Consider the following 57509-nt stretch of genomic DNA (forward strand, 5'->3'; position numbering starts at 1 on the left):
TGGTCGATTTGCTGTCCTACCTGGAGCCTCGCCCTCATCGATCACCGACCCCTGGCGACCCGGGCTGACCTGCAAGATCAGGATGGAAAAGGCTCTATGCAACGCCGTAGCTCTCGCTCTATTGGTATTTGAGCCCGACGGCTTTAGTGCGCGTTGATAGAGCTTGGCGCACCTAAATCATCGTTCGGGTTGTACTTACCCGGCAGATCCAGGCGTCGATCTGAGTAACGGTGGAGTGTCACGCCTCGCTGCTGGCGTCAAGCCTATGGCCGCTGATGGCCGCAGTCGAGTTCGTTGTCGGCAAGGTCGGTGATCCATCCGCGGGTACCGTTGAAGTGCACGCGGATGAGGCTGGGATGGTAATCGACCTCGAAGGGATCGTTACCCATGGCCGTGCCTGGCCAGATTGCTCCGGATTCATCAGACGGAGCGGTGTGAACCAGCAACGACTCGCCGGGCTGGAGCCAGTAGTCCCGGCCGTAGGGCTCCAGCACCACTTCGAGTAACTCTTCACTGTCGTTGTGAACAGGCATTCGAATCGCGACCTTATCCATAGTCGCGATTCTCGCAGCGGTCGGGTTCGCCGCCGACGGCACCCTCTCGTCGGCACGAGCGGACACCAGCCGGCGCCCAGCGGCCGTGATGCGCGATGCCGAGCAGATCGCGGCAGAACAGTATGTTGCCGGAGATGGCTGCGAGCTGAAGCGTATTCGTCAGGGAAAGACCTGCCGGATCCCCGGGCGGTCGAACGTTGTAGCCATATCCCGGGGAGACCTGGCGGTATTGTTTTGGCTGTCCGGGTCCGGGCCAGCCTCCAATAACAGCCGAATCAATTCCGGCTCGCCGCCCTGGAACTCAAAGACGGCCCTCCACAGCGGGGTGTTCCCGTACGAGTCCCGCGCATCTACTGGCGCTCCAGCAGCCAACAGGCGCCGGGCGGCTTCAAGTTGTCCAGGCAGACACGCCATGTGAAGCGGCGTCAGAAGATCCCGGTCGACTGCTGCGACTTCCGCTCCTTCGCCGATCAGCCGTGACAGCTTCTCAAGATCGCCTTCCGCTGCGGCGTGGTGCAGTTCGACTCGTCCATCCCTGTCACGTGTCGGCATGGCAGCGGCTCGCATCTCGTACTCGGGTGACACCTGCTCCGCCCGATAGTGCACTAATCCCCCGCCGAGCACGACGGAACGGCCGCAACGGCTCCAACCCTCGGCGGGGCGCGGACTCTGGTGCCAGATGAGGACGCCAGCGCAGCATCGTGGATCATCAGAGAATGGGCATTCAGGTCGAGCTGCGTGTGGCCGGCGAGCAGATACAACGGCTACCGGATCCGGCTGGCGGGTTCTTCGATGCCGCTGGCGACTTCGATCGGCTGGTTTTCCACGAGAGTTCGACACTTGGGCTGTTGGGTCGGCTCGATCTCCATGGCGAGACCCGTTTCGGCGCGAGCCAGATGCAGAAGCTCATCGCCGACGTCGAGCTGCTGCTCACTCTGGCGAAGGTAGGCGTTGAGTATCGTGGGCTGATGCGGCTTCGATCGATGGCGGAGCACTGCGCGGAGCAACACGGCGAACTGGTGTTCATTGGCGATTAACCGAGCTGAACGCGCGACTCGCGGCTAGAAGCGGATGCCTGGGGCACCGTGCCCGGGGCAGGCAAGCAGGATCGGACCGGAGTGACTAGGGTGTGCTCGTTCTGGCGAAGTGAACCCGCGCAAGCCAAGATTTGAACGTGACCGTGCGCGAATCGGATCTGCTGGCCTTGTTGCGCGAGCTCGATGATCCCGAATGGCTGGAATGGCCCAGAGGCTACGACCCTGGCCAGACCGGCGCACGGTTCGACCGCCTGGCGGCACAGCTCGAGGAGGACTTCGGCGCACCCTGTGTCGCTGAGCGAGATACCCAGGACTCCAGCGAGTACGGGCGCGTAACCGTGCCGGCCGGAGCAACCGTGTGCGGCACCCGGATCGTTGTCTGCATAAGCAAGTTCGGCTCGCTGGCCCTGGTCTGCGCCGACAACCCCGGAGCTTTCCTCGGCACCGAAGACGCACAAGCCGAGGGCGAATTGGACACGGCAGATCTTGGCAAGGTCAATCAGGCGTTGGCGGGCCTCGGATATGCCATCGTGCCCGAGGAACTGATAGAGCGCGACTACGACGGGCCAAGCCGGCTACCCTCGCACGTCCAGCGACCAAGCTGGTGGCATCGCTTCTTCGGCACCTTCTGAGATTGCTCAGCAAGGGGCGGACCGGCCCTGCACCCAGGGCGCGGCAAATCCGGACGTCTGCGGAGATCCCTTCACAGACGCTCTCACTATCCGCAGGCAAAATGAATTGATCTTGATCGAAAGGTGCCCTTGGGGCACCATGATCGAATGCGCGACACGCCACCTACGCAGCCGTTGTTCGTCACGCCGACCGGAGCAGAGGTTGTCGGGTTCCAGGCTGGAGGCGACGAGGCTCTGCGGTGGTGGCAACAGCTGCGGCTGGCCCATCCGGAGAGTGGGCTTTGGCCCCTGCTGATGGATGCCGACACCCCTGAGCAACTGACCGAGTCGTACTCCTCTAACGGGCAGGTCTGGTTGGCAGCCGACGCGCAGGCGATGAACGGCGCCGCGCTTCTGGCCGAACGCGGCGAGCGGTACCTGAGCACCAGTTCCCCGAGCTACGCCGCAGAGCTGCGCGCCGAACTAGCCGGTGAAGGAGTATGGCCTGAGAAGCCAGAACGACCCGGATTCGGGCTTCCCTACGGCTGGGACGGGCAGCCGGCCGAAGTCACCGTTGCGCTGGTGCCCGCCACCGCACCGTGGCTGGTGCCGGTGACCCTGCAGCACAGTGTTTTCTGGGACCCGGACCCGGCCGAGCATTCCGCGATCATGCGTTACTGGCATGGCCGGTACGGAGCCGAACCGGTCGTCTGGACTGACACAACCCTCGAATACGCCGTCGCCCGCCCGCCGACTACTCCGCCCCACGCTCTGGCTCTGGCCTGGGAATACCGGCAGTACAACGACGGCGAGTTCGACTACTATCGCGCTGACACTCTCACCGAGCTGGCCGCCGGTCTGATGAACGCTCCGGTCTGGCGCGTGTGGTGGGACTGATCTGAGCGTCCGGGCCATTGTTGTGCGGTCATCTAGGAGACGACTCAGCAGTCTTCCAGCAGTGCCAACACCCGGACGTGGCAGATTCGGATCCCTTGCGGCGATCATCGCAGTTGTCGAGGGATACGAGGATCGCCGCAATGTTCGGGCGCCATTGGATTCGGTGTGGTAATGACCTGAACAAATTTTCCGATACACTCTCATCGGCAGATCCGGATGTTGGGCGCCGATGACAATGCGTCACAGCGGTCCAGTAATGCTGGCTACGTAGGTACGGGTAGAGCAACACCAGCCGTAGCGCCGGCTCCCCCAGGCCCGGGCCAGCCGCCCCCGCCCCGCTGTCGGTCTCGGCCGGCGGTTCCACAGTCATGGAAGTGGAACAGGGGTAGCTGGCCGGGAAGTGCGCTACAGCCCAAGACAGTGCGTCAGATCCGCGGCGAGCCGGGTCATCTCCTCCCCTGCTTCCAAGGTGAATACCGTCCGAGCCGACCAAGCGGTGTCATACCAGTCGGGGCCGGGCGCTCGCAGCGTCACGCCGAGCGACACATAACCGCGACCGTCGTGCCGGGCATCGAAAGCGAGTTCCCGCTCCATCGACTGCCACGTACGGGTGCCATTCCAACCCTGCCAGTCAGCTGCGAGGCTCTCCATGAAGCCAGACAGCGTCGTCGCAAGATTTGCGTACATCCCGTCGACCTTGGCTATCGTTGCCGCCGTCATACCGTCCGCGTGCAGCTCCGTAGCCACCGTGCAGACGTAGCCGTCCCCATACGGATCTTGCGGCGGATGGACGATCCAACGCTCAGAATTGGCGTCGCCCCAGACAAACGGCTCGCTCATGGTGAGGGAGTATGCCCGGCAGCTTGCACTGGTCACTAACTGCGGCCGCCGATGTTCCACTTCCAGGAACAACCTCCGCTCTGATGGCCCGACCGTAGCTTCTACCCCCAGGACCAACGGGAACTGACTGGGCCGCCCGGAGTTTTCGAGGCTTGCCAGATTTACTCGAGATTTTCGACAGATCCAGTTGAGAAGGTGCGTTGCGTGCTTGTACCGGCACGCACAGTGCTTCGATGGGGGAATAATCATGCTCAAACGACGGGTTTCCACCTTGGCAGCGACCGCGGCGACGGCCGTAGTCGGCGCCGGACTGTTCCTCGCTCCGGCCACGCCAGCGGCTGCGGCGGCCATCTCCTGCCGGAGCAGCGGCAACCTCAGGACCATCAACGGCACCGATCCCAACTGGCACTGGCCGCCCTACGGTTCTACATACACGACTGCGAACTGCAACGACATCAACGTCAAGATCACCCGTACGGTCGAAGTGCAGACCTGCTTCGCGCCCTCCAGCGGGGGCTACTACTGCAACGGCTACCGCACGGTCTACGCCAACACGTGGGGGCTGGCTGCCACTGACGTCGCCGACGGCACCCGGTTCTGGCTGCTGTTCAACAGTGAGAACATCCAGGGCGTCGCCGCCTACTGACGTGCACGGCAACGGCGGGTCGGTCGGCCGCCGTCGTGGGTGGCCTACCGCCCCGCCTCGCGCCCGTATGTACCCCCGGTCGACGACCCGCGGCGGGCTCGCCGCGCACCGCGGCGAGCCCCCCGGCCGAGAACGACGACGCCGACGCCGCGCCGAACGCGCGGTCTGCAGGTGGGCCTTGTAATCGCGGACCGCGCCGACCGCCTAAGAGGCGTGAAGACCTCCCCGTTCCACTTCCGCCAGTGTCAGGGTTGAAGGGTCCGGCGGGTTCGCTCGTCCACTTCCTGACTTCGTGGCTGATTCTTTTATGCGGCCTGCCGGACGTGAAGGACCGGCCGGTATGGCTTGAGAGGAGCGTGTCCGCGCTCGACTGGTGGGTGCCTACCGACCGGCCCGAGTCCCCCTCGGCTCGGAAGGTGAGTTCCCCCCGCTTTCACGGAGCGGTGGTTACCTGCTTTCGGTCGGGGCAGGGTGAGGTTATCTGTCTCGGTCTGGGCGTGCCAGACCGCCTCGTATTCATCGGGGCTGAGGTAGCCGAGTTCCTTCTGGATGCGGCGGGTGTTATACCAGCCGTCGATGTAGGCGAAGCCTGGTCCTAGGTGTTTGGCACGGCGTTCGTCGCGGCGCTTTCCGCACTCGCGTGGCTCGCATGGCTGGGCTGGGATAGCGAGCACCAGGCTGATCCGGCCACCGGCGTCGTGACCGGCCCGTACGAGGCATGGCAGGTCGCCGGTTGCGGGATCTCGCTGCTGATCCTGCTGGTCGTCGCTGAGTTGGTCGGCGTGCGAGCGTTGCCAGCGTCGGCGGCTCTGACTCTCGGATTCACCGCAGCATGGACCACTCAAGCGGCATGTTCGGACACAACCGGCCTCTATGCTGTCGGCTCGATGATGCTGCTGGCAGGTCTGGGCACTGCGGCCGCGATGGCTTCCGGAGCCGTGATCGGCATCCGCGACCGGCGCGGGCACACCTCCGGAGAGGTGAAGCTGACGCCTCGAACACCGCGATCGCGCCCGATCAGCGGCAGATCCGGATACTCGATCAGCGTGAGCGCCGGACGCCGGGATGGCCGGATGCGCTGCTCCCCCGCACGGCGGGTCAGGCCCGGATCCACAGGTAGAGAAAGCAACATCGCCTGACGAGAGGAACGGATGGCTTGCCGACAGGGATGATTGGGGTTGTCGAGACTCAAATCATCTGTTGTCGGGAAGCACCCGTTCGGTGAAGAGGATGCGTGGTTTGACAGGCCGGGTGAGGACGCTCAATGAAACATTCGCGTCACTACAACGGTCGGCGCCCCATCCGGCGCTGCAGTTGCAGCCCAACGATACGACCGTCCCGTCGTTGACCTGACCCACCAGCGGGTCAAACGCCGGCCCCACCTCGTAGAGGGGCGACGCCATCGTAGGCACCGGTGACGGTCCTGAGGAGCTCGACATTGCTCGGGTAGGTAGCCGAGAGGAGTTCGCGTACTACGGGTTCACGGTCATAGTCGTCAGCCAGACGTAAGCCGAGGATGACGTTGGCCATCATGCCGGCGGCGAGGGTCCGACTGGCTTGTTCGGGTGTGAGCTGGCCGCGGTTGACGAGCACTCGGTAGACGCGGAGGAAGCCGTCTCTGGCGAGTGGCCCGATCTCCGGATCGGTGCCGGCGGTGAAGGCGTGCGCGAGGCAGAGTTGCAATCCCTGCTCCTTGAACAGTTGAAGGTAGGCGACACCGAGACGCGGTGCGAGGTCGCCAGGTGCGTCGTCGTCGATCGTCTGCTCGAACACCTCGACCACTCTGTCGAGCGCATGCTCGATCGCGGCTCGGATGAGCGCGTCTTTGCTGCCGAACAGGGACACCACGTAGGGCTGACTCACGGCGGCCGCGCGGGCGATGTCTGCCGTGGTGGTTGCGGCGAAGCCCTTGCTGCCGAAGATCCGGATCGCCGCAGCGAGCACGGAAGCGCGTCGCTGGGATGAGGAGGTTCGTTTCTGGCCCATGGTTGACATGTTATCAATCAATCAATAACCTTCGCGATGCGCTGCCGATCGGCCACCTCGGCGGGAGCACCGGTGATCGCGGCGATCGGCTCCGGCCGTGCTTTCTCATGTGCGGTGTCACGTCGCGGATGCTGCGGCACAGCTCGCCGATGGGGCGTGACACTGTGCAGTCCGGCACGATGAGAGGACCGGGTATGGACGTGCTGATGTTCGCCACCGTCGCGGTGCTGGGGTTCACGGCGTGCGCCGAGTTCGGCTCCTATGCTTTTGTGCATCCGGTGGTCAAGCGTCTGGCGCCGCGTGACCACATCCTGGTCGAACAGGGTCTGCTGCGTACCTTCGGGATTGTGATGCCGGTGCTGATGACGGCTTCACTCGTGCTGGCCATCAGCTACGCGGCCCGCCCTGATGGGGCGGGGTTGCCCGAGGTATTGCGTTGGGTAGCGGCCGCGACCTGGGCCACCGGCATCGTCACGACCGTGGTCGTGAACGTGCCGATCAACCTGTCCACACTGCGCTGGGACAAGGATTCCCCTCCGGAGCGCTGGCAAGAGCGCCGTAACCGCTGGGAGTGGTTTCAGGGATACCGTTCGTGGGCCTACCTCGCGGCCTTCCTGCTCGTCGCTCTCTCGGTCGCCACGGTCGGCTGAGAGGGTGTTGGGTTACCCGTTGACCGCGTGAAGTGAGTTGACGGGATCCGTTGTGGAGTAGGGGATTGCAGAAGCGGATACCGGATCAAGTGCGACCGGCTTGCCGACGGTCAGTCGCGGCCAGTGCCGGCCTGGCTTTGGGCGCGGTGCCCGTGGGACGAGGTGGCGTGGGCCTTCGTGGTCGTCGTCTACCTCGTAACCTTCCGTACCAGGACGGCCCGTCATGAGCCGCCTCATGACACTTCAGGTCAGGAGTTCGCGGGCCAGGGCCTCGGTCCACCAGCGCTCGACTTGATCGGGTTGCCAGCCGCGTTCGTCAGTCAGTGTGGTGTAGACGTCGATGTTGCAGATCGCCGCATAGATATCGACGGCCGACCGTATGTCCAGCCCTTGCCGGAGAACGCCGCCCGGCCACGACGAGAACACCTGGATCCTGGTCTCGTCCCCCTGCTGACGGCCGTCGCGGTAGGCGGTCGCCAGCTCGGGCTCGGTGCGGCCCGCCTCACGCACGAGCGCGATGATGTCACCGGCACGCTCGAAGAGTCGCCGGTCGTAGCCGGCCATCGCCGCGAGCTGCCGCACCGGATCGTTCTCGGCCCCTTCCAGTTCGGCGAGCGACTGCGATGGATTCGCGGCGATGTCGGCTGCGTCGACCAGGGCCTGGATCAGTCCGGTCTTGTTCCCGTACACCGCGTAGACGGTCGGCACCGAGACCCCCGCCTCCCGTGCCACGTCACGTACCGTGGTCGCCGCCCAGCCGCGGGAGGAGAACAGTCGACGAGCGGCGCTGGCGATCTCACCCCTGGTCTCTGCCGCTTGCGCCACCCGGCGCAGTGATTCGTACCTGCGCCTGCTTGCTTCGGCGGTCAATGGCTTGCCTCTTTCAGTTTCCGGGTCTTATATTGAATATATGTTGCGTAAACTCGGGGCCGGAAGTACCTGGACGTTCTCGCGGATCGCCGGACTCGCCGGACTCGGCTTCGCCATCCTGATCGCCTCCACCAACGCCTTCCTGGTGCCAGCCGGCCTGCCCCATACCGGCGCTGAGACCAACGACGTTGTCCAGTTTTTCACCACCCAACAGAACACCGTCGGCCTGGCGTCAGCACTCGCACCGATCGCCTGGGTGCTGGCCACCCTGTTCGGCGCCGGCGCGGTCTCCGTGCTGTGGCGTTCCGACCGCGAGCACGGCACAGCCTGGTCCCTGGTCGGATTCGCCGGGGTGATCATGCAGAACATCACCTTCACCGGCGTGATGGCCATCCGGCTCGCGCTCGCGTCAACGACCGCGCAGGACAGCAGCACGATCGCCGGACTCTGGGCACTACACAACGCGCTGTTCATCTTCAACGGCACCTTCCTGGCACTGGCCATGACCGGCCTGTCCATCAGCGGCCGACGCGCCGGCCTGATCCGCCGCTGGCACAGCGGGATCGGTTTGCTTGCCGCCGCACTACAGTTCGGCTCGGCCGTGCTGAGCCCTATGGCCATCGACGACCCCGGTACGGTCGGTCTCCTCGGCCTTGTCGGCTGGCTAATCTGGGTCGTGTGGATCGTCGCCTACGGCATCACCCTGATCCGCCTGACATCCGTTTCCATCCAGGCGATACCGAATAACCGGCGCACCGGTCCCGTTGAGTCATTTCGATCAGACCATCGGCAGGCCGATCTACCCGACGGGCAGCGTCGCCATCCAGCACAGCAGCGCGTCGAACCGCCGGAGAACGCGCAGTCATAGACATCCGCTCGTCGGTAGTTGAGCGCGTCGTAGAAGGGGCGCGTCAGCGACCGATGCCACTCTCGGTTACTCAGAAGTGGCCCCGCCCGTCTCCGTCTCCTCGGGCGGCCAACTGGAGCCGTCCCAGTGGGCCGTTTCAGACCGTCAGGCCCGGACGCAGGGCTGCGAAGTGGGATGTGCGGGTTCGTCCGTGAGGTCGGCCGTCGAGCCGGGCTCCGATGCGGTTGAGGTTGATCGCGGGCGTTTCCACTCGGCCGTGAACTGGTCAGCTCGGGCCAGCTGGAGCGCTTCGTGCTCCTGCCTCGGGCGCAGGGTGAGGTTGCGGGCACTTGACGTGGTGCACTGACTGCGGACCGGGCAGGGCTGACACTGGGTCTTCAGAAACCGGATCCGGCTGACGGGTGTTCCTCGCTGGCTGGTTGCCTCTTGCCAGTTGGTCGTGGTCTGACCGCCGGGACAGGTGGTGGTGCGGGTGTCCCAGTCGATGGTGAAGGCGGACGGGGTGAACCCGCTGTCGGCCCTGCGCACCGTGGATGCTTGCACCGGGCCGATCAGCGTGACGTCGTGGTCACGGCGGGCGGATACCAGGTGCGGCGCGTTGACGTAGCCGGCGTCGGCCAGATGCACCGAGGGCAGCAGGTCGCGCTGGGCGAGGTCGCGGTGGACCTCAGCGATCATGCCGGTTTCCGGGGTCGTAGCGACGATGGTGGCCACGTGGGTGATCAGGTGGACCTCGCCGGGATCACAGGTTTCGGTGAGGTGGACCTTGTAGCCGGACCAGGAGGTGTCCCGCTTGACGGCGTTGCGTGCATCGGTGTCGTAGGGGCTGGCCAGGCGCACCGCACCCGGCGGGCAGTCTTGCGGGTGCCGCCACACGATCCGCTCCTGCCCGTCGTCGGTGGAGGCGATGGCGTACTCCTGGACCCAGGTCTGCCGCAGGACTTCTACGGCCTTCACCTGGCGCTGGTGTGCGGGTGCGTCGCCGGCGAACACGGCCGTCATGAGCTTGAAGCCGTCCGCGCCGATCTGTTCGGCATGCGCGATCCGCTTGCGGGTTCCCGGTGCGGGCAGGCGGTACTGCTCGGGGCGGTCGCTGTAGCGGTCGAACCACTCGGCGTCCGCCAGCGCCGCCACCCAGCTCGGCGCCAGCACCGAGAGTGCGTTCAGCGCGGCGCGCATCGTCTCGATGCAGCGTTCCAGCCGGTTGACCTCGCGTACCGCTGTGATGACGTGGGTGGAGTCGGTGCGCTGCTTCCCTCTGGCCTTCACCAGGCCGGACGCTCTGGCCGCGTCGACGACAGCAGTGAACACGGCCTGCTCCAGGCCGCCGTCGATCAACCGGGAACGGAACTCGGAGAGCACCGAGTAGTCGAAGCCCGGGTCGGTCACCTCCAGGCCGAGGGCGTACTTCCAGTCGATGCGGGCCCGTACGGCGTCCGCGGCCTGCCGGTCCGCCATGCCTTCGGCGAACTGCAACACCGACACCAACGCCAACCGGGCAGGAGACGACGCCGGTTTGCCTCGCGAGGGGAACGCGTCGCGGAACATGTCGTCAGTGAAGATCGGGCCCAGGGCGTCCCGAATCCGCATCGCGGCGGTCCCGGACGGGAACGCGGTCCGGGCAACCCGAGCAGTCAGTTGCGGAACCTCAAGCAGGTCCATCGGACGCAGCGACGCCCCAGCCTCCACGACGAACGCCCCGAACATGATCGGAAGATCATGCCGGGGCGAGCGTCTACTTCAGAATTCGCCAACAGAGTCCCGACCCGGTGCGGGGTTCGCTCATTGCGCGGCGGTCACTTCTTCTTCTTGGTGGCCTTCTTGCCCTTCTTGGACTTGCCGGCGTCCTTTTCGGAAGCCCAATGCGCTTCGGCAACCTCGGGGATCAGTACGGGCGAAAGCAACTTGAGGAAGATCATGGCAAGCGGCGCCAGCCAGGCCCACCACGGCAGCAGTGAGCCCGGCCCGACCAGCATGCCGACCACGTCGTAACTCACCTCGACTGCGGTATCCATCATCTGCCTCCGGGGGGACGAAGCTCCAGCAGGACTCGGCGTCCTCCGGCGCTTTCGATTCGGCCCCCAATATCGGAACCCCACCCCGCGCCATTAGCGTTTCCAGCCACTCGCCCGGGCCCGACCCGCCCTCCACCGTGCTGACCTGCGGTCCGGTCCAAGCTTCGGGTCACCACCCAAGGAGCCGGCGCACCCACCGTGGCGAACCGCGACCTGAATCAGACCGGACATCACCACGCATCCGGGGTCAGCTGTCGAGGAGGCCCAAGCGGTGCGCGACGGCGGCGGCCTCGACCCGGTTGGTCACCTCCAGCTTGGCGATGATCCGGGAGACGTGGACGCTTGCGGTTTTCGGGGAGATGAACAGGCTCTGGGCGATGCGGCTGTTGCTCTGGCCCTCGGCCACCAGCCGCAGTACCTCCCGCTCGCGGGCGGTCAGCAACTCGGCGAGTGCGGCCGGGACCGTGGCGCTCCGGACGCCGAGCCTGCGGGCCAGGACCTCGGCCGCCTCCGCCAGCGGCCGGGCGCCGAGGGCGGCGGCGATCGCGCCCGCCTCGGTGAGCGCAGCGGTCGCGGCCGGGCGGTCAGGGGCAACCGCTTCGGCAAGGCCGAGCAACGCGCACCCCAGGTGATAGGGCTGTCCGTCGGCCCGCCACTGATCGACCGCCGCACGCCAGCGGTCGGCGCCGCCGTCGAGGACGGCGGCCACCTGCGCGGCGTAGGCCCGCTCCGCCGGGTAGCGCTGGGGCAGCCGATTGGCCAGCTCGCGGATCGTCTCCGCCAGACCCCCGCCGACGACCTCCACGGCCCGGTCGGTCTCCTCGCTGCCGGATCCGAAAGGCACCGAACCAGCCCCGGCCGACCCCGACGCACCGACGCCACCGGCACCGGTCGACCGCGGCGCACCGGTACCGGTCGACCGCCACGTGCTGACCCCACCGGGGCCGGTATTCGCGGGCCGAGCCGGATCGGCCGCGTCTGCGGTCCTCCGGAGGGAGGCACCCGACGGATCGACATGGCCGGGATCTTGGTGGCGGAACGACCGGGACGGGCCGGGCAGGGTGAGGGTCCGGGTGGCGGCGGCCAGGACCGCCCAGCCGTAGCGCGGGCGTTCGAGGATGCCGTGGTCCTGGAGGGCGGCCTCGGCGACGGCACGGGCGGCCGGGCCGTCGCCGGTGGTGAAGGCGGCGACGATGCTGAGTTCCCGCAGGCAGAGACGGCTCTCGTGGGTGAGGAACGGCCTGGCCAGGAAGGCGAGTGCTTGTTTGACGAGGGCCGCGGCGCCGTCGTCGTGGCCCCGGGCCAGGCGGATGCGGGCGCGTAGGCAGAGCCAGGGCAGTGCCAGGGTGCCGGGCGGATCCTGGCGGGCGGCTTGGGCCAGGAGCGCGTCGGCCTCGTCCCAGCGGCCGAGGGCGATCAGGGCCTCGGCGTGGTTGGCGAGCAGGTAGACGCCGGTGGTGCGGCTGACGCCGACGCGGTCGGCGTGCGGGACGCCTTCGGCGGCGGCCGCGGCGGAGTCGGCGTAGGCGCCCAGCTCGCACAGGGAGTCGGAGAGGTTGACCAGGGCGGCCGCCAGGTTGGGGATGTCGCCGGAGGCGCGGGCCCGGTCGACGGAGCGGCGCATGGCGGGCACGCTCTCGGCGGCGGGGAGGCGGCCACTGCACACCTTGCCGTAGGTGATCTCGACGGCGACCTGGGCCGCCTCGTCGCCGAGCTCGGCCGCGGCGGCGAGGACCTGCTGGGCGATCCGGTCGGCCTCGTCGGGGTCGGTGGCGGCCAGCACGTAGACCACGTCGGCCACGAGTTTCAGCGACTCGCTGTCGCGGGGGCCGCCGGACAGCAGACGGTACGCCTCGCGGGCCTCGGCGGCGCCGTCGCTCTTGCCGGCGTTGCGCAGCAGTTTGGCGCGGCGGACCAGCAGGCGGCCGGCCCGCAGTGGCTCGGCCTCGAAGTCGAGGTCGGCGAGGGTGGCGCGGGTGAGGGTCATGGCCCGCTGGTGCTCGCCGGAGTCGATGGCGGCGAGCGCCGCCTCCTCCAGCAGGTCGAGGTGGCCGACGCCGAGCAGGGCGGCCGGCTCGGGCACCTGGTCCCACAGCTCGAGCATGCGGTCGAGCAGGCGGGCCCGTTCGGCGAACGCGTAGCGGCGGCCGGCCGCGTCGGCGGCCCGGTGCGCGGCGGCGAGGGCACGGGGGTGGTCGCGGGCGGAGAACCAGTGGTGGGCGATCTCGGCGGGGGCGCGGTCGGCGTCGACCAGCTGCGGTTCGGACTCGATGGCCTGGGCGTAGCGGGCGTGCAGCCGGTATCGCTCGCCGGGCAGCAGGTCGTCGTGGACGGCCTCGCGGACCAGGGCGTGCCGGAACTCGTAGTCGCCGTCGGGGCCGATCATGACGAGCTGGGCGGCGACGGCTGCGCGGAGCCCGGCCTCCAGGGTGGTCTCGTCGACGGCGGCGACCCTGGCCAGCAGCTCGTGGCCGAACCGGATGCCGCCGACGGCGGCCACCCGCAGCACCCGCTGGGCCGCGTCGGGCAACTGGTCGGCGCGGGACAGCAGCAGGTCGCGCAGGGTCTCCGGGATGTCACCGCAGCGCGGGTCGGCGGAGGCGGCGAACTGCTCGATGAAGAACGGGATGCCCTGGGCACGCCGGCTGATCGCGTCGACGGTCGGCGGGTCGGGCTCGGCGCCGAGCAGGTGGCCGAGCAGCTCGGCGGTGGCGTCCCGGTCGAGCCGGTCGAGGTCGTGCCGCTGGACGCCGCGGACCCGCTCCAGCTCGGCCAGGAACGGCCGCAGCGGGTGGCCCCGGTGCAGTTCGTCGGTGCGGTAGGTGGCGATCAGCAGCAGGCCGGGCACCCGCGCGGAGCGGACCAGGAAAGCGATCAGGTCACGGGTGGACCGGTCGGCCCAGTGCAGGTCCTCCACCACGAGGACGACCGGGCGGTCCTCGGCGAGCCGGGCGAACAGCGACCCGACCAGCTCGAACAGGTGGCCCCGGCGGGTCTCGCCGTGGTCGGGCGGGAGGCCCAGCTCGGGCAGGAGCCGGGCGAACTCGGCCTCACGCCCGCCGAAGACGGCCCGGCCCTCGTGCCGGGACAGCTCGCGCAGCGCGGCCGCGAACGGGGCGAACGGCAGGCCTTCCTCACCGAGCTCGAGGCACTGGCCGAGGAGGATGCGGGCGTCGGCGGTGCGGCAGAACTCCTCGACGAGCCGGGTCTTGCCGACCCCGGCCTCACCGCCGACGAGGAGGGCGGCCGGTTCGTCACCGCGGGCCCGTTTGAGCGCGTCGTGCAGCGCGGCCAGGTCGGGCGCACGCCCGACCAGGACCGTGCTGTGCGCGCTCACCGTCATGAGGTCGAGCATGCCACGCGCGTACGACATGATTTCTGGTCTGCTCGTGCGGCTCAGGATGCGAGAGAGCCACGCCGGGTGACCCACCGGATCCGGAAGAACCGGCGGCGGGGTGGCCGTTCGGTCCGCTCGTGGTGGACGGCGCGGTGGCGCTCGGCGTCCTGGAGCATGTCGTCGATCCGGAATCGGGCGAGCTGGAAGTGGGTGCCGGGGTCGCTGAAAGGAATCATGAGGACGACTCTTCGCCCGAAGGCGGGCCGCGGGCATGGGGCGGCAGCCTCATCCGTCGCGGCGCCCCCTCCTTACGCGAGTGGCTGAGGGGCACCGGGACGCCGTAAGGTACCTGAGCCCCACTACACTTCCCGGCATGGCAAAACCCCAGGAGAAGGTGTCGTTCGGCGGGCGCCTGAAGCAGATCGGCCAGGTGTTCGCGTTCACGGCCAAGCAGGACAAGTGGTTCGTGCCGCTGGTCATCGGCGCGATCGCGATCCCGCTCGCGATCACCGTGACGATCGTGCTCCTGACGGGCGCCTGGCCGTGGATCCCGGTCGGCATTCTCTTCACGCTGCTGGCCGTGCTGATCGTGCTGAACCTGCGTTCGAACACGGCCATGATGAACGTGGCGGAGGGCCAGCCCGGCGCCGCCGCCTCGCTGATGGAGAACATGCGCGGCGACTGGCGGGTCCGCCCGGCCGCGAGCTCCACCACGCAGTTCGACATGGTCCACGTGGTGATCGGCAAGCCCGGCGTGATCCTGCTGGGCGAGGGCGACCCGCAGCGGGTGCGGGGCCTGCTCAGCCAGGAGAAGAAGCGCCTGGTCAAGGTGATCGGCAACGCCCCGATCTACGACTACGTGATCGGCACCGAGGAGGGCCAGCTCTCGGTGCGCAAGCTGCGCTCGACGATGCTGCGCCTGCCCAAGAACCTGACCGGCAAGGACGTCAACTCGCTGGACAAGCGGCTCGGCGCGCTGATGTCACGGCCGCAGATGCCGAAGGGCGCGATCCCGAAGAGCATGCGGCCGAGCAAGGGCGCGTTCCGCCAGCAGCGCCCTCGCTGATCAAGACCTTTCCTGGGGTACGGGGTGAGCAGCCCCGGAAATCGATGCCCGTCCCACCCGGGACGGGCATCGGCGTTTGTGGCCGTACCGCCAGAAAAGGGGCCCCCGGAAGGGGGTGACCGGGCCGTATTCATCGACCGGGGTCTCCATGATCGGTCCGGGGCGCTAGCCTCGGGTCTACGCCGCTTTCCGGCGGTCCACGCCGGACAGTGACGCAGACTCGCACCCTGGGCACGAAGGAGTTCCGCTCGTGGTCAGCACCCTGGCGGTTCCCGGCACCTTCCCGACTCTGCGCGACGCCCTCGAGGTGGCGCCCGACGGCGCCGTCGTCACCGTGGCTCCCGGCACCTATCGGGAGCGCATCGATCTGGCCGGCCGCCGCCTGACGCTGCGCGCGTCCGGCGACCCCGGTTCGGCGATCGTGGACGCGTCCGGCCTGGACGGCCCGGCACTGTCGGTGGCCTCCGGTGACGTGGAGGTGGACGGGCTGGCCCTGATCTCCGACGACTATCCGGCGGTGGTGATCGGCGGTGGCCGGGTGCGACTGCGCCGGTGCGAGCTGTCCGCGGGTTACGGCGCCGGCCTGCAGGCCGACGGTGGCGCGATGGTGGATGCCACCGAGGTACGCGTGGTCGCGGGCCAGCACGGTTTCGTCTTCTCCGACGCGGGCGGCACGGTCGACTCGTGCGAGATCCGCGGTGTCTCCGACGACGGGGTGATCGTGCGGCTCGGCGCCGACCCGGTGATCCGCGGCACGAAGGTCAGCGACTGCGGCTATCGCGGCATCTACGTCTACCAGTCGGGCCGTCCGGTGATCGAGCGCTGCGACGTGTCCGGCACCGGTGACGCCGGCATCGTGGTGGCCTACGCGAGCGCGCCGAGGATCGTCGAGACGTGGGTGCACCAGACGTCCGGCCCGGGAATCGTGATCGGTGCCGGCTGCACGGCGGTGGTCGAGCGGTGCCGGGTGGAGGAGACCGCCGATCCACCGGTGCGTGTCGATCCGGGCGCGCGGGCGACGGTGACGCTGAGCGACGGCGGCGGCCTGCCGCGGGCCGGTGTGGTGGCGGCCGGTGCCGCGCAGGACGCGGCCGAGGTCGAGCGACTGCTCACCGAGCTGGATTCGATGATCGGCCTGGACGGGGTGAAGAACGAGGTCCGGGCCCTGATCGACGAGATCCAGGTCAACGAGTGGCGGCGCAGTGCGGGCCTGTCGGTCGGCACGGTGAGCCACCATCTGATCTTCACCGGAGCCCCGGGTACGGGTAAGACGACGGTCGCCCGGATCTACGGTCAGCTGCTGAAGGCGCTCGGTGTGCTGCCGCACGGGCAGTTCCGTGAGGTGTCGCGGCGTGACCTGGTCGGGCAGTACATCGGGCACACCGCGGAGAAGACCACCTCGGTCTTCGAGGAGGCGATGGGCGGAGTGCTGTTCATCGACGAGGCGTACACGCTGGCCCGGGCCGGTGGCGCGGCCGCCGACTTCGGCCAGGAGGCGATCGACACCCTGGTGAAGCTGATGGAGGACCACCGGGACCAGGTCGCGGTGATCGTCGCCGGGTACACCCGGGAGATGCTCGACTTCCTGGACGCCAACTCCGGTCTGGCGTCCCGGTTCGCCAAGACCATGGAGTTCGAGAACTACGGGCCCGACGAGCTGGTGCGGATCGCCGACCGGATCGCCCGGCACGACGACTACATCTTCGCCGAGGGCCTGCCGGAGGCACTGTGGGAGCACTTCGGGCAGCTGGAACGGGACCGCAACTTCGGCAACGCCCGGGAGGCCCGCAAGCTGCTGGAGGGTATGCGCAAGGCACAGTCCGGACGGCTGCGGGCGATGGGGCGCATGCCCAGTCGCGACGACCTGCGGACACTGATGCTCGCCGATCTGCGGGTGGCGATCCGCTGATTCGGCGTCGGCCTGAGGGGGAGGTGACCGGTGCATCGCGGTGAGGGACGTACCTACGGCAACGCCACGGCCGCCGCCGCGCCGCTGCGGCCACCCGGCACACCGGTCCGGGGTGGCCCCGCTCCCCCGCCGCAGCCACCACCACGGGTACCGGCGCAGCGCCCGGCTCCGGCCGCGCAGTTCCGGGCACCCGAGGCGACGGTCCGGGCGGTACCCCGCAAGGGGCACCTCGGCCCGTTCAGCCTGGCCCAGATCCTGGCCGCCGAGGCGGCGCTGTTCGCGCTGGTCGCCGCGGTCACCCGTTCGCCGGTGGCGTTGCTGGCCGCGCTGGCCGGCTCGGCGGTGCTCCTGCTGGTCTTCTTCGCCCGGCGGCAGCACCGCTGGTGGCTGGAGCACCAGCTGGTGGCACGCGATCACCGGCGGCGCCGGGCGGCCCGGGCCGACCCGAGGTCCGGGCCGGTGCTGGCGGCGCTGCGGACGATCGCGCCCGGCCTCACGGTCGAGGACATCGGCGTACCAGACCGGGCCGCACCGGGCATCACCGGGACGGACGGCCCGGCGGTCCCCGAGAAGGCGGTCGGGGTGGCCCGTGACGAGGCCGGCTGGTTCGCCGCCGTCGCGCTCGACCCGGCGGCCGCTCCGCTTCCGCTCGACACGCTGCTCGGCGTCCTCTCCGGCACCGGCCAGCCGGGACTGATGATGGAGCTGGTCACGCACACGGTTCCGGCCCCCAGCCCGGACGTGCCGGCCGCGTCACCGTCCGGGGCCTCCTACCGTCAGCTCGTCGAGACGGTCAGTCCGGTCCCGGTCCCGGCGTACCGGGAATCGACGATCAGCGTGCGCATCGACGCGCAGTCGCTGGCCGAGGCGGTACTCGACCACACCACCGATCCGGACGAGGCGGCGAAGCTCGTCGCCGGGCTGGCCCGGAAGGTGGCGGCCGGCCTGCGCCGCCTCGGCGTCACCGGACGGCCGCTCGACTCCGGGCAGCTGCTCGCGCTGCTCGCCCGCTCGTGCGACGTCGAACCGTGGGCGCTGACCGAGGGGCCCGGGGTGGACGAGGCGTGGACCCACTGGCGGTCGGCGCGGCTGGTCCATCGGACGTACTGGCTGAAGACCTGGCCGGCGGCGGCGACCGAGATCGGGTCGCTGTTCGCCTGGGCGGCGACCGCCCCGGCCGCGCAGACCAGTGTGGCGCTGGTGCTCGACACGGCCGGCGGCGACGAGGTCGCGATGCGGGCGTTCATCAGGCTCGCGACCCGGCCGGACGCCGACCTGCGCGCGCTGGACCGGGTGCTGCAGGAGGGTGTGCGCCGGGTGGGCGGCGAGTTGCAGGCGCTCGACGGGGAGCACGGACCGGCGGCGTACGCGACCGCCCCGACCGGAGGTGGCGCGGGATGAGCCGGCCGTACCCCGACGACGGCGCCTACCAGCAGCAGCCACCGCCCGCCCCGCCGCTCCGTGAGCCGGGGCAGGTGACGTCCGGGCGGGCGTCGGTGCCGGCACCCGCCCCGGCGGACCCGTTCGCGTCGGTGCCGGCGCCCGGACCGGCGGACCCGTTCGCGGAGGGCCGGCGTCAGGCCGTCGCCGAGCCCGTGTCCCGTGGGACGGCCGCCCCCGTGGTCACCTCCGCCCCGCTGGCCCGGCCGGGCACGTTCCCGCCGGATCAGCCGGGCGGTCCGGCCGGATCCGAGGACGACGACCGGCCCCGGGACCGGACCGGGCCGTCCGGGCGGACCAGCCGGCTGCGGATCGGCTGGCACGCCGTCGCGCGGGCCGGGCTGCGCCGGATGACGGCCGGACAGCCGGCTCCGGCGGGGATCCTGATCGGTCGCGACCAGCGACAGACGCCGGTGCCGTTGCCGTTGTTCGCACCCGAGCCGGTACGCGTGACGCTGGTCGGCGGGGTGTGGGCGGCCCAGTTGCTGCTCTTCCGGGCGTTCGCCGCCGGTGTGCGGGTGGTCGTGGTGACGACGGAGCCACCGGCGTGGACCGGCTTCGGCGAGCGGGCCACCGGGCAGCAGCATCGGCTCACCGTGGTCGCGGCGGAGCCGGGCGGACCGTACTCGGGGACTGCCCAGACACCCCTGCTGACCGTTTACGACCTGGGCCTGTCCGGGCCGATGACGAGTCCGCCGCTGGGGCCGTGGCACAGTCAGCTGACCGTTCTGCGGCAGCTGGACCGGGCCGGGGTGCCGGCGTTGCAGGAGGCGTCGCTCGTGGTCCTGCAGCGCCTCGGCGGGGACGAGGCGACCCTGGCCGCGGCGGCGCTGAAACTGCGGCCGCAGAGCGCACAGCTGCTGCAGTCGATGAACGACGACATGATGGCGCTGATCGGCGACGGCGACGACCGCTATCTGTTCCTGAACCAGACCGGTATCGAGCAGCAGTACATCGGCCCGCCCCGCCGCTAGCCCCCCGGCTGGCCAGCTGGTGGGTACCGCATATGCCCGGCGGTCGCGTTGAGACCGGGAGCACCGCGGAACGTCGCGGGGTAGGCACGGGACGCGATCGATGCGGTCGGGCCGGGCGTAGCCCGTACGATATGAGGGGTTATCGGGACGGCGGGGACCAGGCCAGCTGGACCAGACGGGCGCCGTGCCGGCGGGTGATCATCCACGCGCGGCCGGGCGGCAACGGCTGTGGTTTGAGGTTGCCGAAGAGCGGCCCCTCCTCGCGCGGCCCGGACATCATGATCCCCGGCGAGGCGAGTTCCCGGATCCGGCCGATCACCGGGTCGAACAGCGCCCGGCCGGCACCGCCGATCCGTCTGGTGATCACCACGTGCAGGCCGATGTCGCGGGCCTGCGGCAGGAACTCCAGCAGCGGGGTCAGCGGGTTCGGGCTGGCCGACGCGATCAGGTCGAAGTCGTCGACCAGAACGTAGAGTTCCGGGCCCTTCCACCAGCTGCGGTTGGCGAGCATCTCGGGGGTGACGTCCGGGCCGGGCAGGCGTTCCCGCATCGCCACCGCCACCTGGTTGATCAGGTCGGCGGTGACCTGGTGCGAGGTGCCGTACCCGATGGTGTTCGCGGCCGGTACGCACCCGAGCAGGCTGCGCCGCAGATCGACGAGGAGCAGCCGCGCCTGCTCGGGGGTGTGTGACGCCACGATCGAGCGGGCCAGGCTGCGCAGGAACGAGCTCTTGCCGCTCTCCACGTCGCCGAAGAGAAGCGCGTGCGGTTCGGCGTCGAAGTCGAGCGAGACCGGCTGCAGGTCGGTCTCGGCGATGCCGATCGGCACCACGCCGCCGCGAGCCGGTGGCAGCGCCTCGAACGGGATCTCGGCCGGCAGCAGCCGGACCGCGGGTGCCGGGGCCGCCGTCCAGTGCTCGCCCGCGTGCCGGACCAGCTCGGCGACCGCGTCGGCCAGGTCGTCGACGCGCTGCTCACGGTCGATGCGGGGCAGCGCCGCGAGGAAGTGGTGGCCGTCCGGGGTGAGGCCGCGGCCGGGCGCGTCCTCCGGCACGTTCACCGCCTCACGCCGGTTGATCACCGAGTCGCTGGCCTCACCGAGCCGCAGCTCGACGCGGGTGCCGAAGGCGTCGCGGATCTGCGGGCGCACGTCCATCCACCGGTTCGTCGCGGCCAGCACGTGGATGCCGAAACCGAGGCCGCGGTTGGCCAGTTCGTGCACGATCGGTTCGAGGTCCTCGAACTCGGACCGCATCGTCTGCCAGCCGTCCACGATCAGGAAGACGTCACCGAACGCGTCCTCGGCGAACCTGCCCTGTGTCTTGGCCCGCCGGTAGGCCGCCGCGCCCTCCACGTTCTCGGCGGCGAACATCTCCTCCCGGGCCCGCATGAGACCGTGCAGCTCGGCGATGGTGCGGCGGACCTTGTCCACGTCCCGCCGGGTCGCCACCCCGCCGACGTGCGGCAGGTCGGCGAGCGCGCTGAGCGGGCCGCCGCCGAAGTCCAGTCCGTAGAACTGCGCCTCCCGCGGCGTGTGGGTGAGCGCCAGGCTGACGATCAGGGTGCGCAGCAGGTTCGACTTGCCGGACTGGGCCGCCCCGACGATCATCACGTTGCCGGCCGCGCCGGACAGGTCCAGCCACATCGGATCGCGGCGCTGGTCGTACGGCTTGTCGATGAGCCCGCCGAGCGCGTGCAACGAACCGAACCGGTCCTCCGCGTCGACGGTCAGGCCACGCTCCGGCAGCGTGATCGCCGGTGGCAGCATCTGACCGAGCGTGGACGCCTTGTCCAGCGGCGGCAGCCACACCTCGTGGGCCGGCGCGCCCTTGCCCTCCATCTGCCGGACCAGCACCTCGATCAGGGTGTCCCCGGTCGTGGTCTCCTCCTCCGGCTGCTCCTCGGCGTCCGGCAGCTCCTCGCGCAGCGGTGCCACGTAGAAGGTGGAGAAGTCGCGGATCGGGTTGCCGCCGCGTCCGCCGACGCCGGGCAGGTCGCCGTTCTGCCGGACAGCGCCGGAGACGTACGCCGCCTTCAGCCGGATCAGGCCCTCGGTGCCGGTCCGCAGATAGCCGTGGCCGGGCGACCGGGGCAGCTCGTAGGCGTCCGGCACGCCGAGCACGGCCCGCGACTCCATCGACGAGAAGGTGCGCAGCCCGATCCGGTACGACAGGTGCGACTCCAGCCCGCGCAGCCGCCCCTCCTCGAGTTTCTGCGAGGCCAGCAGCAGGTGGATGCCGAGCGACCGGCCGACCCGTCCGATCTGGACGAACATGTCGATGAAGTCGGGCCGGGCGCTGAGCAGCTCGGAGAACTCGTCGACGATGAACAGCAGGCTGGGCAGCGGGGCCAGCGGCACACCCGCCGACCGGGCCCGCTCGTAGTCACGCTGGGACGCGTAGTTGCCGGCCTTGCGCAGCAGCTCCTGACGCCGGGTCAGCTCACCCTGGATGGCACCGAGCATCCGGTCGACCAGCGGCAGCTCGTCCTCCAGGTTGGTGATCATCGCGGCGGTGTGCGGCAGCCGGTCGAGCGACGCGAACGTGGCGCCGCCCTTGAAGTCGACCAGCAGCAGGTTGAGGATCTCCGGGCTGTGCGTCATGGCCAGCGCCAGCACCAGCGTGCGCAGCAGCTCCGACTTGCCGGAACCGGTCGCGCCGACGAGCAGGCCGTGCGGGCCCATGCCGTCCTGCGCCGACTCCTTCAGATCCAGCTCGACAGGGCGCCCGTCGGCGCCCACCCCGATCGGCACCCGCAGGCGGTCCCGGTTCGGCCGGCTGGCCCAGAGATCGTTCAGATCGATGCTGTACGGGTCCGACTGCTCCAGCAGGTCGGCCAGCCCGGTGTCCTGCGAGATGGCCGGCGCGTCCGCCTCGGAGACAGCCGACAGCCGCAGCGGGGCCAGTTCCCGGGCCAGCACCTCGGCCTCGGGCAGGCTCAGCGCGTCGGCCTTGCCCACCTCGGTGGGACCGTCCATCGTGGTGCCGGTGACCGTACCGTCGGCGGCGATCTCCAGCACCACCGAACTGTCGTCGAGCAGCCGCGGCGGTGGCACCGACAGGTCGACGATGGTGACCCCGGCGACGCCGCCCTCGGTCATCAGATGATCGGAACCGGCCGTCGAACCACCGTCGATGATCACCAGGACGTGCGGGCCGCCGCCGGGTGCACCGGCCGGGTCGAAGCGGGGCCGGTTGACCAGCACGTCGTCGAGCATCGCCTCCAGTGCCGGCACACTCGGGGCGACCAGGCGTACCTGCCCGATGGCGTCGGTCTTGCCCGGATGCTGGGTGTGCGGCAGCCATTTGACCCACTCCCAGCGACCGCGCTCGTGGTCCGGCACGCAGATGCCGATCCGCAGGTCGTCGGGGGCGTGGAAGGTGACCATCTGGGCCAGCAGCGCCCGGCTGAAGTCGTGGGCGGCCCGGTCGGCGCCGCGCACGTAGATGTGCGAGAAGTCGCGCAGCGCCACCGACACCGGCAGGTCGGGCACCACCGAATAGGTGTTGAGGAACCGGCGCAGCGCCATCGTGCACAGTGGTTCCAGCTCGTCGACCGGGCGGGTCTGCGGCGGGACGAGCCGGGTGGCGACCTCCTGCGGGCCGACGGCGATGCGGACCACGGTGAAGTCGGCGTCACCGCGCCGCCGCTCCCACAACCGGCCGCTGTCGGTGAACGTCCAGAGGGTCTCCGGGTCGGGGTTGCGGTAGTAGAGCGCCTCGCGCTGCTGCCGGATCGTGTTGCGCACCTGGGCCCGCAACTGGGAGAGGTGCCGCAAATACTGCCGTCGCGCCTCGATCATCTCGCGCTTGCCGGGCCCGGTGGTGTTCGCGGCCATCATGGCCATCATGCCGAGCATCGAGATGCCGTACATCGCACCGGCGACATAGGTGATCGGGCCACCCCGCTGCGCACCCATCATCAGGCCCATCGCCGCCGCGCCCGCACCCATCGGCAGGATCATCAGCATCCGGGTCCAGCCCTTGCCCTGCGGCGGCGGGATCTCCGGCGGCGGGTCGAGCGGAACCTCGCCGGAGGGCATGGCGGGCGCCGGCCGGCGTGGCGGTCGCTTGATGATCGTTACTGTCACTCTGGGCTCCCCGTGGGTGACGTAGCGACAACATCCTATCCGTGATCGGGCAGCGATCCTGCTACGTTGTCCACTGTGAGCGCACCCGCAGCAAGCGGGCCCTCCCTGGCCCGGGTGACCATCGCGGCCCCGACCCGCCGCCTCGATCTCGCCCTGCCCGACAACATGCTCGTCGCCGAGCTGCTGCCGCACCTGCTCCGGCATGCCGAAGGCGCCCTGGGCGAGCCGTCCGAGCGTTACGGCGGATGGGTGCTCCGCCGCGCCACCGGCACCACCCTCGAACCCGGCAAGAACCTTGCCTCCCAGGGCGTACGCGACGGCGAGCTGCTGCACCTCGACCCGGCCCGGGAGGACTGGCCCGAGCTGGCGTACGACGACGTCGTCGAGGTGATCGCCAGCGGCTCCCGGCGGGCCGGCCGCTCGTGGAGCCCGTCCGCCACCCGGCGCACCGGCCTGGCCGTGACCGCCGGTGCCCTGCTCCTCGGCCTGGCCGGGCTCGCCGCCACCGGTCCCGGCTGGGTGACGCCCGGCGTGATCGCGCTGATCGTCTCGCTGGCGTGTGCGGTGCTGGGCATCCTGCTGTCCCGCGCGTTCAGCGACGCGAACGCGGGTGCGGTCGTCGCGGCGAGCGGCCTGCCGTACGCGTTCTTCGGCGGCGCCTGGCTGCTCACCCGGCCGGGCGGCAGCTTCCTCGACGTCGGCGCCGCCGGCCTGGTCCTCGGCTCGTCCGCGCTGCTGGTCGTCAGCGTGCTCTGCCACGCCGGGGTGGCCGGGCTGACCCGGTTCTTCGTGGCCGGCATCGCGGCGGCCCTCACCGGCATGCTCGCCGCCACCCTGTCACTGTCCGGGATGTCGCCGGAAGGCGCCGCCGCGGTCGCGCTGACCGCGGCGATCGGCCTGCTCCCCGCCTATCCGGTGCTGGCCGGCGCGATCGGGCGGCTGCCGTTCCCGGACCTGCCGAACCGGGCCGAGGAGATCCTCAAGGACGTGCAGCTGCCCCGCCGGGCGGACGTGTTCGCGGCCGTCGTCCGCGCGTCCGAGGTGCTCACCGGGTTCATCCTGTCCGCGGCGATCTGCAGCCTCGTGGCGATGACGTGGCTCGCCTTGTCCACGCCGGACACCCCGGCCGTACTCCTGATGCTCGCCGCGATCGCCGCCCTGCTGCTGCGCGCCCGCCTGCTGCCGACCCCGCAGCAGCGGGTGCCGTTGCTGGCCGCCGGCCTGCTCGGGCTGGCCGGGCTGGGCATCGGACCGGTCGTCACCGGCGCCGTCTCCGGGGTGGTGCTGGTCGCCGTCGCGGCGGTGGTGACCGCGGTCGCCCTGCCGACGGCACTGATCTACAGCCGCAAGGCGCCGTCGCCGTACCTGGGACGCGCCGCCGACATCCTCGACATCATCGCGATCATGGCGCTGATCCCGCTGGCCTGCGCGGTGATCGGCGTGTTCGACGACGTACGGGGCCTGTTCGCCTCGATCGGCGGGTGAGCCTCCGGTGATCTCCCGCCGCGACCAGCTGCAGTCGTACCAGTTCATGAACCAGCGGGTGATCTCGGCGTTCGTGATGCGCGAGACCGACCCCGCCCAGTCACCGCTGCGCCGCGGTATCGGTGCCCTCTTCGGCGGACTGATGGTCGCGATCCTGGTGGCCGCCGGATTCGGCATCTACGGCGTCCTCACCCGTACCGGCGCCAACCAGTGGCAGCGGGACGGGTCCGTCGTCGTCGAACGCGAGACCGGCGCCAGCTTCGTCTACCTGCGCGGCCGTCTCAACCCGGCACTCAACTTCGCCTCCGCGAAACTCGCCGCCGGGCGCCCCAACCCGCCCGTCTTCCGGATCGCCGCCAAGTCCCTGGCCGGCACCCCGCGCGGAGTCACCATCGGCATCGCCGGCGCCCCCGCCTCCCTGCCCGAGCCCGCCCGCCAGACCGGCCTGCCCTGGGCGATGTGCGCGATCACCACCGACCGGCCCGCATCGGTCCTGGTCATCGGCGCGTCCGGAGCCACCGGCACGGCACTCGGCAACCGCGGCCTGCTGGTCACCGACAACCCCGGCGCCGAGACCACCCACCTGGTGTGGCAGGGACGCAAGCACCGCATCCCCGAACGCGACACCTCGGTCGCCCTGTTCGGTCCCAACCAGGCACCCACCCGCATCAGCACCGCGTGGCTCAACGCGCTCCCGTCCGGCGCCGACATCGTCCCGTTCGACATCCGCGACCTCGGCGACAACTCAAGCGCCGCCCCCGGCCTCGACATCGGCGACATCGTCTTCACCGAGACCGGCAGCGGACGCCAGTTCAACCTCATCCTCGACGACGGCCGCGCCCCCGTCACGGCACTCCAGCAGGTGGTCCTCAGTGCGGCCGAAGGCTTCGGCGAACCACGCAAGATCGCCGTCGGCGACCTGACCGACATTCCCGAGAGCCGCGCCCTGCCCGCCGGCGACCTTCGCGGCCCCGACCAGGTCCCTCAGCTCGCCACCGTCGCCCGCGACGAATCCGCGTGCGCCGTCACCACCGACGCCGCCAAGCCCCCCGCTGTCTCGGTGGGCGGCCCCGCCGACGCCTTCGACGCCGCCATCCCCACCAGCGGGACCGCCGGCTCCGGCCGCCCTCTCGCCGACCGCATCCAGGTCCCCGGCGGTCGCTTCGCCCTCGTCCGGGTCCCCGGATCCGGCGGCTTCACCCTGGTCACCGACGTCGGCCTGCGCCATCCCGTCCCGAACCTCGACGCACTCGCCGCCCTCGGCTACAACCCGGCCATCGCCGCCGAGATCCCCACCGCCCTGATCAACTCCATCCCGGCGGGTGTCACCCTCGATCCCGCGGCAGCGGGCCAGCCCGCGATCAACACCAACTGATCCGGTACGCCCGGAGCACCCCCGAACACACCGGCACGCCCCGTGCCGCCACCCGCAACGCCCGCCGGCACAGCCCTGCGCCCTCCAGGCGCCACGCCACCCGCGCCCGCGCGGGCACAGCGCCTCCCAAGCCCAGCCAGAAGCCAGCGCTGCATCAGGCGGGCTGTTACAGCGCTGCGCACCAGCCGGACACCTCCAGCCAGAAGCCAGCGCTGCATCAGACGAACTGTTACAGCGCTGCGTGCTGGCCCCATCTCCAGCCAGAAGCCAGCGCTGCATCAGGCGAGCTGTAACAGCGCTGCGTGCTGGCCCCATCTCCAGCCAGAAGCCAGCGCTGTAACAGGCGAGCTGTAACAGCGCTGCGTGCTGGCCCATCTCCAGCCAGAAGCCAGCGCTGTAACAGGCGAGCTGTAACAGCGCTGCGTGCTGGCCGGACACCTCCAGCCAGAAGCCAGCGCTGTAACAGGCGAGCTGTAACAGCGCTGCGTGCTGGCCGGGCCGGGGCTGGCCGGGCCGGGGCTTGGCGGGCCGGGGCTTGGCGGGCCGGGGCTTGGCGGGTTGGGGCTTGGCGGGTTGGGGCTGGCCGGGCCGGGGCTTGGCGGGTTGGCTGTCAGGGGGCTGCGGGCGGGCCGGGCTTCGGGGGCGGGTTGGCGGCCACGGTGTCGAGGAGCATCACCGGCGGACCCGGTTCCAGGGGCTCGGGTGGCGACGGCGGGCGGACGGCCAGACCGGGTCGCCACCGGCGGCGATTCCGGCGGAGCGCCGCCGCGGCCAGCAACAGGCCCAGCACCAGGATCACGGCGACCACGGCGCTGTTGACGGCGATGGCCCGGCGACGTAGTTCGGCGCTGTCGTCGGGCAGCGCGGCGGGTTCGAGGGCGGGAAGCCTGCGGGCGTCGCTGTCGACGACCCGGGCGGTCAGGGCCGCGTAGGGGTTGACCACTCCGGCTCCGAAGGCGGGGCCGGCCGGGGCGGGGCTCGCCGTGGCGATCAGGCGGCGGGCCACCTCGGCGGGCGGCAGCCGGGGGTCGCGGGCTCGGAGCAGTGCGGCGGCTGCGGCGACGAAACCGGCGGCCACGGCGGTGCCGGAGGCCTCGACGGCACCCCGGCCGGTCTGCAGGGCCGGTACGGCGACGCCGGGTGCGACCAGGTCGACGTACTCGCCGAACTGGGAGGCCGGTGCGATCTGGCCGTTCTGGTCGACGGCTCCGACACCGATGACGTTCGGGTAGGAGGCGGGGTACGGGTCGGGGTTGCCGTCGTCCCGTGATCCGAGGTCGCCGACGGCAGCGACGACGACCGTGCCCTGGGCGACGGCGGTGGCCACGGCGGATTCGAGGTCCGGGTCGTTCCGGTAGACGGGGGTGGTCACGACGACGACGTCGGCGTTCTGCTGTACGGCGGTGAGGATGCCGCGGGTCAGGGTGCCGGGACTGGGCTCGGACCCGGCCGGGTCGTCGGGCATGACCCGGATCGGCAGGATCTCCGCGCCCGGGGCGAGGCCGGCCGCGTCACTGTCGCCACCGTTGCGGGAACCGCTGATCACGCCCGCCACCTGGGTGCCGATGCCGGTGCAGTCCTGGTCGGCGGTGCCCGCGTTGTCGGCGGTGTCGTCACCGGCGAGAACCCGGCCGGCGAGTTGCGGCTGTCCACGGTCGACCCCGGTGGACAGCACCGCGACCCGGGCGCCGTCACCGGCCTCGAGTGCGCCGATCGCGTCGGCCTGGAGCATCGCGCGAGCCCACGAGCCGTTGACCCGGTCCTCCCCCGGCTGCGCGCAGTTCTGCCCCGGCACCCCGAGCGCGAAGCCGGAAGCCGCAACGGACGCGAAGCCGGTCGCCGCAACGGACGCGAAGCCGGAAGCCGCAACGGCCCGGGAGGCCGGAACGGACGCGGAGTAGGCCCGCTCTGACGCGAGGCGGTCCGGAACGGACCCGGAGGCGGGTGTGGGGAGGGCGGCGGCCAGGGTCGCGGCCGCGGAGAACGTCACGATGATCGACAGAAGTGGCGCGGGCGGCCCCGTGGTTCCCATGACGCACATCCTCCGCTTCCCGGATGTCCATTGTCTGCCCGGTGAGCGGCCTTTCCCCGCCGATTCTTTGATCAACGGGAGGCGATCGGTGCGGTATTCACCGGCACGCTCGTGCACCTTCTGAAATTCGGCCGGAATCGTCATTTCCGGCTCCGGTGATCGACATTGATCGGCCGCCGGGCGGGTCCGGCGGCCGATCCGTGGCATGTCGTCGATTCGTCACATGTTGGAGGCGATCTGCGCGTCGACCTGCTGCATACGCTCGGCCGAGCTGCCCAGCCGCACGCCGACGCCGGCCAGCGCCTGCTTGATCTCGGTGGCGCCCTGGTTCCACTTCTGCCGGGCGTCGTCGCACGCCGTGCCGGCGGCACCGGTCCAGTCCTGGGCGAAGAGCTGCGTGAACGCCGTGTACAGGTCGTTGAGCTGCTGGTCCATCTGGTTCTGGAAGCTGTTGATGGAGGATGAGACGTCAGCGATCTGGCCGAAGTTGTAGGTGATGTTCATGGTTGTTCTCCCCGATTCCGGATTCAGCCGCGGAGGGCGTTGAGGACGGCGCTGTCGCCACCGGCGGCGGCACCACGGATGGACTGGGCGGCCTCGTCGTCGTTGACGCCGTACGTCTGCGAGGCGGCCGACATCTTGCCGCCGAGCTCGTCCAGCGCCTGCATGATCTTCGTGAGACCGTCGTTGAGCTGCGCCGAGACGTCCTGGAGGGCGTTGTTCGCGGTTCCGGCGAAGGCGCCGCCGCTGAGTCCCTGGATCTGGCCGAGCAGCTGGTTCATGCCACGCGAGATGTTCTGGCCGGTGTCGGAGCACCGGGTCGCCATAGCGGTGAGCTGTTCCTGAGTGGCATGGACCTGACCCATGCCCGGAGTTGTCGCCACGATTTCTCCCCTGCGAATCTCGTGTCCGGCGTACTCGGTTCGGTCCGCCAGTGGGTTATGCCTCTCCGTACGCCGTCCGCCCGTACTCGGTTCGAAGCTTTTTCAAAAGAATCTCGTCGAACCTGATCCGGGCCGCGGGCGTACTCTTCTGCGTCACCCGCTCACCGCGATCGACAATTCTTTGATCAATTGCGGTGGGGTATCACCGACTGCCTGGGGGAGGCGTGATGGCCGCAGACAATCCCTACGCGGAGCAGACCGCGAGGAACACCAACGCGCCGTGGCTGGGCGGGGGCCCGGCCGTGGACGTCGATCTCGACGGCCTCCGCGACTACGCGACCTCCCTGACGAACCAGCAGAGGGACATCGCGTCACGCGCCGAGTACCTTCGGCCGCTCGGTGAGATCCCCGGTCAGGCGTTCACCGGCGAGGTGCTGGGTGAGGCCGACGCGGTGCGCGCCCGGCTGGTGGCGAACGCCGGTGAGCTGACGGTCTATCTGCAGAAGCTGGCCGAGTCGGTGGGCAACATCGGCAGCGCGGCCCGGACGGTCGCCGACAGCTACGGCTCCGGCGACGCGATCTCCGCGGCGTCGCTCAACGACGTTCTCTTCGCGTACGGGGACAAGTCCGTACCGCGTCCGGAAGGTCTTCCCGCGGGTGTGGGCCCGACGTTCTGGGAGCAGCAGTCGGCGTTCAGCACCGCGGTGCCGGCCGCGGACAGCAGCGCCTGGCGGACGACGTCGAACACGCCGATCTCGGCCCATCAGACGCTGGAGACGGCGGCCGGGCCGAACGGGGAGCGCCGTGAGGTGCTGACGTTCACGCCGCCGGGCGGGGCGACGACGGTCACGACGACGGTGTTCGGCAGCAACGGGGAGACGGTCTCGTCGGTGACGACGCGCACGGCGACCCGGTTCGCCGGCGGTACCGAGATCACCGTCCAGGAGACCTACGGCGCGGACGGCAGGCAGACCGCGACGACCGAGACGCGGACCGAGTTCGACGGTGACCGGGTGACCGGCCGCAGCACCGAGGTACGGGACGCGGCCGGCGAGACCGTGCAGCGGACGGTCGAGAACACCGACCCGGCGACCCGGGAGCAGGTTCAGGTGGTCTCGGAACGTGACGAGAAGGGCGACCTCGTGGAGAAGAACCGGATCGTGACGGGTATCGCCACCGGTGGTGGCGTGCCGACGGTGAGCGGCTGATCCGATGGCCGACCACTACGGCGCGAGCGCGAATCCGAACTACGGGTACAGCCCGTACAGCGGGCAGACGCACTACGGCAGCTACCCGCCTTCGACGCTGCCGTACACGGCGCCGCCGGGACCGGGCAACCCGACGACTATCGAGCAGGTCTCCCGGCGGATCGCGAACATGCATCCGGAGGAGATGGCCACCCTGGCCGACCAGTGGCAGAACGCGTGGGCGTTCCTGGCCGACGTACGCGCCTTCCTGATCAAGCAGAGCGACGTGCTGCGTGACGAGGCCTGGCAGTCGCCGGCCGCCCGGGACGCGTTCCTGATGAAGGGTCCGGGCGAGACACTCGCGTATCTGGACGTGTGGATGGACGCGGCCCAGCAGAACGTGACGGCTCTCCGGCATCTGGTCAACGTCTCCAGCGAGGCCCGGTACGCGATGGCGCGGCTGGAGATCGACTACGCGCGGGAGTTGAAGGAGGCGGCGAATCTCGACTTCGGCGAGCACCTGCAGGCGTGGCTGACCGAGGCGCAGGGCTGGGACGCCGCGGCCGAGGAGTACATCTCCGAGCAGCAGACGGAGATCCGGCGGCGGTTCCAGCTGGAGGCGCAGCGGCTGGCCCAGCACTACGGCGACCAGTTCTTCGACTACATCGCCGTGCTGTCCAACGGGGTCGGCCCGCCGGTGCAGCCGCTGAACGCGGTGCTCAACCAGCCGGCCGCGGTTCCGCCGGGTCTGGGCGGGCCGGGCGGGATCGGCGGCCCCGGACAGCTCGCGCCGCCACTGCCGGTGCTGCCGGCCGGTAACCCGCCGCCCGCCGCGGAACTGCCGGGAGCGTTGCCGCCGGGACAGAACCAGCCGCCGGGACTGCTGCCGCCGGGCGTGCAACTTCCCGCCCCGGTGCAGCCGGGTGTCGTACCGCCGGGAGCACTGCCGCCCGGTGTGACGCCTCCCGGGACCCTGCCGCCGGGCGCCGGTCTGCCGCAGCCGGGTGGGGCTCTGCCGCCCGGAACCCTGCCACCCGGAGCCCTGCCGCCCGCGGTGTTCCCGCCCGGAACCCTGCCGCCGGGCGCGCTGCCGGGACAGCCGCTGCCGGTTCCGGGCACCGGTGTCCCGGGGACGGGCGGTCCCGTCGTGATTCCGCCCGGCACCGTGCGCCCGGGCGTCCCGCCGCAGGTCAACCGGCCCGGCGGGCCGGTCGTGGCGGTTCCGCCGAACCTGCCGGGACGGACGATCCGGCGGCCTGCCGGACCGGTCACACCGGTGGTGCCGCCGGGCGGCCGGGAGATCCGGCGCACCGGGCCGGTGGTCGTCCCGCCGCAGACCGGGCGTCCCGGCGAGCGGCAGCGGCCGACCCGCACCACGCCGGGCGTCACGCCGCCGCCGCCGGACGGCCGTCCCGGGCGCGGTACACCGGGCATCTTCGTTCCGCCGCCCGCCGCCGGCCGGCCCGGCGAGCGGCGCGGCACCCGGCCGGGTACGCCGCCCGTACCGCCGCAGACGCAGACCGGCCGTCCCGCCCGTAACGCGTCCGGGGTGACGCCGCCACCGCCGGTGGGGCGATCCGGTGACCGCCGTAGTTCCCGGCCGGGCGGGACGACACCGGTTCCGCAGACGCCGGGACGGTCGGACACGTTCGGCCGGCCGCCGTCGCCGGCTGCTCCGCCCGTACTGAAGAATCCGGTGGAGGATCGCGGAGCCCGGCCCGGAAGCGCCGCCGAGGTCCGGACCCCGCCCGCCGCGCAGCGGCCCGGTGGCACCGCGCCGCCGGTGCTGAACCGGCCCGTCTCGCCCGCCGCTCCCCCGCCCTACCGCCCGCCGCGCCGGCAGCCCGGATCGGCGGCCTGGTCGGACCTGTTCGGTGCGGAGGAGGCTCGCCGTCGTGCCGGGAACGGTGTCATCGACGCGCCGGAGCGGGCCCGCCCGGACGGTGGGCCGTGGGGTCTGCGCAGCCGGGCGGCGACCCGGCCGGACGGCGCCGCGGAGCCGAACAAGCCCGGCACGGTCGCGCCGGAACTGGGAAAACGACGAGGCGGCGGGGAACCGGTCCCGGTTCGCCAGACCGACGACCTCATCACCGACGATCAGGCATTCGGCGTACGGACACCCGGCGGCGGTGTCGTCGCGGGGCGTGGTGACGAGCCGCCGGAACAGGACATCGGCCGCGCGTTACGGGGCAGGTGAGCGGGGCACTCCCACCACGATCGAGCCGGCCAGCCGGTCGTGCAGGCCACGGCCCTCGCTGTTCAGGATGATCGCCGGGACGAACAGCCCGAGCAGCACGGCCCGGAGCAGCCCGCGGCCCAGGCCGATGACGCCACCGTCCGGATAGGAGGCGCAGCGCACCCGGAACAGCCGCATGCCCGGCGTCTGCCCGAACAGCCCGAGGAAGAAGGTGTTGGCGAGGACCAGCACCGCGACCGCCGGCCAGGCCTTCTCGTTCGGGCTGGCGTAGAGACTCGCGATCAGGACACAGAGCACCCAGTCGATGACCAGTGCGCCGAGCCGCGGGCCGAGCCCGGCAGGCTCGTTCAAAGCAACCACGGTCGCCGAGCGTACGCGATATGGTCCGATGGATCGGCTCGCGCTGTCGCCGTGCCTGCTCCCAGCAGTACGTAACACGGCGGAAACAATAGGGATACGCCGGGGCAACTCCGGACCCATAACGTCGCGACCAGCCTTGCCAGGTGGCGGCCTCATGCCGCCCGGTATCGGAAAACTGTGCCAGGAGGACGTGTGTTCGCCAATCCCGAGGAACTCCTGCGATACCTCAAAGACGAGGACGTCAAGTTCGTCGACGTACGTTTCTGTGACCTCCCGGGTGTGATGCAGCACTTCAACATCCCGGTCGAGTCGTTCGACGACAGTGTGGTGACCGACGGCCTCGCCTTCGACGGATCCTCGATCCGCGGGTTCCAGGCCATCCACGAATCCGACATGATGCTGCTCCCGGACGTCGCAACCGCGTTCGTGGACCCGTTCCGCATCCAGAAGACCCTCGCGCTCAACTTCTTCATCCACGACCCGTTCACCCGCGAGGCGTACTCGCGTGACCCGCGGAACGTGGCGAAGAAGGCCGAGGCCTACCTGGCCGCCAGCGGCATCGCCGACACCGCCTACTTCGGTGCCGAGGCCGAGTTCTACATCTTCGACTCGATCCGCCACGAGACCTCCGCGCACCAGTCGTTCTACTACATCGACTCGATCGAGGGCGCCTGGAACTCCGGCCGCGAGGAGGAGGGCGGCAACAAGGGCTTCAAGACCGCCTACAAGGGTGGCTACTTCCCGGTCTCCCCGGTCGACCACTACAGCGACCTGCGTGACGCCATGGTGCGCCGCCTGATCGACACCGGCTTCACCGTCGAGCGCTCGCACCACGAGGTCGGCACCGCCGGCCAGGCCGAGATCAACTACAAGTTCTCGACGCTGCTGCACGCCGGCGACCAGATGCAGCTGTTCAAGTACATCATCAAGAACACCGCCTGGGAGCACCGCAAGACGGCGACGTTCATGCCCAAGCCGCTCTTCGGCGACAACGGCTCCGGCATGCACACCCACCAGAGCCTGTGGCTGAACGGCGAGCCGCTGTTCTACGACGAGACCGGCTACGCCGGCCTGTCCGACATGGCCCGCTGGTACATCGGCGGCCTGCTGCACCACGCGCCGTCGCTGCTCGCGTTCACCAACCCGACCGTCAACTCGTACCGGCGTCTCGTGCCGGGCTACGAGGCCCCGGTCAACCTGGTGTACTCGCAGCGCAACCGCTCGGCCTGCACCCGTATCCCGGTGACCGGCAGCAACCCGAAGGCCAAGCGCATCGAGTTCCGCGTCCCGGACCCGTCGTCGAACCCGTACCTGGCGTTCTCGGCGCAGATGATGGCCGGCCTCGACGGCATCAAGAACAAGATCGAGCCGCCGGCTCCGATCGACAAGGACCTCTACGACCTCCCGCCGGAGGAGTGGGGCGACGTCAAGCAGGTGCCGGGCTCGCTCGACGCCGTGCTCAACTCGCTCGAGGCCGACCACGACTTCCTCACCGCCGGCGGCGTCTTCACCCCCGACCTGATCTCCACCTGGATCGACTACAAGCGAACCAACGAGATCGACCCGGTCCGGCTCCGCCCGACCCCGCACGAGTTCGAGATGTACTACAACGTCTGATCCTGAGCACGACTCGGGCACAGCCTGAGGAACGGCGGTCATGCTCGGCTCCCAGCCGGCATGGCCGCCGTTTCGCGTGCACCGTCGATCAGCCCGCTGGACGGACGCGGCCCACCGGACCGGACTCAGACCGCCCCGGTCTCCTCGAACGTCCACAGCTGTTGCCGGTCACCCTCCTCGGCGACGGCCGACTCCACTGCGCTGCCGTCGGCTGCCGCCTCGATCACCGTGCTCGTTCCCTGGTTGTAGAGATTGAAGGTCGCGAGCGCGCCTTCCTGGCCGACTCGCGAGAGGCCCCACTTCTGGCTCGGGACTCCGGTGTAGGGACGCTGCACGGTGCTCGAGGCGGCAAGGTCGAGAACCAGGCCGCTGTGCCGGGCGACGAGCTTGTACTGCCAGTTCGCCGCGCACACGGCTCGCCACTGCTCGTTCGTGCCGCCGGCGTAGGCCCACTGGATGATCGGGGCGCCGCTCGCCCTGGACTTGCGCGCCACATTGAGCGACTTCCCGGTCCCGACATTCGTGATCTTGTAGTAGACGTTCGGATTCGGTCCCCGCAGGCAGGTCGGCTCATCGCCGGGCGCGGCTGCGGCGGGTGGCGCGAGGACACCGACGGATACGGCGGCGGCCGAAGCGATGCAGAGCAGTCGGGCGCTGGCCCGCAGGGATCGGATCAGGAAGTTCATTCGTTCACCTCGATGGCGTCGCGGACAGGAGCGGTACGCCGGCGGCCTCCGGCAAGCCCAGAGCCTGGAGCCGTGAGCAGGTCCCCATGCCGGGCTGACACAACGGGACACCGCAAGGGTGTCGGAGGTGTCGGCCGCACAAATGTTAGCGCTCACTAGGCGCCCTCGAAAGCGGCCATCGCTTTCCGTAGCAAGAAGTTCACTTTGGGTGCGCTCCCATCGATCAAGCTGGTGAACGCCTTACGACCCATGAGCTGCACCGTAAGCCGCCAATGAACCAGAGTGGGAATGATGAATGTTAACGATAACTATTTCTTCGGCGGATCCGGCGCTGCGCTGGAAAGGTCGACCGCTGTGACAGCATCGGGTCGTGACGGGGAAGCGGGAGGTCCGCGAGCGCGCCGCGTGGATGCGTGGTTATCGGCGTGTGCTCGAGGCTCGCGACCGGCGATGCCCACCGGATCGACTGCGGGAGCTGGCCCGGGACGAGGTCCGGCCGGTACGGCTGTGGGCGGCGCGCAATCCGTCGACGCCGACCGATGCTCTGGATTTTCTGGCTCGCGACGCGGACGACAACGTTCGCTTCAACGTCTTGCTCAACCCGCATACGCCCGACTCGGCACTGCGGTGGCTGGCCGATCAGGAGGACGAGCGGTACGGCTCCCGGCACGCTCCGGACCGGCAGCGCATCCTTCATCATCCGGGCGCCTCGGTGGAACTGCGCGACGAGCTCGTGGCGGCGGGCTTCTGCGATTGCCCCGGCTGGTGCGCCCGGTTCAACCACTCGCACTTCGGTTCGTCGCCCAAGTTGACCTGACGTCCGTGACGTGGGTGCAGCCGCCGTTCGGGCTGGGGTACGACGTGGCGGCGGACGAACGGGCAGACCGTCAACACCTGATTCTGATCAGTGGTATGAGCGTTTGCCGAGCCGCTGGGCGGTTCGCCAGAAGTTCTCGGCCCGGCGGCTGGCTATCGCTATCGACGCTGTCGGATCGGACGGCAGGAAAGCGCTGATCGCCCGGCTCACCGGGCCGGCCAGCGGGTTCTCGCGGGTCGGGCCCCGGGCCGGGACGACCACGCCCAGGTAACCGCGGCGCAGGGTGCGCGGGGCGACGACGGTGAGGATGCGGCTCAGGTGGCCGCGCTGGGCGACGATCGCGACCGGCCGGTCGTCGCCGAAGTGGCCCTCGTGCTCGGCCCGCAGCAGGTTGGTGACGGTGTCGATCGAGCGGCGTTCGACGCGGATGACGGCCGGGTCGGCGCCGGCGGCCAGGAGCCAGTCGCGCATCAGGTCGGCTTCGGGTACGCCCCGGAATGTCTCGCCCGGTGCTTCCGGAGTGGTCCAGACGTCACCCTTGCCGTCGACCGGTGACTTGTAGCCGGCGCAGACGATCAGCCCGCGGCCGAGGTGACGGTGCAGGGTCAGAGCGATCCGGCAGCGGTCCTCGCCGCCGGGGTTGAGGCCCGCGCCGTCGGCGGAGCGGCCGTGCCCGGGCACCAGGACGTGCGCGACCTGGTCCAGGGTCAGGCCGGGCGTCCCCGACAGCACGTGAAGCTCCACAGAGATCATCCTGCCACTCCGGCCACGTGCCGACCCGCGCTCCGAACCGCAGGCGAGCCCAGCCAGGGCCGACGAGTCCAAGAGCCCGGCGGCGGCTGACGGGTCCACAGAGCCCGGCGGAACGCCGACGAGTCCGAGCTGACGAGTCCGCAGAGCCGGGCGGGGCCGACGGGGCGGGTTTGCGGGGGGCGGCAGAATCGACGCGTGGAGATCGGGGTGCTCGGGCCGGTGGAGGTCCGTGACGCGGACGGGACGCTGCTGCCGGTGGCCGGCGCGCGTCTGCGTACCCTCGTGGTCCTTCTCGCCCTGGACGCCGGCCGGGACGTGTCCGCGGACCGGTTGATCGACGGGGTGTGGGGTGACGCGCCGCCGGCCGCCGCGCCGAACGCCCTGCAGGCGCTGGTCTCGCGTCTGCGGCGGGCCGCGCCGGGCCTCGAGGTGATCGCGACCCCGGCCGGATACCGCCTGGTCATCGACCCGGACCGGGTGGACGCGCACCGGTTCTCCCGGCTGGCCGCGGGGGCACCGGCCGAGGCTCTGGCGCTGTGGCGTGGTGACCTGGACTTCCCGGAGCCGGCACGGGCCGAAGCGGTACGCCTGGAGACGCTGCGGCTGGCGGCGTCGCGCGCCCGGCTCGCCGCGGAGCCGGTGACCGTGGACGTGGTTCCGGAGCTGGAGGCGCTGGTGGCCGCGCATCCGCTCGACGAGGCGCTGACCGCGCTGCTGATCCGGGCGCTGTGGCGGGCCGGGAACCGGGCGAGGGCGCTCGAGGTCTTCGACGGCATCCGGCGCCGGCTCGCCGGCCAGCTGGGGGTGGATCCGTCGGCCGAGCTGGCCGGGCTGCATCTGGAGCTGCTGCGTGCCGACGGCTCGGAGAACAATCTGCCGGCCGAGGTGAGCAGTTTCGTCGGCCGGGACGCCGACGTCCGTGCGGTGCGCGCCCTGGTCGGCGCGCATCGGCTGGTCACCCTGACCGGGCCGGGCGGCAGCGGCAAGACGAGGCTGTCGGTCGAGGCCGGCGGTTCGGTTCCGGGTGCGGTGTGGCGGGTGGAGCTGGCTCCGGTACGCGACCCGGCGGAACTGCCGCAGGCGGTGCTGACCGCCTTGCGCGTACGGGATCACGCGCCTCTGGCGCGGCCCGGCGGCCGGGGACCGGCGGCCGGCGCGCAGACCCCGCTCGATCGGCTGCGGGAGGCGGTCGCGAAGCGGGAGATGCTGCTGATCCTGGACAACTGCGAGCACGTCATCGAGGCCGCCGCCGGGCTCGCCGGGGAGCTGCTGCGGGCGGCGCCCGGGTTGCGGTTGCTGGTGACCAGCCGGGAGCCGCTCGGCATCACCGGTGAGCGGCTGTTCCCGGTGGAGCCGCTGGCGCTGCCGCCGGTGGGGGCGGATCCGGGAACGGCCGCCGGTGCCCCGGCGGTGCGGCTGCTGCTGGACCGGGCGTCCGGGCTCACCCTGACCGCGGCGAACGTCATCCCGGTGGTGCGGATCTGCCGTGCCCTGGACGGCATACCGCTGGCGATCGAGCTGGCCGCGGCCCGGCTGCGGACGCTGCCCGCGGCGGTTCTCGCCGACCGGCTGGCCGACCGGTTCCGGCTGCTGACCGGTGGAAGCCGGACGGCACTGCCCCGGCATCGCACGCTGCGGGCGGTGGTCGACTGGAGCTGGGACCTGCTGTCCGAACCGGAGCGACGGGTGTGGCGGCTGCTGGCGACCCTGCCCGGTGGCGCCGATGTGCCCGCGATCGAGCGCATCTGCGGACCGGACCTGGATCCGCCGGCCGCCCTGGTGGACAAGTCGCTGCTGATGCTGGGCCCGGACGGGCGGTACCGGATGCTGGAGACGATCCGGGAGTACGGCCTGGAGCGCCTGGCCGAGGCCGGTGAGACCGACGAGGCGCGCCGGGCGGTCGCCGCGTATCTGCTGGCTGTCGCCCGGGAGGCCGGCCCGCATCTGCGCGCCGCCGATCAGCTGGTGTGGTTGCGGCGGCTGGACGACGAACACGACAACCTGCACTCGTCGGTACGGGCCGCGATCGAGACCGGCGACAAGGGGACGGCGGTGGCGCTCGGTGCCGCCCTCGGCTGGTACTGGTGGTTGCGCGGGCACCGTTTGGAGGGCACCGCCCTGTACCGGCAGATGCTGGCCATGCCGGGTGAGGCGGACCGTTCCGAGACGGCGCTGGCGCAGGCGTACATGGCGCTCAACGGGTTCGAGGGCCTGATGAGCCTGCCGGAGATCCGGGAGTCGCTGCGCCGGGCCGACGAGCTGGCCGATTCCGATCGTGCCGCGCATCCGGTGCTGCGTCTGCTGCCGACCCTGGTGACGCTCTCGTCCGGGGATCGCGGCGCGGACGGTTTCGGCGAGGCCGGCAGTCTGCTCGACGATCCGGACCCGTGGTTGCGTGCCGTGGCGCGGATGTTCATCGAGCAGATCCGGATCAACTTCGGGGAGCAGACCGGTGACGCGGAGGACGGGTTGCTGGTGGCCCTGGACGGGTTCCGGGCGGTGGGCGAGCGCTGGGGCATCGGTATGACGCTCACCGCGCTCGCCGACCTCGCGGCCGCGCGGGGCGACTACGCGGTGGCGATCGGGTGGCAGCGGGAGGCGCTGGCGCTGGCCGAGGAGGTCGGCACCCGGGAGGAGCTGCCGCAGCTGACCGTCAAGCTGGCGCATCAGCTGTGGCTGGCCGGTGAGGCGGAGGACGCCCGCATGCTGCTCACCCAGGCCGAGGGGTACGCCCGCGAGCCCGGCAACACCGAGATGCTGGCCGCCGTCCGGCACGGGCAGGCCACGTTCGCCCTGGCCGACGACCGTCCGGAGGAGGCGCGGCGGCTCGCCTCCGAAACCCTTCGCCTGATCGGCCACGCCACGGTCGCGCCGCAGTTCCGGGCTCTGGCCCACAGCACCGCGGGCCGGGCGGAGGCCGCGACCGGGAATCTGGTGCGGGCCGGCGAGCTGCACGGGGAGGCGGTGCGGATCGCGGCCGGAGCCAAGGATTCGCCGGTGGTCGCCGCAGTGCTTGCCGCGACGGCGGATCTGGCGATCCGGCAGGGCGATCCGGTGCGGGCCGCGTTTCTTCTGGGAGCCGCCGATGCGGTACGCGGCGCGCGAGACCGTTCCGACGTGGACGCGGAGCGGACCGCCCGCGAAGCCCGCGCCGCGCTCGGCGACGCGGGCTTCGACACGGCGTACCGGGAGGGCGGCACGGTGACCACGGCGACGGCGACGGCCGCCGCCGGATGGCGGCCCGGTTCAGACCCGGCGGCGGAAGGCCCGCACCGAGAGCGGGGCGAAGACCACGAGCAGGCCGGCCGCCCAGGCCAGTGACCAGGTGACCGGTCCGGCCACGGGTCCACCGCTGAGCAGGCCACGCACCGCGTCGGCCACCACGGTGGTCGGGTTGACCTCGGCGAACGCCTGGAGCCAGCCGGGCATGGTGGCCGGGTCGACGAAGGCGCCGCTGGCCATGGTGATCGGGAAGAACAACACGAACCCGAAGATCTGCACCTTCTCCGGTGCGCTCGCCAGCATCGCCACCAGCACCGACACCCAGGACAGGGCGACCGCGAAGACGAGCAGCAGGGTGATCGCGGCGAGCGTCGCGAGTGCGCCGGTCTCGATCCGGAAGCCGAGCGCCATGCCGATCACCAGGAGCAGGCCGATCGCCCACGCCTGCTTGATCACGTCGGCCAGGATCCGGCCGGCGAGCGGGGCGGACCGGGCGATCGGCAGCGACCGCAGCCGGTCGAAGACGCCCTTGGTGATGTCGGTGTTGAGGCCGATCCCGGTGTTCATCGTCGCGAAGATCAGGTTCTGGACGATGATGCCGGGCAGGGCGAAGGTCAGGTACTCCGCGGGGCTGTCGGCCAGCGCACCGCCGAAGACGTAGGTGAAGAGCAGCAGGAACATGACCGGCTGGACGCTGAAGTCGATCAGCTCGAACGGGTTGTGCTTGATCTGCACCAGGGTCCGCCAGGCCAGGGTGCCGGTGTTGCGCACGGCCGTCGTGCTCATGAGCGGGCTCCCGTCAGGCTCAGGAAGACCTCGTCGAGGCTGGGGCTGCGCAGGGCCAGTTCGGCCACGGCCAGCCCGTGCTCGTCGAGGTCACGGACGAGTTTCGCGAGCGCGCCCGGATCACTGACCGGCGCCCGGACGACGTCGCCGGACACGTCGACCGGCCCGGCCGCGACCCGGCCCAACGCTTCCCGGATCAGGGCCGTCTCACCGGCGTCGGCCGGGCGTACGGACACGGTCTGGGCGCCGACCCGCGACTTGAGGGCGGCGGGGGTACCAGTAGCGATGACCCGGCCGTGGTCGATCACCACGATGGCGTCGGCCAGCTGGTCGGCCTCGTCGAGGTACTGGGTGGTGAGCAGCACGGTGACGCCGTCGGCGACCAGGCCGCGGACGATGTCCCACACCTCGTTGCGGCTGCGCGGGTCCAGGCCGGTGGTGGGTTCGTCGAGGTAGAGCAGGCGCGGGCGGCCGACCAGGCCGGCGGCCAGGTCGAGGCGGCGGCGCATGCCACCGGAGTACTTCCCGGCAGCCCGGCCGGCTGCCTCGGTCAGCTCGAACCGGTCCAGCAGTTCCGCGGCCCTGGCCCGGGCGGCGCCGCGGGTGAGGCCGAGCAGCCGTCCGATCATGAGCAGGTTCTCGGTGCCGGTCAGGGTCTCGTCGACGGAGGCGTACTGACCGGTGAGCCCGATCAGCCCGCGGACCTCGTGCGGTTGCCCGGCGAGGTCGTGGCCGCCGACGACGGCATGCCCGGCGTCCGGGCGGATCAGGGTGGCGAGGATCCGTACGGCGGTGGTCTTGCCCGCACCGTTCGGGCCGAGGAGTCCGAGCACCGTGCCGGTGGGCACGGTCAGGTCGACGCCGTCCAGGGCGGTGGTGTCGCCGAAGCGTTTGACCAGCCCTTCGGCGACGATCGCGTTCGTGTTGTCCATGCCGGACACGGTGCCCGGAGGTGCTGACACGGCCCTGATACGACGATCGGGGCCGTGTCAGCGTGCGTCAGAGCAGGCGGCCCAGGTCGAGGAGGACCGTCTCACCGGTGCTGTCGTCGAGGCCGTCGTTGTCGGTGACCGCGTAGGTGCGGCCGTTGCCGGCCACCACGAGGCCCTCGACCTTGTCCTGCACCCAGCCGCCGTCCGCCGCGAGCAGCGGCAGCAGGTCCTTGACCAGCTTCTTCGTCACGGTCGGGGTGCCGGTCCAGGTGGCCGGTACGTCGAACGTGTAGATCCGCTTGATCGCCGCGAGGGTGCCGCGCTGGTTGTCGCGCTCGATCACGGCGAACGTGTTCGCGTCGACGGCGACCAGCTCGGACAGTCCCACCCAGCCGGTGGGCGCGATGTCCAGCGGGTAGAGCAGCCACGACCAGGTCTTGCTGACCGTGTCGTAGCGGCCGATCCGGGCGGTGTTCGCCGGGTCGCCCTTGATCGGGCGCTGGACGGCCACCCAGACGCTTCCGCCGGTCTCGGCGATGCCCTCCAGGCCGTTGCTGGTGACCGCGGCTGCCACGTCGGCGGGCAGGGGGATCTCCTCCTGCACGCGGGCGCGCGCGTCGAGGCGTACCAGAGTGTTGGCGCCTTCGACGGCCAGCCAGTAACCGCCTGCCTTGCGCACCACCAGGCCCTCGGCGTCGTAGCCCACCGGAACTCCGTCCTTGGTCACCGTGACCGAGGAGTCGATCACGCCGTCGGTGGTGAGACCGAGGATCCGGGTCGGCGTGTAGACCGCGTCGGTGACGCTCGCCAGCCGGTCGCGACGGCCGGGAACCGCCGACAGTGCGGAGAGCGCGCCCCACGGGATGTCGTTGCGCGAGACGACCTGGTCGTTGCGGGGCGAGCCGAAGCCGTACACCTGGACGGAGCCGCGGATGCCGATCGACGGGTCCTCCTCCTCGGAGGAGACGACGAGCAGGTTCCGGGACGGGACCGCGACGACGCCCTCGGGAGCATTCGTGGTCGGCAGGAGCTGCTGGAAGCGCGGCTTGGCGGGGTTCGTCACGTCGTACACGGCGGTGAAGTTGCCGCGTTCGGAGTTGACGAACACGTAGGGGGTCCGGTTCAGGACCGCGAACGCGACGTTCTCGGCCTCGATGCCCTTGGCGTCGGAGCGCTTGTCGGGGTACTGGCCGTGGGCCGCGGCGATGTGCTCGAGGCTGTTGCCGGCGTCCCAGACGACCTTGCCGGTCCGCTTGCTGAAGACCGACCAGCCGCGGGAGCCGCCCTCGTAGTCGCCCTCGTTGGCGGTGGCGAACAGGTCGTCGGTGATCCAGGCGACGCCGTCGGGCTCCCGTTTGGCGGTGAGCGTGCCGTCGAGCGCGATGGTGTCGTCATCGAGGGTGTCGACGCCGGTGACGGTGACCGTGCCGGCGTCGATGGACCTGATCACACGGCCGGTCCTCAACGACACCACGGCCAGGTGGTTGTTCTCCTGGAGCGAGACGACAGCCTCGTCACGCGAGTTGATGCTGACGTACTCGGGCTCGGGATCGGTGGGAGCCACCTTGCTCAAACCGGACAGGTCGACCCGCGAGACCTTCCAGGTCCGGGTGTCGATCACGGCCAGCCACCCGGCCGGGGCCTGCGGGATCGCGCCGTCGTTGACGTCCTCGTCACGCTCGTTCTCGATGGCGACCGCGATGTAGCGGCCGCTCGGCGCGACGGCGACCGAGTCGGGCTGCCCGCCCAGGTCGATCTCCCGTTTCACCACGCGGGACGACGCGTCGATCACCACGAGCTTGCCGGACGGGTCGGTGAAGCCGGCTCGGGTGTTCACACCGGCGAGCAGCAGCCGGCCCAGGTGCGCCACCGAGGTGGGCTCGCCGCCGACCGCGAGGGTGCCGGCCGGCTTCGGCGCCGCCGGGTTGCTGATGTCCACGAACCCGAGGCGCTTGCCGGGGCTGTCGGTGTAGACGACCGTGCGGCCGTCCTCGGTGACGGTGGAGATCTCGGCCGCCGCGGTGTCGCCGATCGACGAGTTCAGGTAGGCCGGGAACGTGGCGAGCCGGCGGAAATCTTGCGAGCGGCCGTGCGCGGCCGCCGCGGTGGGCACGGCACCCACCGCGGCCACGGCCACGACGGAGACAACCGCCGAGGTGGTACGGCGTAGAGACATGCGCCCTGACTACGCGATGATCTTGTCCTTCTCGTGGACTTCGGACGAACGACGGGTGCCGACGGGTGTCCAGAACAGCAGAGCCAGGCCGAACCAGACATAAAGATTGCCGCCCAGCACGTGCAGCGGCGGCCGGGGCGCCTTCTCCCACAGCCACGTGACGTGCGAGGTCATCAGCACGTACGCGGACGCGCCCAGATAGAACCGCGGCCGGTCGGTGTCGAACATCGACAGGCACCGCACCAGCGCCGGGATGACCCACACCCAGTGGTGGATCCAGGTGACCGGACTGATCAGGCAGCTCAGGATGCCGGTGAGGGCCAGCCCGCCGAGCACGTCGTCCGGTGCCCTGGCCACCCGCCACGCCCAGGCGCCGAGGGTCAGCAGCACACACGCCACCCACACCTTCGACTCGATCGTGTCGATCGGCAGCCGGGCCAGCAGCCCGCGTTCGGACTGGTTGGACAGGTAGTGCAGCAGGCCGACCCGGTTGGTGTCCCAGAGCGCCGACGTCCAGAACTCGCGGGACTCGTCCGGGAAGATCGCGCCGGCCAGCAGGGTGACGCCGGTGGCCGTGCCGATCGCGGTGCCGGCGGCCCGCCAGCGCCGGGTCACCAGCAGGTAGATGATGAAGACGCCCGGCGTCAGCTTGATCGCGGTGGCCAGGCCGATGCCGATACCGGCCCACCGGCGGCCCTTGGCGAGACCCAGCAGCATGTCGCCGGCCACCAGGGTCAGCAGCAGCGTGTTGACCTGACCGAAGCTGATCGTCTCGCGGACCGGCTCGAAGGACAGCGCCAGGCACCAGAAGATCAGGAACGTGAAGGCGACCGGCCAGCCCCGGCTCCGGATCAGCGGCCCGGTCATCCACCAGACCAGGAGTCCCGTGGTGATCACCGTCCCGATCGACGCCAGGATCATCACCATCAGCACGGGCAGGGCCGCCATCGGCGACATCACCAGACCGGCGAAGGGCGGGTAGGTGAAGCCGTACGGCGTACCCGGGCGCAGGAAGTCGTAGACCATGCCGCCGTCCCGGAACCAGTACACGATCGCCCCGTGATAGACCCGGGAGTCGAAGTACGAGTTACGGAACACCGCGAGAACGATCAGGCCCACCGTGATCGACAGCAAGCCGCCGACTATCGCTTTTCGCTTCATACAGCACTTTCCACGCTAGACAACCAACGAGCACGGTCACGACGATCGCGCCCTGCGCCTTCGTCGCCAGAGCCAGGTTGTACCCGTCGGGCAAACAGAGGACTCCGGCGACCGCGCAGGGGGCGGCCAGCCACCGGGTGTCCCGGGGCAGGGTGACCGCCAGGACGGTCAGCGGCCACAGGGCGTACCAGGGATGGAAGACCGGGGCCAGCAGCACGGTCGCGGCCAGGGCGAGGCCGGCGTGCAGCACCGGATCCCGGTCACGGGCGCGCAGCCACAGCGCCACCAGCACCGCCGCCAGGACGACCATCCCGACGATCCGGGCGCCGGTCACCGCACCCGGCACCCCGAACAGTTCCAGCGTCATCCCGACCGCCGTCGGCGGGGCCGTCCACTGCACCGACAGCCCGCTGCCGGACAGGCCCGCCACCCAGCCCAGCCCCAGGCCGGTGCCGGACGAGACGGCGGCGAGCGCGGCCACCGCTCCCCCGGCCAGCACCGCCTTGCGGGCGAGCCCCGGGAACAGCAGCGCCGCGAACGGCAGCACCACCACGGCGGTCGCCTTCACTCCGACGGCCAGGCCCAGCAGTACGCCGGCGAGCAGCGCCCGGATCGGCACCGCCACTCCGCCGGACACCGCCGCTCGGCTGGACACCGCCGCCAGCAGTCCACCGGCCAGCAGCGCGATCATCACGGCCTCGTTGTGTGCGCCCGAGATCAGATGGATCGGCACCAGCGGACAGGCCAGGACCAGCCACACCGCGCGCTCCGGCGGGACACCGGTGTGCCGCGCGAGCCGCACCAGGCACCAGCCGAGCGCCACCACCCCCAGCACGGCGATCCCCCGCAGCAGTGCGAAAGTCCCGGTCAGGGAACCGCCCAGCTTTGCCGCGGCCGCCGCCATCGCCAGGAACACCGGGCCGTAGGGGGCCGGGGAGGAACGCCAGGTCGGCGCCACAGCGTCGGTCCAGGGACAACCCAGAAGACCGACACCACCGGCGTACGGGTCGAGCCCGGCCGCCAGCTGCCAGCCCTGACAGGCGTACGAGTAGACGTCATAACTGCCGAGCGGCAGGAACGGCAGCAGGGGCAGCGCCCACAGCCCGGCCGTCACGAGCGCGTGGCGCAGCGACGGAACCGCCCGCCGCCCCGCCCACCACGCACCGGTCAGCAGCAGCGTGCCGGCCAGCCAGCAGAGCGGCAGCAACACACCGTCACGTCCGGCGAGGATCGTCCGCGGCGTCACCGTCGGTTCCCACGGGCTGCTCGCCCCACCCAGCCACGCCGCCCCGGCCAGCAGCAGACTGCCTGCCAGCCCCGTGCAGCGGACGGCGATCGGACGGGGCATGCCGCAGACCCTACCGTGACAGGCTGCTACCACCGTCGTACCGGTAGGGTCGGCGGGATGTGGGCCCCGCGACGGCTGGAGTGGAGCACCGCGCTTGTCGCGACCGCGCTCGGCGCGGGCTATCTGATGCTCCCGCCGATGGGCTCGGACCTGGCCGCCCAGGTCGCGCGGGCCGGGTTCTTCGCGACACACGGGACGGTCCCGGTCGATCTCCGCTGGTACGCCGGGGTCGAACAGTTCGGCTACAGCCTGGTGTCACCGACGGTGATGGCACTGCTCGGGGTACGGGTCACCGGGGTGCTGACCCTGGTCGCCGGGCCGGTGCTGCTGGCCGTGCTGCTGCGGCGTACCGGGGCCGTCCGGCCGGTGCCCGGCGCACTCCTGGGTGTCGCCGCCTTCGCCGGGAACCTGATCAGCGGGCGCGTGACGTACGGCCTCGGGATCTGTTTCGGACTGGCGGCCCTGATCGCGCTGACTCTGCCGGGACGCCGCGTCCGCGTCACGCTCGCCGTCATTCTCGCGCTGCTCTGCGCCGCGACAAGCCCGGTGGCGGGCCTGTTCCTGGGCCTGGCCGGAGTGGCCCTGGCCCTAACTCCCCCCGCTGCACACCACCGCTGTCTCAGCACCCCCGAAACAACGGCCAGCGCCAGCCACCGAAACCCAGCTCCACACCACCGCTGTCTCAGCGGCGCTGAGACAGCGGTGAGCGCCGGCCGGGGGACCTGGCGCGGTGCGGGTTTGCTGGTGGCGGTGGCGGCTGCGGTGCCGCTGGCGATCACTGCGCTGCTGTTCGGGGACGGCGGGTGGATGAACATCAGCCGCACCGACACCGTGCACGCGGTGGTGACCGGGCTGGTGGTGGCGCTGTTCGTGCCGGTGCCCGCGGTTCGGATCGGGGCGGTGCTGTCGTCAGCCGGGGTGCTGGTCGCCGCGTTGATCCACACGCCGGTGGGCCTCAACGCGACCCGGCTCGCGGTGATGTTCGCGCTGCCGGTGCTGGCCGCTTGCGCGGTGATGCCGGGCCGCGCCCGGACACCCTGGTGGGGCGTGGCCGTGGTGCTGGCCGTGATCGCCTGGTGGCAGCCACCGGTGGTGGTGAACGACGTGCGGGACATCGGCAACCCGTCGGCCGATCCGGCCTACTTCCGCCCGCTGCTGGACCGGCTGGCTGCCGAGACGCTGACCGGGCGGGTGGAGATCCCGCCGACGCGGTCCTACTGGGAGGCCGCCTCGATGGCGGAGGTCCCGCTGGCCCGGGGCTGGCTGCGGCAGGCCGACATACACCGCAACCCGCTGTTCTTCACCACCGTGCCGGGCGCGGCCGGGACCGGGGTAGAACTGACCGCGGACAGCTACCGGGCGTGGCTCGACCAGGAGGCCGTCCAGTTCGTGGCGGTACCCGGCACCGAACTCGCGTGGCCGGGCCGGCAGGAGGCCGCATTGGTGACGGGCGGGTTGCCGTACCTCAGTCTGATCTGGACCGGACCGCACTGGCGCCTCTATGCGGTGGCGTCGCCGCGGCCGATCGTCGCCGCCCCGGCCACGCTGGTCCGGCAGGACGCCGCGTCGCTCGTGCTGGACGCGCCGGCGGCCGGGGAGATCGGCGTGCGGGTACGTCATCATCGCTGGCTGACCGCCTCGGGCGGAGCGACCGTGACCGCCGACGGCGACTGGACCCGGCTCCGGGTGCCCGCCGCCGGCCGGTACACCCTGACCAGCAGCCTGTTCTAGGTGTACCTGGTCCGAGCCTCGGAGCAGAGCGGAGTGGGGCGACGCTCAGCTGTCGCGCGAGCGGCGGGCCTCGCGCTCGGCACGTTTGCGCTCACGCTGCTCCCGGGTGTATCGCCTCCGGTTCTCCAGGTCGCGTTTCCACTGCTCACGGGCGAACTGGTCAGCACCGTGCACGGCGCCCTTGGTCTGCGCCGGACCGATCATGGACCGGAAGAACCAGTCGTCGAAGGTGCGGTGGAACCAGGCCTTGAACCTCGACACGACGCCTCCCGGGTACCGTTGGTGTACCAACCATTTGTACACCAACGATTGGTACGCTGACCACCGATGAGTGATCCGGTCGAAGACCCCCTGGCCCTGGAGCAGCAGGTCTGCTTCGCGTTGTCGGTGGCCGCCCGCGGTGTCGTGGCGATCTACCGGCCCCTGCTCGAGCCGATGGGCCTGACGCATCCGCAATATCTGGTGATGCTCGCCCTCTGGCAGCACGCCCCGCTCTCCGTACGCCGCCTCAGTGAACTGCTGCAGCTCGACCCGGGCACCCTCTCCCCGCTGCTCAAACGCCTCGAGACGATCGGGTACGTCCGCCGCGAACGGGACCCGGCCGACGAACGCAGCCTCGCCCTCACCCTGACCGGGCGCGGCCGGGCCCTCCGCGCCGAAGCCGAGAAGATCCCGCCCGCCGTGGTCGAGCGGCTCGGCATGCCGATCGAGGAGCTCCGCCGGGTGCACGAGGCACTGTCCCGGGTGATCGCCGCCGCCAACGGCTGACACGGGCAGGTGAACCTCCGCGGCATCCATCCGCCGGCTTCGTTGAGCACGGTGGGAGGACGAGTCGGATGTGGATCTGCGTCAACTGCGGTGAACGCAACATCGGAATGCCCGACGACTGTACGGTGTGCGAGCGGCCACGCCGCGCGTCGCGAGCCGCGGAGATCTGGAAACCCGAGCCGGCCGCGCCGCTCTGGATACCGGAGCCGGCCGAGCCGGAACCGCTGTCCCGGAGCCGGGTGCTGCCGGCCCTGCCGATCGTCGTCCTGATCGGCGCGCTGGCCACCGCGGCGGTGATCGGCGGTCCGCGTCTGATGGGCGCCCCGCGGCAACCGGCGGCCCCCGTCACCGCGGACCCGGTGGCGGCACCCTCGGACCCGAGCCGCGCACCGATCCTGGAGGACGCCGCCGTCCGGCTGGTCACCGTGCACCCGGCGGTCGACGACCCGCGCGCCGCCGACGTGGCGGCCATGTTCGACACCTACTTCACCGGCATCAACGAGCGCGACTACCGGGCCGTGGCACGGGTGCTCGACCCGGCCGGGGAGCTCGACCCCGGCGTACCCGGGCAGCTGAAAGCCTTCGCCGAAGGCACGTCGACGAGCCGCGACTCCGACGTCGTGCTGCGCCGCCTGACCTCGGCGGCGTCCGGACGGCTACGGGCCGAGGTCAGCTTCCTCAGCAGGCAGAAGGCCGGGCACGGCCCGCCGGAACGCCCCGGCGAGACCTGCACCCGGTGGGACGTCGTCTACGTGCTCACCGCCGACGGTGGCGCCTACCGCATGCTGCGGGGCGACGGCACGAACCAACCGTGCTGATCAGGCCTCCAGCACCCGCTCCATCGCCGCCCGGGAACGCCGGGTCAGCCGCAGGTAACGGTCCACGAACTCACCCGGGTCGCCGCCGTCCAGCAGGAGCACCACGCCCGCCAGCTCGACCCCGTGCCGGGGCAGCTGGTCGGTCGGGCGGCCGCGAACCAGGGTGAGGGCGTTGCGCACCTGGGCCGCAAGCGTCCAGCCGGCCACCATCTCGGCCGCGTCCGACTCGGTGACCAGCCCCGCCTCGGCAGCCGCGGACAGCGCCTCCAGAGTCCGGGTCCGGCGCAACTCCGGCACCGCGTGCGCGTGCCGCAGCTGGGTGACCTGCACCGCCCATTCGACGTCGGCGAGACCGCCCCGGCCCAGCTTGGTGTGCGTGTTCGGGTCGGCGCCGCGGGGCAGCCGCTCGGTCTCCACGCGGGCCTTGATCCGGCGGATCTCGACCACCTGCTCGCGGGTCAGGCCGCCGGCCGGGTAGCGGACACGGTCGGCCAGAGCCTCGAACCGCTCCCCCAGATCGGTGTCCCCGCCGACGAACCGCGCTCGTAGCAGCGCCTGCGCCTCCCACACCTTCGACCAGCGGTCGTAGTACTGCCGGTACGCCTGCAGGCTGCGCACCAACGGACCCTGCCGGCCCTCCGGCCGCAGGTCGGCGTCCACCCCGAGCGCCGGGTCCGGGGCGGGCGCGTTGAGCAGGCGGCGCATCTCCTCGGCGATCGCGTGCGCGGCCGCACTGGCCTCCCCCTCCGGGCAGCCGGCCGGCGGCTCGTAGACGAACAGCACGTCGGCGTCCGAGGGGTAGCTCATCTCGTAGCTGCCGAGCCGGCCCATGCCGATCACCGCGAACCGCAGACCCTCCGGGGCCGGTTTCGCGCGACGGGCGATCCGCAGCGCCGCGTTCAGGGTGGCGTCGGTGACGTCGGAGAGGGCCACCCCGATCGCCTCCACCGACAGCGGCCGGTCCGGGGCCAGGTCGCCGCCCTGGCTCAGGATGTCCGCACTGGCCAGCCGGAACAGCTCACGGCGGCGCAGCGCCCGGACCGCGGCGATCGCCTTGACCGGGTCGGCGTGCCGTTCCCCGGCCGCCGCGAACCCGTCCAGCAGCGAGTTCCGGGGCCGCGGCTGCAGCTCGGCGTCGTCGGCGAGCAGCCGCAGCGCCTCCGGGTCGCGGGTCAGCAGGTCGGTGGCGTACCGGGACAGGCTCAGCACCCGGGCGAGGCGGCGGGCCACCGGGCCGCCGTCGCGCAGCAGACGCAGATACCACGGGGTGCTGCCCAGCTTGTCCGACACATGGCGGTAGTTGAGCAGGCCACGGTCCGGTTCCGGGGCGTCGGCGAAGTCCTGCAGCAGCATCGGCAGCAACGTCCGCTGGATCGCCGACGTGCGGGTCACACCGCCGGTCAGCGCCTCCAGGTGGCGCAGGGCACCGGCCGGGTCGGCGAACCCGAGGATCTCCAGGCGCTTGCGTGCCGACTCCGTGGTCATCCGCAGCTCCTCGGCCGGCACCCGGGCGACGGCCTCCAGCAGCGGACGGTAGAGCAGCTTCACGTGCAGGCGGCGCACGTTCGCGGCGTGGCCCACCCAGTCCGACCGGAAGGACTCCACGGCGTCGCGACCAGGCTGGGCGGTGTAGCCGAGCGCGGCCGCGAGCCAGCGCAGTCCGCCCGGATCGTCCGGCACGGTGTGCGTACGTTTGAGCTGCTGAAGTTGAAGGCGATGCTCGACGCCGCGCAGGAAACGGTAACCGCGCAGCAGCGTCTCACCGTCGTCGCGGCCGACGTAGCCGCCGGCGACGAGCGCGCGCAGCGCCGGCAGCGTCCCGCCGCCGCGAAGAGTCTCGTCGACCCGGCCGTGCACCAGCTGGAGCAGCTGCACCGCGAACTCGATGTCACGCAGGCCGCCCGGACCGCGTTTGATCTCGCGGTCCAGCTCCTTCTTCGGGATGTTGTCGATGATCCTGCGGCGCATGTCGCGGACGTCGGCGACCGCCTCCGGCCGTTCGGCGGCATGCCACACCAGCGGCGCCAGATCCGCGATCCACTCCTGCGCCAGCGCCAGGTCCCCGGCGGCCGGGCGGGCCTTGAGCAGCGCCTGGAACTCCCATGTGCGGGCCCAGCGCCGGTAGTAGGCCTGGTGGCTGGCCAGTGTGCGGACCAGCGGGCCACGGCTGCCCTCCGGGCGCAGCGCCGCGTCCACCGGCCAGGCCACCTGACCGCAGATCTCGATCAGCCGGGCCGCGACCGTGGTGCCGGCCTGCAGGTCCTCGTCGCCGGCGACCACGAAGATCACGTCGACGTCGGAGACGTAGTTGAGCTCGTAGCCGCCGCACTTGCCCATCGCGACGACCGCGAGCCGGGGCTCCGCGACCGACGGCGGCAGGGCGGCGACGGCGATCGCGTACGCGGCGGCCAGAGTCTCGTCGGCCAGACGGGACAGGGCGGCCATGGTGGGCTCCAGGCCCCGGCCCGCCGTCAGGTCGGCGGCGGCGATGCGCAAGAGCGAGATCCGGTACGCCTTACGCAGTGCCGGAACGGTCAGGTCCTCGAAATCGGCCAGCCCGCCGTCGGCCTCCGGGGGCATGCCGCTGCGGCCGGTCGCCAGCGTGCGCCACTCCTCCGGGTTGGCGACCAGGTTGTCACCGAGCGCCGACGACGCGCCCAGCACCGCGACCAGCCGCCGCCGCAGACCGTGGTCGTCATACAGCTCGCCGAGCAGCTCCTCCGACTTCTTACCGCTGCGCTCCACCGACTCGACCAGCCGGTGCAGCTGGCGCAGTGCCAGATTCGGGTCGGCGGCCTTGGACAGCGTCTCCAGCAGGCCGGCGGCCCGCTCGTCGGCCGGTACCTGCGCCTCGGTGTCCCACAGCCGCAGCCCGCCCGGCCCGGCCAGGTCGGTGGCGCGGGCTCCGTCGTCGGCGAAGCCGTACCGGGCGAGGCGGGTGGGCCGGGTCATCACTGCCCCAGCAGTGGCAGAGTCCGGCCGGTGGTGGTCGGAATGTCGGAGTCCGGCAGGGTGCCCAGCGCGAGCGCGGCGAACCGCATGGCGAACGGCTGCCACACCTCCTCCACGTCGGCGAGCGCACCGGCGGTGGCCAGCACCACCGCCTCCGGGTCGTAACCGAGCTCGGCCAGGGTGGCGCTGTCGCTGCGCGCCCAGTCGGCGATCATCTCGGCGTCACACTCGATGTGGAACTGCAGGCCCCATGCCCGGTCCCCGATCCGGAACGCCTGGTGCGGGAAACGGCTGGAGGCGGCGAGCAGTACGGCGCTCGCCGGCAGCTCGGTGATCTCGTCCCGGTGCCACTGCTGCACGTCCGGCAGCAGCGGAACCCACTTGAACAGCGGGTCGTTGTCAGCCGCGTCCCGTTTGCCGACCAGACCGGGACCGATCTCGGGGCCGGCCGTGCTGCGCTCCACGGTGCCGCCGTGCGCGTGCGCGAGCAACTGGCCGCCGAGGCAGACAGCGAGGGTGGGCACGCGGTACCGGACCGCCTTGCGCAGCAGCCCTTCCAGCTTCGGGAACCAGGGTGCTCCGGGCTCGCCGTCCGGGCCGGGGTAGGCGTTCTGGTCGCCGCCCATCACGATCAGGGCGAGATAGTCGTCAAGCGTCTCCGGCAGCTCGTCGCCGGCGTGCGGCCGGAGGACGGTGAGCTCCAGACCGGCCTCGGTGAGCCAGTCCCCCAGCCGTCGGATGTCGTCACTGGGGTCGTTCTCGATGACTAAAGCGGTGGCCACACGTCGAGGCTAACCGGTGCTGTTTGAATGGGTCATGCTCGCCGCCGTGATCACCGCCTTCGGCGGTCCCGAAGTGTTCGCGCTCGCCGAGATTCCCGAGCCCGGGGGTGAGGTCGTCGACGTGACCCTCGCCGGGGTCAACTACGCCGACGTGTACCGCCGGCGCGGGGAGTACGAGAAGCCGCCCCTGCCCGCTGTGCTCGGCGCCGACGTGGTGGGCCGGCGCCGTTCCGACGGGCGGCGGGTCGCCGCCCTGCTGCGCGGTGGTGGCGGCTACGCGCGGGTCGCGCCGGCCCAGCACGTGGTCGAGGTGCCCGACGACGTGAGCGACGAGCAGGCGCTGGCCGTGCTGGAGCAGGGCCTGACCGCCTGGCACAGCCTGCACACCCTGGGCCGGGTCACCGCCGACGACGTGGTCGTCGTGACAGCGGGGGCCGGCGGGGTCGGGCACCTCGCCGTCCAGCTGGCCCGGGCGGCCGGGGCCCGGGTGATCGCGCTCGCCTCGTCACCGGCGAAGCGGGCGCTCGCCGCCGAGCTGGGCGCGCACGCCACCGTCGACTCCCACCACCCGGAATTGGGAGCGGCCCTCGACGAGACGCCGACGCTGGTGCTGGACAGCGTGGGCGGGCGTACGTTCGAGCAGCTGCGCGCCGCGCTGGCGCCGTTCGGGCGGGTCGTGGCGTACGGCGGTGCCAGCGACGTCTCGAACACGGTGGCGGTGGACGACCTGATGACGGCCTCGACCGGGGTGCTCGGCTTCTGGTTGCAGCGGGTCCTCGACGACGACGAGCTCTACCGGTCCAGCGCGGCCCGGCTGTTCCACCTGGCCGCGCGCGGTGTGCTGACCGCCCGGATCGGTGGCCGCTACCCGCTCGCGGCGGTGGGGCGGGCGCACGCCGACCTGGAGAGCCGGGTCACCACCGGCAAGCTCGTCATCGACGTGCACCGCCTGACCTAGCCGGCCGTGTCCGCCTGATCCAGCCGGCCGTGTCCGCCTGACCTAGCCGGCCGTGTCCGCCTGATCCAGCCGGCCGTCCGCCGGCGTCCACCTGGCGACGACCTCATCGTCCTCCGTCTCGCCGGTCTCCACGAACCCCATCGAGAGGTAGAGGTCGCGGGCCGCGGTGTTGGCCGGCTGGTAGCTGAGTGCCACGTTCGGGGTGCCGGGCTCGGCGATGAGACGCTCGCGCAGCTGCCGGACGATCTCGCGGCCAATGCCCTGCCGCTGGTGCTCGGCGTCCACCACGAGACCGCCGATCCACCTGCTGCCGTCGTCGTCGACCCCCCAGATGACGAAGCCGGCCACCTCGTCACCGCGGACCGCGGCGAGCGGCTGCCACGTGTCGCCGTAGTTGCACATGCAGAGGTAGTAGGTGACCTCGGCGACGAACTCCCGCTGCTCGGGCCGGACGGTGAGGGCGGCGCAGTCGCGCCAGTTGGCCGGGGTGACCGGTTCGAGTCTGATCTCTGCCATCCGGTGATCTTGCCAAAAAGCTCGCCGAACACCGACAGGACGGTGTCGCGGCGGTCCCGCAGAGTCGGCGGTGAGACAAAAAGATCCACGAAGGGAACGAACATGTCCGCAGTCAACGGGATCGCCTGGTTCCAGATCGGCTCCGACCAGCCGGAGCAGGCCGCACGCTTTTACGGCGAGGTGTTCGGGTGGACGTTCGCCGACGACGAGTCGGCCGGCGCGGCGTACCGCATCATCACCACCCCGGGCGAGGGCGGCCTGCAGGGCGGGCTGGCCGACACCCGCGGCGAGAGCCCGAACCACGCCGTCTTCTCGGTGCTGGTGGCCGACGTCGAATCCATCTGTGAGCAGGCCGAGGCGACCGGCGGCAAGGTACTGATCAAGCGGACCACGGCGGGCGGGATCGTCATCGCCCACCTGCTCGACCCGTCGGGCAACCAGTTCCAGGTGTTCACCCCGCCGGCCGGCTGACGGCCGGATCGGGGACGTCAGGTCAGGGTCAGTGGGCGGAGCCGGTGTGGGATGTCCACGCCGGCCTCGCTCAATGAGCGGGGCGGCACCGTCTCGCGGGTCGGCGTCACCGAGGTGATCCGGTCCGGCCGGAAGATCCGCACCGACCGGCGCAACCGGCACCAGGCGATCAGGTACCACTGCTCGCGAACGCCGACGTAGCCCAGTGGCTCGATCTCGCGCCGGGTCTCGGTGCCGTGCCGGTCCGCGTAACCGATCCGCAGCACGCAGCCCAGTGGCAGCGCACCGCCGGTGAGCCGCGGCAGGGCGGCGGGCGGCACGTCACCGGCCAGCTGGATGCGCGCGGCGAGTTCCCGGGCTGCCGCCACGTCCTCCGGGCGCATCGCGGCCAGCACCTTGCGCAGTGCGCTCGCCGCCGGATGCCGGAACGGGGTGCCGGCCATACCGCGCAGCGCCAGTGCCATGGTGACGGCCTCCTCCGGTGTCAGGTTCACCGGTGGCAGCGTGTGCGTGCGATCCAGGCAGTATCCGCCGGTGCGGCCGGTCTCGGCGTAGACCGGGGTGCCGGACTGCTGGAGCGCGGAGATGTCGCGCTCCACGGTGCGCACGCTCACCTCGAACCGCTGCGCCAGCCATCGGGCGCTGCGTGGCCGCGGCGCGACCGCCCTCAGTTCCTCGACGAGGGCGTACAGCCGATCGGTACGGTTCACGCCGCCAAGGCTAGAGCGGGGGTACGACAGAAATGACGACACCGGAAATGGCGACACTGCGGGACCGCCGTCGGCCGGCGCTGCCCGAGACGATGAAGCTCGGCCACAGCCGCGGCGGGCGGCCCCGCCGCGGACCGGAGCGTCAGGAGATGCAGGCGCAGACAATCAGGGCCGCCCCGAAATGGGATGCGGCACTGACCAGGGCACCCGGGTGGCGGTCCTGGGTGCAGATGACCTCGCCCAGCTTGCCCGGGGTCAGCCAGTCCAGCACCAGGAAGGCCAGGCCCATGATGCCGATACCGATGATGCCGAACAGCGCGGTGGACGCCAGCCCCTGCCCGAACGACTCGTAGGTGGTGAAGATCGAGGTGAAGACGATCGCGGCGATACCCAGCTGATTGGCCGCCAGCAGGAGCGCCGCGTTCGGGTTGCGCTCCACCCAGATCAGATCCCGCAGCTTGCCGGGCGTCAGCACGTCGATCAGAACGAACCCGAGCGCCATCAATCCGATGCCGACGCCGCCGAACACTATGCTGCGCCCGGCACCCTCAAGCAGATCCTCCAGCACGACTTCTCCCTCGTCATATGTGGTCCGCACAAGACCGTATCGGAGCCGATCTACCGAGTCGATCGGACGCCGGAAGCGGCGGTGACGTTTTTCCGGAAAAGGACGCTGTATCCGGGGGAGCCCGCATGCGGTGTGAGGGCGGAGCGAGGCGCGCAGGTCGACGAATGGTGGCACCGGAGGGCCTCGACGCCGTGGTGCTGGCGGCGCAGTCGGGCGACGAGGCGGCGTTCCGTACCGCGGACCGCCTGCTGCGCGGCGACCGGACCGGGCATCCGCTCGACCGGGTGCTGGCGGCGGCGACCGCGCCCGCCACGGAACGGGAACTCGCCGGGGAGGCCGCCGCGCTGGCGGCGTTCCGGACGGTCGCGCCCTTCCCCGCCGCCCGCCGGCGACCCTCGCTGGTCTGGTCGACACGCCCGCAGCCGGT

The 57509-nt window shown here is 71.0% G+C and carries 49 protein-coding genes and 1 pseudogene; 23 read left to right on the plus strand and 27 right to left on the minus strand.

Annotation, left to right across the window (positions count from 1 at the left end; all coding sequences use genetic code 11):
- Positions 1–263: 263 nt before the first annotated feature.
- Positions 264–554 carry a hypothetical protein gene (locus AB0G04_RS23955; RefSeq protein WP_360986686.1) on the minus strand — a complete coding sequence of 97 codons (291 nt, stop codon included), beginning with the start codon at positions 552–554 and terminating at the stop codon, positions 264–266.
- Between the two features lie 159 nt (positions 555–713).
- Positions 714–1121, minus strand: coding sequence for an ankyrin repeat domain-containing protein (locus AB0G04_RS23960; protein ID WP_360987242.1), 408 nt, complete (start codon positions 1119–1121; stop codon positions 714–716).
- Positions 1122–1270: 149 nt separating this feature from the next.
- On the opposite strand from AB0G04_RS23960, the gene AB0G04_RS23965 reads away from it, so the two are divergent.
- The 3 genes from AB0G04_RS23965 (at position 1271) to AB0G04_RS23975 (ending at position 3099) form a co-directional block, all read left to right on the plus strand.
- Positions 1271–1591 (plus strand): hypothetical protein, encoded by a 321-nt coding sequence (locus tag AB0G04_RS23965; protein WP_360986689.1) that lies wholly within the window; start codon positions 1271–1273, stop codon positions 1589–1591.
- A 137-nt stretch (positions 1592–1728) separates the two neighbouring features.
- On the plus strand, positions 1729–2223 hold the full coding sequence (locus tag AB0G04_RS23970; RefSeq protein ID WP_360986693.1) for a hypothetical protein: 495 nt from the start codon (positions 1729–1731) through the stop codon (positions 2221–2223).
- A 147-nt stretch (positions 2224–2370) separates the two neighbouring features.
- A complete protein-coding gene (locus AB0G04_RS23975) occupies positions 2371–3099 on the plus strand; it encodes a DUF4253 domain-containing protein (protein WP_360986696.1) in 729 nt (242 codons plus the stop codon).
- Positions 3100–3504: 405 nt separating this feature from the next.
- On the opposite strand, the gene AB0G04_RS23980 is transcribed toward AB0G04_RS23975, so the two are convergent.
- Positions 3505–3939 (minus strand): DUF6228 family protein, encoded by a 435-nt coding sequence (locus tag AB0G04_RS23980; protein ID WP_360986699.1) that lies wholly within the window; start codon positions 3937–3939, stop codon positions 3505–3507.
- Positions 3940–4186: 247 nt separating this feature from the next.
- On the opposite strand from AB0G04_RS23980, the gene AB0G04_RS23985 reads away from it, so the two are divergent.
- Positions 4187–4585 carry a hypothetical protein gene (locus tag AB0G04_RS23985; RefSeq protein WP_360986702.1) on the plus strand — a complete coding sequence of 133 codons (399 nt, stop codon included), beginning with the start codon at positions 4187–4189 and terminating at the stop codon, positions 4583–4585.
- A gap of 599 nt (positions 4586–5184) precedes the next feature.
- Entirely contained in the window at positions 5185–5724 is a 540-nt protein-coding gene (locus AB0G04_RS23990; RefSeq protein ID WP_360986705.1) for a hypothetical protein, read from the plus strand.
- A gap of 226 nt (positions 5725–5950) precedes the next feature.
- Here the strand turns inward: AB0G04_RS23990 and AB0G04_RS23995 are convergent, their stop codons facing one another.
- The gene (locus AB0G04_RS23995; protein ID WP_360986708.1) at positions 5951–6571 is read right to left on the minus strand and encodes a TetR/AcrR family transcriptional regulator; all 621 of its coding nucleotides are present in this window, start codon (positions 6569–6571) and stop codon (positions 5951–5953) included.
- Positions 6572–6765: 194 nt separating this feature from the next.
- Between AB0G04_RS23995 and AB0G04_RS24000 the strand changes: the two genes are divergently transcribed.
- Positions 6766–7221 carry a DUF1772 domain-containing protein gene (locus tag AB0G04_RS24000; protein ID WP_360986711.1) on the plus strand — a complete coding sequence of 152 codons (456 nt, stop codon included), beginning with the start codon at positions 6766–6768 and terminating at the stop codon, positions 7219–7221.
- A 243-nt stretch (positions 7222–7464) separates the two neighbouring features.
- On the opposite strand, the gene AB0G04_RS24005 is transcribed toward AB0G04_RS24000, so the two are convergent.
- Positions 7465–8046 (minus strand): helix-turn-helix domain-containing protein, encoded by a 582-nt coding sequence (locus AB0G04_RS24005; RefSeq protein ID WP_360986714.1) that lies wholly within the window; start codon positions 8044–8046, stop codon positions 7465–7467.
- A gap of 85 nt (positions 8047–8131) precedes the next feature.
- Here AB0G04_RS24005 and AB0G04_RS24010 point away from each other — a divergent pair, with 85 nt between their 5' ends.
- Complete coding sequence (locus tag AB0G04_RS24010) at positions 8132–8959, plus strand: hypothetical protein (protein ID WP_360986717.1); 828 nt, start codon at positions 8132–8134, stop codon at positions 8957–8959.
- Between the two features lie 136 nt (positions 8960–9095).
- Here AB0G04_RS24010 and AB0G04_RS24015 read toward each other — a convergent pair.
- The 4 genes and pseudogenes from AB0G04_RS24015 to AB0G04_RS24030 form a co-directional block, all read right to left on the minus strand.
- Positions 9096–10666 (minus strand): annotated as a pseudogene (locus tag AB0G04_RS24015) (IS1182 family transposase).
- 89 nt (positions 10667–10755) lie between these two features.
- Positions 10756–10956 (minus strand): hypothetical protein, encoded by a 201-nt coding sequence (locus AB0G04_RS24020; RefSeq protein ID WP_360986720.1) that lies wholly within the window; start codon positions 10954–10956, stop codon positions 10756–10758.
- Positions 10957–11221: 265 nt separating this feature from the next.
- Positions 11222–14347, minus strand: a complete 3126-nt coding sequence (locus AB0G04_RS24025) for an AAA family ATPase (protein WP_360986723.1) — start codon at positions 14345–14347, stop codon at positions 11222–11224.
- Between the two features lie 23 nt (positions 14348–14370).
- On the minus strand, positions 14371–14547 hold the full coding sequence (locus AB0G04_RS24030) for a hypothetical protein (protein WP_360986726.1): 177 nt from the start codon (positions 14545–14547) through the stop codon (positions 14371–14373).
- Between the two features lie 137 nt (positions 14548–14684).
- Between AB0G04_RS24030 and AB0G04_RS24035 the strand changes: the two genes are divergently transcribed.
- The 4 genes from AB0G04_RS24035 to AB0G04_RS24050 all read left to right on the plus strand — a co-directional run bounded on the left by AB0G04_RS24035 (position 14685) and on the right by AB0G04_RS24050 (position 19700).
- On the plus strand, positions 14685–15377 hold the full coding sequence (locus tag AB0G04_RS24035; protein WP_360986729.1) for a DUF4191 domain-containing protein: 693 nt from the start codon (positions 14685–14687) through the stop codon (positions 15375–15377).
- Positions 15378–15627: 250 nt separating this feature from the next.
- Positions 15628–17286 (plus strand): right-handed parallel beta-helix repeat-containing protein, encoded by a 1659-nt coding sequence (locus AB0G04_RS24040; protein WP_360986732.1) that lies wholly within the window; start codon positions 15628–15630, stop codon positions 17284–17286.
- Positions 17287–17316: 30 nt separating this feature from the next.
- Complete coding sequence (locus AB0G04_RS24045; RefSeq protein WP_360986735.1) at positions 17317–18687, plus strand: type VII secretion protein EccE; 1371 nt, start codon at positions 17317–17319, stop codon at positions 18685–18687.
- Positions 18684–19700 carry a hypothetical protein gene (locus AB0G04_RS24050; RefSeq protein ID WP_360986738.1) on the plus strand — a complete coding sequence of 339 codons (1017 nt, stop codon included), beginning with the start codon at positions 18684–18686 and terminating at the stop codon, positions 19698–19700. The genes AB0G04_RS24045 and AB0G04_RS24050 overlap by 4 nt, the downstream gene beginning before the upstream one ends.
- Positions 19701–19839: 139 nt before the next feature.
- On the opposite strand, the gene eccCa is transcribed toward AB0G04_RS24050, so the two are convergent.
- Entirely contained in the window at positions 19840–23790 is a 3951-nt protein-coding gene (eccCa, locus tag AB0G04_RS24055; protein ID WP_360986741.1) for a type VII secretion protein EccCa, read from the minus strand.
- 75 nt (positions 23791–23865) lie between these two features.
- Between eccCa and eccD the strand changes: the two genes are divergently transcribed.
- On the plus strand, positions 23866–25275 hold the full coding sequence (gene eccD, locus AB0G04_RS24060; RefSeq protein WP_360986744.1) for a type VII secretion integral membrane protein EccD: 1410 nt from the start codon (positions 23866–23868) through the stop codon (positions 25273–25275).
- Between the two features lie 7 nt (positions 25276–25282).
- Positions 25283–26650, plus strand: a complete 1368-nt coding sequence (gene eccB, locus AB0G04_RS24065) for a type VII secretion protein EccB (protein WP_360986747.1) — start codon at positions 25283–25285, stop codon at positions 26648–26650.
- Positions 26651–27260: 610 nt separating this feature from the next.
- Here the strand turns inward: eccB and AB0G04_RS24070 are convergent.
- From AB0G04_RS24070 to AB0G04_RS24080, 3 genes are all read right to left on the minus strand, one after another.
- Entirely contained in the window at positions 27261–28682 is a 1422-nt protein-coding gene (locus AB0G04_RS24070; protein ID WP_360986750.1) for a S8 family serine peptidase, read from the minus strand.
- Between the two features lie 219 nt (positions 28683–28901).
- A complete protein-coding gene (locus AB0G04_RS24075) occupies positions 28902–29186 on the minus strand; it encodes a WXG100 family type VII secretion target (RefSeq protein WP_360986753.1) in 285 nt (94 codons plus the stop codon).
- Between the two features lie 23 nt (positions 29187–29209).
- Positions 29210–29566 (minus strand): WXG100 family type VII secretion target, encoded by a 357-nt coding sequence (locus AB0G04_RS24080; RefSeq protein ID WP_360986756.1) that lies wholly within the window; start codon positions 29564–29566, stop codon positions 29210–29212.
- A 227-nt stretch (positions 29567–29793) separates the two neighbouring features.
- Between AB0G04_RS24080 and AB0G04_RS24085 the strand changes: the two genes are divergently transcribed.
- Together AB0G04_RS24085 and AB0G04_RS24090 are read left to right on the plus strand one after the other, a co-directional pair.
- On the plus strand, positions 29794–30774 hold the full coding sequence (locus AB0G04_RS24085) for a hypothetical protein (protein WP_360986759.1): 981 nt from the start codon (positions 29794–29796) through the stop codon (positions 30772–30774).
- Positions 30775–30778: 4 nt separating this feature from the next.
- A complete protein-coding gene (locus tag AB0G04_RS24090; RefSeq protein ID WP_360986762.1) occupies positions 30779–32950 on the plus strand; it encodes a hypothetical protein in 2172 nt (723 codons plus the stop codon).
- Here the strand turns inward: AB0G04_RS24090 and AB0G04_RS24095 are convergent.
- Entirely contained in the window at positions 32936–33301 is a 366-nt protein-coding gene (locus AB0G04_RS24095; protein WP_360986765.1) for an RDD family protein, read from the minus strand. The two genes, AB0G04_RS24090 and AB0G04_RS24095, sit on opposite strands and share 15 nt — an antisense overlap.
- A gap of 201 nt (positions 33302–33502) precedes the next feature.
- Between AB0G04_RS24095 and glnA the strand changes: the two genes are divergently transcribed.
- Positions 33503–34927: a type I glutamate--ammonia ligase gene (gene glnA, locus AB0G04_RS24100; protein ID WP_360986767.1), complete on the plus strand. Its 1425-nt coding sequence runs from the start codon at positions 33503–33505 to the stop codon at positions 34925–34927.
- 125 nt (positions 34928–35052) lie between these two features.
- Here glnA and AB0G04_RS24105 read toward each other — a convergent pair whose 3' ends face one another.
- A complete protein-coding gene (locus tag AB0G04_RS24105) occupies positions 35053–35613 on the minus strand; it encodes an RICIN domain-containing protein (RefSeq protein WP_360986770.1) in 561 nt (186 codons plus the stop codon).
- Positions 35614–35983: 370 nt separating this feature from the next.
- Between AB0G04_RS24105 and AB0G04_RS24110 the strand changes: the two genes are divergently transcribed.
- Positions 35984–36430, plus strand: a complete 447-nt coding sequence (locus AB0G04_RS24110; protein WP_360986773.1) for a hypothetical protein — start codon at positions 35984–35986, stop codon at positions 36428–36430.
- An 87-nt stretch (positions 36431–36517) separates the two neighbouring features.
- On the opposite strand, the gene AB0G04_RS24115 is transcribed toward AB0G04_RS24110, so the two are convergent.
- Positions 36518–37174: an ElyC/SanA/YdcF family protein gene (locus AB0G04_RS24115; protein ID WP_360986776.1), complete on the minus strand. Its 657-nt coding sequence runs from the start codon at positions 37172–37174 to the stop codon at positions 36518–36520.
- Between the two features lie 204 nt (positions 37175–37378).
- Between AB0G04_RS24115 and AB0G04_RS24120 the strand changes: the two genes are divergently transcribed.
- Positions 37379–40504 carry a BTAD domain-containing putative transcriptional regulator gene (locus AB0G04_RS24120; RefSeq protein ID WP_360986779.1) on the plus strand — a complete coding sequence of 1042 codons (3126 nt, stop codon included), beginning with the start codon at positions 37379–37381 and terminating at the stop codon, positions 40502–40504.
- Here AB0G04_RS24120 and AB0G04_RS24125 read toward each other — a convergent pair.
- The 5 genes from AB0G04_RS24125 to mptB form a co-directional block, all read right to left on the minus strand.
- A complete protein-coding gene (locus AB0G04_RS24125) occupies positions 40430–41191 on the minus strand; it encodes an ABC transporter permease (protein WP_360986782.1) in 762 nt (253 codons plus the stop codon). The two genes, AB0G04_RS24120 and AB0G04_RS24125, sit on opposite strands and share 75 nt — an antisense overlap.
- Complete coding sequence (locus tag AB0G04_RS24130) at positions 41188–42123, minus strand: ATP-binding cassette domain-containing protein (RefSeq protein ID WP_360986785.1); 936 nt, start codon at positions 42121–42123, stop codon at positions 41188–41190. Before AB0G04_RS24130 ends, AB0G04_RS24125 begins: the two co-directional genes overlap by 4 nt.
- A 67-nt stretch (positions 42124–42190) precedes the next feature.
- Positions 42191–44299, minus strand: a complete 2109-nt coding sequence (locus tag AB0G04_RS24135; RefSeq protein ID WP_360986788.1) for an esterase-like activity of phytase family protein — start codon at positions 44297–44299, stop codon at positions 42191–42193.
- A gap of 9 nt (positions 44300–44308) precedes the next feature.
- Positions 44309–45433: a glycosyltransferase 87 family protein gene (locus AB0G04_RS24140; RefSeq protein ID WP_360986791.1), complete on the minus strand. Its 1125-nt coding sequence runs from the start codon at positions 45431–45433 to the stop codon at positions 44309–44311.
- Positions 45387–46808 (minus strand): polyprenol phosphomannose-dependent alpha 1,6 mannosyltransferase MptB, encoded by a 1422-nt coding sequence (gene mptB / locus AB0G04_RS24145; RefSeq protein WP_360986794.1) that lies wholly within the window; start codon positions 46806–46808, stop codon positions 45387–45389. The genes AB0G04_RS24140 and mptB overlap by 47 nt, the downstream gene beginning before the upstream one ends.
- A 57-nt stretch (positions 46809–46865) precedes the next feature.
- Between mptB and AB0G04_RS24150 the strand changes: the two genes are divergently transcribed.
- Complete coding sequence (locus tag AB0G04_RS24150) at positions 46866–48539, plus strand: hypothetical protein (protein ID WP_360986797.1); 1674 nt, start codon at positions 46866–46868, stop codon at positions 48537–48539.
- Positions 48540–48584: 45 nt separating this feature from the next.
- Here the strand turns inward: AB0G04_RS24150 and AB0G04_RS24155 are convergent, their stop codons facing one another.
- The gene (locus AB0G04_RS24155) at positions 48585–48800 is read right to left on the minus strand and encodes a hypothetical protein (RefSeq protein WP_360986800.1); all 216 of its coding nucleotides are present in this window, start codon (positions 48798–48800) and stop codon (positions 48585–48587) included.
- Between the two features lie 66 nt (positions 48801–48866).
- Here AB0G04_RS24155 and AB0G04_RS24160 point away from each other — a divergent pair, with 66 nt between their 5' ends.
- The gene (locus AB0G04_RS24160) at positions 48867–49307 is read left to right on the plus strand and encodes a MarR family transcriptional regulator (protein WP_360986803.1); all 441 of its coding nucleotides are present in this window, start codon (positions 48867–48869) and stop codon (positions 49305–49307) included.
- A 107-nt stretch (positions 49308–49414) separates the two neighbouring features.
- Positions 49415–50125, plus strand: a complete 711-nt coding sequence (locus AB0G04_RS24165) for a hypothetical protein (RefSeq protein ID WP_360986806.1) — start codon at positions 49415–49417, stop codon at positions 50123–50125.
- Here the strand turns inward: AB0G04_RS24165 and AB0G04_RS24170 are convergent, their stop codons facing one another.
- Positions 50126–53077: a bifunctional [glutamine synthetase] adenylyltransferase/[glutamine synthetase]-adenylyl-L-tyrosine phosphorylase gene (locus tag AB0G04_RS24170; protein WP_360986809.1), complete on the minus strand. Its 2952-nt coding sequence runs from the start codon at positions 53075–53077 to the stop codon at positions 50126–50128. It abuts the gene before it with no gap.
- The gene (locus AB0G04_RS24175; RefSeq protein ID WP_360986812.1) at positions 53077–53859 is read right to left on the minus strand and encodes a type 1 glutamine amidotransferase; all 783 of its coding nucleotides are present in this window, start codon (positions 53857–53859) and stop codon (positions 53077–53079) included. Before AB0G04_RS24175 ends, AB0G04_RS24170 begins: the two co-directional genes overlap by 1 nt.
- A gap of 34 nt (positions 53860–53893) precedes the next feature.
- Here AB0G04_RS24175 and AB0G04_RS24180 point away from each other — a divergent pair, with 34 nt between their 5' ends.
- Positions 53894–54817 carry a zinc-binding dehydrogenase gene (locus AB0G04_RS24180; protein WP_360987244.1) on the plus strand — a complete coding sequence of 308 codons (924 nt, stop codon included), beginning with the start codon at positions 53894–53896 and terminating at the stop codon, positions 54815–54817.
- 42 nt (positions 54818–54859) lie between these two features.
- Here AB0G04_RS24180 and AB0G04_RS24185 read toward each other — a convergent pair whose 3' ends face one another.
- Positions 54860–55333, minus strand: a complete 474-nt coding sequence (locus tag AB0G04_RS24185; RefSeq protein WP_360986815.1) for a GNAT family N-acetyltransferase — start codon at positions 55331–55333, stop codon at positions 54860–54862.
- Positions 55334–55435: 102 nt separating this feature from the next.
- On the opposite strand from AB0G04_RS24185, the gene AB0G04_RS24190 reads away from it, so the two are divergent.
- Positions 55436–55804 carry a VOC family protein gene (locus tag AB0G04_RS24190; protein ID WP_360986818.1) on the plus strand — a complete coding sequence of 123 codons (369 nt, stop codon included), beginning with the start codon at positions 55436–55438 and terminating at the stop codon, positions 55802–55804.
- Positions 55805–55821: 17 nt separating this feature from the next.
- On the opposite strand, the gene AB0G04_RS24195 is transcribed toward AB0G04_RS24190, so the two are convergent.
- Together AB0G04_RS24195 and AB0G04_RS24200 are read right to left on the minus strand one after the other, a co-directional pair.
- On the minus strand, positions 55822–56514 hold the full coding sequence (locus AB0G04_RS24195; protein WP_360986821.1) for a WYL domain-containing protein: 693 nt from the start codon (positions 56512–56514) through the stop codon (positions 55822–55824).
- Between the two features lie 142 nt (positions 56515–56656).
- Positions 56657–57082: a DUF350 domain-containing protein gene (locus tag AB0G04_RS24200; protein WP_360986824.1), complete on the minus strand. Its 426-nt coding sequence runs from the start codon at positions 57080–57082 to the stop codon at positions 56657–56659.
- Positions 57083–57509: the final 427 nt, after the last annotated feature.

This window comes from Actinoplanes sp. NPDC023801 (genome assembly GCF_040639655.1).
Lineage (GTDB): Bacteria > Actinomycetota > Actinomycetes > Mycobacteriales > Micromonosporaceae > Actinoplanes.

Bases quoted from the DNA above. Each gene is read 5' to 3' on its own strand.
- AB0G04_RS24025 (WP_360986723.1), bottom strand. From the start codon at position 14,347: ATGTCGTACGCGCGTGGCATGCTCGACCTCATGACGGTGAGCGCGCAC.
- mptB (WP_360986794.1), bottom strand. From the start codon at position 46,808: ATGCCCCGTCCGATCGCCGTCCGCTGCACGGGGCTGGCAGGCAGTCTG.
- AB0G04_RS24165 (WP_360986806.1), top strand. From the start codon at position 49,415: ATGCCCGACGACTGTACGGTGTGCGAGCGGCCACGCCGCGCGTCGCGA.
- AB0G04_RS24135 (WP_360986788.1), bottom strand. From the start codon at position 44,299: ATGTCTCTACGCCGTACCACCTCGGCGGTTGTCTCCGTCGTGGCCGTG.
- AB0G04_RS24010 (WP_360986717.1), top strand. From the start codon at position 8,132: ATGTTGCGTAAACTCGGGGCCGGAAGTACCTGGACGTTCTCGCGGATC.
- AB0G04_RS23955 (WP_360986686.1), bottom strand. From the start codon at position 554: ATGGATAAGGTCGCGATTCGAATGCCTGTTCACAACGACAGTGAAGAG.
- AB0G04_RS23975 (WP_360986696.1), top strand. From the start codon at position 2,371: ATGCGCGACACGCCACCTACGCAGCCGTTGTTCGTCACGCCGACCGGA.
- AB0G04_RS24170 (WP_360986809.1), bottom strand. From the start codon at position 53,077: ATGACCCGGCCCACCCGCCTCGCCCGGTACGGCTTCGCCGACGACGGA.
- AB0G04_RS24150 (WP_360986797.1), top strand. From the start codon at position 46,866: ATGTGGGCCCCGCGACGGCTGGAGTGGAGCACCGCGCTTGTCGCGACC.
- AB0G04_RS24105 (WP_360986770.1), bottom strand. From the start codon at position 35,613: ATGAACTTCCTGATCCGATCCCTGCGGGCCAGCGCCCGACTGCTCTGC.
- AB0G04_RS24160 (WP_360986803.1), top strand. From the start codon at position 48,867: ATGAGTGATCCGGTCGAAGACCCCCTGGCCCTGGAGCAGCAGGTCTGC.
- AB0G04_RS24125 (WP_360986782.1), bottom strand. From the start codon at position 41,191: ATGAGCACGACGGCCGTGCGCAACACCGGCACCCTGGCCTGGCGGACC.
- AB0G04_RS24090 (WP_360986762.1), top strand. From the start codon at position 30,779: ATGGCCGACCACTACGGCGCGAGCGCGAATCCGAACTACGGGTACAGC.
- AB0G04_RS24185 (WP_360986815.1), bottom strand. From the start codon at position 55,333: ATGGCAGAGATCAGACTCGAACCGGTCACCCCGGCCAACTGGCGCGAC.
- AB0G04_RS23965 (WP_360986689.1), top strand. From the start codon at position 1,271: ATGGGCATTCAGGTCGAGCTGCGTGTGGCCGGCGAGCAGATACAACGG.
- AB0G04_RS24085 (WP_360986759.1), top strand. From the start codon at position 29,794: ATGGCCGCAGACAATCCCTACGCGGAGCAGACCGCGAGGAACACCAAC.
- AB0G04_RS23980 (WP_360986699.1), bottom strand. From the start codon at position 3,939: ATGAGCGAGCCGTTTGTCTGGGGCGACGCCAATTCTGAGCGTTGGATC.
- AB0G04_RS24130 (WP_360986785.1), bottom strand. From the start codon at position 42,123: ATGGACAACACGAACGCGATCGTCGCCGAAGGGCTGGTCAAACGCTTC.
- AB0G04_RS24030 (WP_360986726.1), bottom strand. From the start codon at position 14,547: ATGATTCCTTTCAGCGACCCCGGCACCCACTTCCAGCTCGCCCGATTC.
- AB0G04_RS24190 (WP_360986818.1), top strand. From the start codon at position 55,436: ATGTCCGCAGTCAACGGGATCGCCTGGTTCCAGATCGGCTCCGACCAG.
- AB0G04_RS24075 (WP_360986753.1), bottom strand. From the start codon at position 29,186: ATGAACATCACCTACAACTTCGGCCAGATCGCTGACGTCTCATCCTCC.
- AB0G04_RS24000 (WP_360986711.1), top strand. From the start codon at position 6,766: ATGGACGTGCTGATGTTCGCCACCGTCGCGGTGCTGGGGTTCACGGCG.
- AB0G04_RS24035 (WP_360986729.1), top strand. From the start codon at position 14,685: ATGGCAAAACCCCAGGAGAAGGTGTCGTTCGGCGGGCGCCTGAAGCAG.
- AB0G04_RS23985 (WP_360986702.1), top strand. From the start codon at position 4,187: ATGCTCAAACGACGGGTTTCCACCTTGGCAGCGACCGCGGCGACGGCC.
- AB0G04_RS24070 (WP_360986750.1), bottom strand. From the start codon at position 28,682: ATGGGAACCACGGGGCCGCCCGCGCCACTTCTGTCGATCATCGTGACG.
- AB0G04_RS24050 (WP_360986738.1), top strand. From the start codon at position 18,684: ATGAGCCGGCCGTACCCCGACGACGGCGCCTACCAGCAGCAGCCACCG.
- AB0G04_RS23960 (WP_360987242.1), bottom strand. From the start codon at position 1,121: ATGCGAGCCGCTGCCATGCCGACACGTGACAGGGATGGACGAGTCGAA.
- AB0G04_RS24180 (WP_360987244.1), top strand. From the start codon at position 53,894: ATGCTCGCCGCCGTGATCACCGCCTTCGGCGGTCCCGAAGTGTTCGCG.
- AB0G04_RS23995 (WP_360986708.1), bottom strand. From the start codon at position 6,571: ATGGGCCAGAAACGAACCTCCTCATCCCAGCGACGCGCTTCCGTGCTC.